At 39.1% G+C, this 57,671-nt stretch carries 53 protein-coding genes (1 of these 53 only partly in view); 2 read left to right on the top strand and 51 right to left on the bottom strand.

Annotation, left to right across the window (positions count from 1 at the left end; all coding sequences use genetic code 11):
• Together ABS301_RS14645 and ABS301_RS14640 are read right to left on the bottom strand one after the other, a co-directional pair.
• On the bottom strand, positions 1–78 hold the 5' end (the start) of the coding sequence (locus ABS301_RS14645) for a 2-hydroxycarboxylate transporter family protein (protein ID WP_349672924.1). The gene continues 1,200 nt to the left of window position 1, outside the view; 78 of the gene's 1,278 nt are visible here — the first part of the coding sequence; the start codon lies at positions 76–78; its stop codon lies off the left edge, out of view.
• 1 nt (position 79) lies between these two features.
• Positions 80–1,249: an NAD(P)-dependent malic enzyme gene (locus tag ABS301_RS14640; protein WP_349672923.1), complete on the bottom strand. Its 1,170-nt coding sequence runs from the start codon at positions 1,247–1,249 to the stop codon at positions 80–82.
• 188 nt (positions 1,250–1,437) lie between these two features.
• Here ABS301_RS14640 and ABS301_RS14635 point away from each other — a divergent pair, with 188 nt between their 5' ends.
• Positions 1,438–3,054 (top strand): ATP-binding protein, encoded by a 1,617-nt coding sequence (locus ABS301_RS14635; RefSeq protein WP_349672922.1) that lies wholly within the window; start codon positions 1,438–1,440, stop codon positions 3,052–3,054.
• Complete coding sequence (locus tag ABS301_RS14630) at positions 3,026–3,706, top strand: response regulator (RefSeq protein WP_349672921.1); 681 nt, start codon at positions 3,026–3,028, stop codon at positions 3,704–3,706. Before ABS301_RS14635 ends, ABS301_RS14630 begins: the two co-directional genes overlap by 29 nt.
• Positions 3,707–3,733: 27 nt before the next feature.
• On the opposite strand, the gene ABS301_RS14625 is transcribed toward ABS301_RS14630, so the two are convergent.
• The 49 genes from ABS301_RS14625 to ABS301_RS14385 form a co-directional block, all read right to left on the bottom strand.
• Entirely contained in the window at positions 3,734–4,867 is a 1,134-nt protein-coding gene (locus ABS301_RS14625; RefSeq protein WP_349672920.1) for a TRAP transporter substrate-binding protein, read from the bottom strand.
• A gap of 115 nt (positions 4,868–4,982) precedes the next feature.
• Positions 4,983–6,815, bottom strand: coding sequence for a DNA helicase RecQ (recQ, locus tag ABS301_RS14620; protein ID WP_349672919.1), 1,833 nt, complete (start codon positions 6,813–6,815; stop codon positions 4,983–4,985).
• Positions 6,816–7,404: 589 nt separating this feature from the next.
• Positions 7,405–9,405, bottom strand: coding sequence for a glycoside hydrolase family 31 protein (locus ABS301_RS14615; RefSeq protein ID WP_349672918.1), 2,001 nt, complete (start codon positions 9,403–9,405; stop codon positions 7,405–7,407).
• 179 nt (positions 9,406–9,584) lie between these two features.
• The gene (locus tag ABS301_RS14610; protein ID WP_349672917.1) at positions 9,585–10,547 is read right to left on the bottom strand and encodes an AraC family transcriptional regulator; all 963 of its coding nucleotides are present in this window, start codon (positions 10,545–10,547) and stop codon (positions 9,585–9,587) included.
• 114 nt (positions 10,548–10,661) lie between these two features.
• Positions 10,662–13,430, bottom strand: a complete 2,769-nt coding sequence (locus ABS301_RS14605; RefSeq protein ID WP_349672916.1) for a Spy0128 family protein — start codon at positions 13,428–13,430, stop codon at positions 10,662–10,664.
• A gap of 30 nt (positions 13,431–13,460) precedes the next feature.
• Positions 13,461–14,702, bottom strand: a complete 1,242-nt coding sequence (locus ABS301_RS14600; RefSeq protein WP_349672915.1) for an ABC transporter substrate-binding protein — start codon at positions 14,700–14,702, stop codon at positions 13,461–13,463.
• A gap of 24 nt (positions 14,703–14,726) precedes the next feature.
• The gene (locus ABS301_RS14595) at positions 14,727–15,296 is read right to left on the bottom strand and encodes a TadE/TadG family type IV pilus assembly protein (RefSeq protein WP_349672914.1); all 570 of its coding nucleotides are present in this window, start codon (positions 15,294–15,296) and stop codon (positions 14,727–14,729) included.
• Positions 15,297–15,324: 28 nt separating this feature from the next.
• Complete coding sequence (locus ABS301_RS14590) at positions 15,325–15,873, bottom strand: TadE/TadG family type IV pilus assembly protein (RefSeq protein WP_349672913.1); 549 nt, start codon at positions 15,871–15,873, stop codon at positions 15,325–15,327.
• A 23-nt stretch (positions 15,874–15,896) separates the two neighbouring features.
• Positions 15,897–16,418, bottom strand: a complete 522-nt coding sequence (locus tag ABS301_RS14585) for a TadE/TadG family type IV pilus assembly protein (protein ID WP_349672912.1) — start codon at positions 16,416–16,418, stop codon at positions 15,897–15,899.
• Entirely contained in the window at positions 16,411–17,970 is a 1,560-nt protein-coding gene (locus ABS301_RS14580) for a coiled-coil domain-containing protein (RefSeq protein WP_349672911.1), read from the bottom strand. Before ABS301_RS14580 ends, ABS301_RS14585 begins: the two co-directional genes overlap by 8 nt.
• 1 nt (position 17,971) lies before the next feature.
• A complete protein-coding gene (locus ABS301_RS14575) occupies positions 17,972–18,322 on the bottom strand; it encodes a DUF192 domain-containing protein (RefSeq protein WP_349672910.1) in 351 nt (116 codons plus the stop codon).
• A 2-nt stretch (positions 18,323–18,324) separates the two neighbouring features.
• Entirely contained in the window at positions 18,325–19,242 is a 918-nt protein-coding gene (locus ABS301_RS14570) for a type II secretion system F family protein (RefSeq protein WP_349672909.1), read from the bottom strand.
• 35 nt (positions 19,243–19,277) lie between these two features.
• Positions 19,278–20,213, bottom strand: coding sequence for a type II secretion system F family protein (locus tag ABS301_RS14565; protein WP_349672908.1), 936 nt, complete (start codon positions 20,211–20,213; stop codon positions 19,278–19,280).
• A 3-nt stretch (positions 20,214–20,216) separates the two neighbouring features.
• Positions 20,217–21,575, bottom strand: coding sequence for a TadA family conjugal transfer-associated ATPase (locus tag ABS301_RS14560; RefSeq protein ID WP_349672907.1), 1,359 nt, complete (start codon positions 21,573–21,575; stop codon positions 20,217–20,219).
• A 3-nt stretch (positions 21,576–21,578) separates the two neighbouring features.
• Positions 21,579–22,775, bottom strand: a complete 1,197-nt coding sequence (locus ABS301_RS14555; protein ID WP_349672906.1) for a P-loop NTPase — start codon at positions 22,773–22,775, stop codon at positions 21,579–21,581.
• A 27-nt stretch (positions 22,776–22,802) separates the two neighbouring features.
• Positions 22,803–23,621 (bottom strand): Flp pilus assembly protein CpaB, encoded by an 819-nt coding sequence (gene cpaB, locus ABS301_RS14550; protein ID WP_349672905.1) that lies wholly within the window; start codon positions 23,619–23,621, stop codon positions 22,803–22,805.
• 118 nt (positions 23,622–23,739) lie between these two features.
• Positions 23,740–23,904: a Flp family type IVb pilin gene (locus ABS301_RS14545; protein WP_104436451.1), complete on the bottom strand. Its 165-nt coding sequence runs from the start codon at positions 23,902–23,904 to the stop codon at positions 23,740–23,742.
• 113 nt (positions 23,905–24,017) lie between these two features.
• A complete protein-coding gene (locus tag ABS301_RS14540; RefSeq protein WP_349672904.1) occupies positions 24,018–24,179 on the bottom strand; it encodes a Flp family type IVb pilin in 162 nt (53 codons plus the stop codon).
• Positions 24,180–24,191: 12 nt separating this feature from the next.
• Positions 24,192–24,869, bottom strand: a complete 678-nt coding sequence (locus tag ABS301_RS14535; protein WP_349672903.1) for a prepilin peptidase — start codon at positions 24,867–24,869, stop codon at positions 24,192–24,194.
• 292 nt (positions 24,870–25,161) lie between these two features.
• On the bottom strand, positions 25,162–26,049 hold the full coding sequence (locus tag ABS301_RS14530; RefSeq protein WP_349672902.1) for a tyrosine-type recombinase/integrase: 888 nt from the start codon (positions 26,047–26,049) through the stop codon (positions 25,162–25,164).
• Positions 26,050–26,270: 221 nt separating this feature from the next.
• Positions 26,271–28,175: a hypothetical protein gene (locus ABS301_RS14525; RefSeq protein ID WP_349672901.1), complete on the bottom strand. Its 1,905-nt coding sequence runs from the start codon at positions 28,173–28,175 to the stop codon at positions 26,271–26,273.
• Positions 28,141–29,697: a hypothetical protein gene (locus ABS301_RS14520; RefSeq protein WP_349672900.1), complete on the bottom strand. Its 1,557-nt coding sequence runs from the start codon at positions 29,695–29,697 to the stop codon at positions 28,141–28,143. Before ABS301_RS14520 ends, ABS301_RS14525 begins: the two co-directional genes overlap by 35 nt.
• Positions 29,698–29,762: 65 nt before the next feature.
• On the bottom strand, positions 29,763–30,539 hold the full coding sequence (locus tag ABS301_RS14515; RefSeq protein WP_349672899.1) for a hypothetical protein: 777 nt from the start codon (positions 30,537–30,539) through the stop codon (positions 29,763–29,765).
• A 69-nt stretch (positions 30,540–30,608) separates the two neighbouring features.
• Positions 30,609–33,227: a molecular chaperone gene (locus tag ABS301_RS14510; RefSeq protein ID WP_349672898.1), complete on the bottom strand. Its 2,619-nt coding sequence runs from the start codon at positions 33,225–33,227 to the stop codon at positions 30,609–30,611.
• A gap of 50 nt (positions 33,228–33,277) precedes the next feature.
• Entirely contained in the window at positions 33,278–33,748 is a 471-nt protein-coding gene (locus tag ABS301_RS14505) for a DUF5071 domain-containing protein (RefSeq protein WP_349672897.1), read from the bottom strand.
• Positions 33,749–34,059: 311 nt separating this feature from the next.
• Positions 34,060–34,623 carry a hypothetical protein gene (locus ABS301_RS14500; RefSeq protein WP_349672896.1) on the bottom strand — a complete coding sequence of 188 codons (564 nt, stop codon included), beginning with the start codon at positions 34,621–34,623 and terminating at the stop codon, positions 34,060–34,062.
• Positions 34,624–34,653: 30 nt separating this feature from the next.
• Complete coding sequence (locus ABS301_RS14495) at positions 34,654–35,046, bottom strand: hypothetical protein (protein WP_349672895.1); 393 nt, start codon at positions 35,044–35,046, stop codon at positions 34,654–34,656.
• A 98-nt stretch (positions 35,047–35,144) separates the two neighbouring features.
• A complete protein-coding gene (locus ABS301_RS14490; protein WP_349672894.1) occupies positions 35,145–36,077 on the bottom strand; it encodes a hypothetical protein in 933 nt (310 codons plus the stop codon).
• 35 nt (positions 36,078–36,112) lie between these two features.
• The gene (locus tag ABS301_RS14485) at positions 36,113–37,288 is read right to left on the bottom strand and encodes a phage tail tip lysozyme (RefSeq protein WP_349672893.1); all 1,176 of its coding nucleotides are present in this window, start codon (positions 37,286–37,288) and stop codon (positions 36,113–36,115) included.
• A 428-nt stretch (positions 37,289–37,716) separates the two neighbouring features.
• The gene (locus tag ABS301_RS14480) at positions 37,717–38,469 is read right to left on the bottom strand and encodes a hypothetical protein (RefSeq protein ID WP_349672892.1); all 753 of its coding nucleotides are present in this window, start codon (positions 38,467–38,469) and stop codon (positions 37,717–37,719) included.
• A 77-nt stretch (positions 38,470–38,546) separates the two neighbouring features.
• Positions 38,547–38,822, bottom strand: a complete 276-nt coding sequence (locus ABS301_RS14475; RefSeq protein WP_349672891.1) for a hypothetical protein — start codon at positions 38,820–38,822, stop codon at positions 38,547–38,549.
• A gap of 407 nt (positions 38,823–39,229) precedes the next feature.
• Positions 39,230–40,222 (bottom strand): hypothetical protein, encoded by a 993-nt coding sequence (locus tag ABS301_RS14470; RefSeq protein WP_349672890.1) that lies wholly within the window; start codon positions 40,220–40,222, stop codon positions 39,230–39,232.
• Between the two features lie 311 nt (positions 40,223–40,533).
• The gene (locus tag ABS301_RS14465) at positions 40,534–41,937 is read right to left on the bottom strand and encodes an N-acetylmuramoyl-L-alanine amidase family protein (protein ID WP_349672889.1); all 1,404 of its coding nucleotides are present in this window, start codon (positions 41,935–41,937) and stop codon (positions 40,534–40,536) included.
• Positions 41,938–41,940: 3 nt separating this feature from the next.
• Complete coding sequence (locus ABS301_RS14460; RefSeq protein WP_349672888.1) at positions 41,941–42,525, bottom strand: hypothetical protein; 585 nt, start codon at positions 42,523–42,525, stop codon at positions 41,941–41,943.
• A gap of 3 nt (positions 42,526–42,528) precedes the next feature.
• Complete coding sequence (locus tag ABS301_RS14455; protein WP_349672887.1) at positions 42,529–43,101, bottom strand: hypothetical protein; 573 nt, start codon at positions 43,099–43,101, stop codon at positions 42,529–42,531.
• A gap of 21 nt (positions 43,102–43,122) precedes the next feature.
• Positions 43,123–44,391, bottom strand: coding sequence for a contractile injection system protein, VgrG/Pvc8 family (locus ABS301_RS14450; RefSeq protein WP_349672886.1), 1,269 nt, complete (start codon positions 44,389–44,391; stop codon positions 43,123–43,125).
• A gap of 46 nt (positions 44,392–44,437) precedes the next feature.
• Positions 44,438–45,826 carry a hypothetical protein gene (locus tag ABS301_RS14445; RefSeq protein WP_349672885.1) on the bottom strand — a complete coding sequence of 463 codons (1,389 nt, stop codon included), beginning with the start codon at positions 45,824–45,826 and terminating at the stop codon, positions 44,438–44,440.
• 12 nt (positions 45,827–45,838) lie between these two features.
• Positions 45,839–46,378: a hypothetical protein gene (locus ABS301_RS14440; RefSeq protein WP_349672884.1), complete on the bottom strand. Its 540-nt coding sequence runs from the start codon at positions 46,376–46,378 to the stop codon at positions 45,839–45,841.
• 23 nt (positions 46,379–46,401) lie between these two features.
• Entirely contained in the window at positions 46,402–47,094 is a 693-nt protein-coding gene (locus ABS301_RS14435) for a hypothetical protein (RefSeq protein WP_349672883.1), read from the bottom strand.
• Positions 47,091–48,392: a hypothetical protein gene (locus ABS301_RS14430; protein ID WP_349672882.1), complete on the bottom strand. Its 1,302-nt coding sequence runs from the start codon at positions 48,390–48,392 to the stop codon at positions 47,091–47,093. The genes ABS301_RS14435 and ABS301_RS14430 overlap by 4 nt, the downstream gene beginning before the upstream one ends.
• Positions 48,393–48,424: 32 nt before the next feature.
• A complete protein-coding gene (locus tag ABS301_RS14425; protein WP_349672881.1) occupies positions 48,425–50,311 on the bottom strand; it encodes a PP2C family protein-serine/threonine phosphatase in 1,887 nt (628 codons plus the stop codon).
• A 29-nt stretch (positions 50,312–50,340) separates the two neighbouring features.
• Positions 50,341–51,186, bottom strand: a complete 846-nt coding sequence (locus ABS301_RS14420) for a PP2C family protein-serine/threonine phosphatase (protein ID WP_349672880.1) — start codon at positions 51,184–51,186, stop codon at positions 50,341–50,343.
• A 54-nt stretch (positions 51,187–51,240) separates the two neighbouring features.
• Complete coding sequence (locus tag ABS301_RS14415) at positions 51,241–51,771, bottom strand: FHA domain-containing protein (protein WP_349672879.1); 531 nt, start codon at positions 51,769–51,771, stop codon at positions 51,241–51,243.
• A 74-nt stretch (positions 51,772–51,845) separates the two neighbouring features.
• Positions 51,846–52,400, bottom strand: a complete 555-nt coding sequence (locus ABS301_RS14410) for an FHA domain-containing protein (protein WP_349672878.1) — start codon at positions 52,398–52,400, stop codon at positions 51,846–51,848.
• A gap of 137 nt (positions 52,401–52,537) precedes the next feature.
• Positions 52,538–53,218, bottom strand: coding sequence for a hypothetical protein (locus tag ABS301_RS14405; RefSeq protein ID WP_349672877.1), 681 nt, complete (start codon positions 53,216–53,218; stop codon positions 52,538–52,540).
• A gap of 62 nt (positions 53,219–53,280) precedes the next feature.
• Positions 53,281–53,739 (bottom strand): DUF5991 domain-containing protein, encoded by a 459-nt coding sequence (locus tag ABS301_RS14400; protein ID WP_349672876.1) that lies wholly within the window; start codon positions 53,737–53,739, stop codon positions 53,281–53,283.
• Positions 53,740–53,872: 133 nt separating this feature from the next.
• Positions 53,873–54,925, bottom strand: a complete 1,053-nt coding sequence (locus tag ABS301_RS14395; RefSeq protein ID WP_349672875.1) for a hypothetical protein — start codon at positions 54,923–54,925, stop codon at positions 53,873–53,875.
• A 13-nt stretch (positions 54,926–54,938) separates the two neighbouring features.
• A complete protein-coding gene (locus tag ABS301_RS14390) occupies positions 54,939–56,351 on the bottom strand; it encodes a DUF4280 domain-containing protein (RefSeq protein ID WP_349672874.1) in 1,413 nt (470 codons plus the stop codon).
• A gap of 358 nt (positions 56,352–56,709) precedes the next feature.
• Positions 56,710–57,492: a hypothetical protein gene (locus tag ABS301_RS14385; protein WP_349672873.1), complete on the bottom strand. Its 783-nt coding sequence runs from the start codon at positions 57,490–57,492 to the stop codon at positions 56,710–56,712.
• Between the last annotated feature and the right edge of the window lie 179 nt (positions 57,493–57,671).

Below are 57,671 nucleotides of genomic sequence, written 5' to 3'. Positions count from 1 at the left end.
AACTGCGGTGATTACGGTAAATCCCAGATAAATGGGCAGCGGTATGCCGGATATTTTAATGCTTTTTACTTTATCCATTTTATTTTACAACCCCCTGCTCCACCGCTTTTTGCTTCACCGCTTCAGCAACTGCTTTGGCAACACGTTCATCAAATGCTCCTGGTATGATGTATTCCTCTGTCAGTTCTTCTTCCTTTATAATACCTGCAATTGCATAAGCAGCCGCTATCTTCATCTCTTCCGTGATATCCGTTGCTTTTGCGTCAAGGGCGCCACGGAATATTCCCGGAAATACCAGTACATTGTTGATCTGATTTGGGAAATCGGAACGTCCTGTTGCAATAATTCTTGCTCCGCCTTCCTTTGCTTCATCGGGCATGATCTCTGGTGTTGGATTAGCCATTGCAAATACAATTGAGTCCTTTGCCATAGAAGCCACCATTTGTGTCGTTACGATTCCTGGAGCGGAAACACCGATAAAGATATCTCTTCCTTCCATAATATCTTTTAATTCACCATGTTTGTTTTCCGGATTGGTAATCTGAGCCATCATCTTCTGAGCGTCATTCATCCACTCTTCGCCTTCTGCCAAAGCACCCTTTTTATCGACCAGAATCACATCTTTCATTCCAATGGATAATAAGAGCTTGCAGATTGAAATACCGGCAGATCCTGCTCCGTTGATCACTGCTTTTACCTCATCGATTTTCTTTCCAACAACCTTCAATGCATTGATGATGCCCGCAGATACCACAATGGCTGTTCCATGCTGATCGTCATGGAATACCGGAATATCCAGTTCCTCTTTTAAGCGGCGTTCTATTTCAAAACATCTGGGTGCGGAAATATCTTCTAAATTGATGCCTCCAAAACCCGGCGCAAGATAGCGGACTGTTTTGATAATTTCCTCTGTATCTTTTGTATCCAGGCAGATAGGGAATGCATCCACTCCACCAAATTCTTTAAAAAGAATAGATTTGCCTTCCATTACAGGCAGTGCTGCTTCAGGTCCAATATCTCCAAGTCCCAGTACAGCCGTTCCGTCGGTAACCACGGCAACCAGATTTCCTTTTGCTGTATAGCGGTATACTTCAGATTTATCATCACTTATTTTTCTGCATGGCTCTGCCACACCCGGTGTATAAGCAGTGCTTAAATCTTCTCTGCATTTTACTGATACCTTTGATATTACTTCGATTTTTCCTCTGTTTTTTTCGTGAAGCTCCAGTGCAAGTTTGTTATAATCCATAACTTTTCACCCTTCCCTTTCGTTGACTTTATATTATAACCGTATGTTATCACCGATACTGATCTTTTAAAATCTTGTGAACGTTATTAAAACCTTATGTAAGTAAAGAAAACCGATTTCATAATCCCGATAACCGTTGATTTTCCAGCCTGTTTCTAATACAATAGATTCATTGGAGGAAGTACTACATGAAAGAAAAACCATTGGAACACCAGATCTATGTCTCTCAGATTTTCAGCATAACTCTTGCTATTTTACTGACTTTGGGCGTGTCATTGCATTATAATCTGGTCACAAAAAGAAATTCTCTGGATATGAACATAAAAAATGCTGGTATTTTTATATCCGATATGCCTGAAGTCGCTGATATATTAAAAAAGGGGCTGCCCTCCGCGGCCTTTAATAAACGCATGGATCTGCTGGTTAAAGAACTGGACTATATTGATGTCGTTACCATCTGTAATAAAGACAGCATCCGCTTTTATCATAATAACAAGGCACTGATCGGAAAAACCTTTGTAGGAGATGACGAGGCTGCCATTTTAAACGGTGCTGCCCCATACATCACAAACGGAAAAGGTACTTTAGGAAACCAGCGCCGTGCTTTTTTTTCCATCAAAAATGAACAGGGTGAAATCATTGGTTTTGTAATGGTTTCTGTACTGACTGCCAGTATTTCCCAGCTGACCAGAAATATCCTGCTTGTTTTTCTGCTTCTGGCCCTGATGCTGCTTTCCATTGGCTTTATTGTTTCCGAGTTGCTGTATAGCCGTCTGAAAAAAATACTGTTGGGTTATAAACCGGAAGAATTCCGTAAAATTCATATTGAAAGGAAGGAAGTACTGGATGCCCTGGAAGAAGGAATCTTTGCCATCAATACCGAAGGCGAACTGATCCTTATTAATGAATCTGCAAAGAAAATACTTGATCTGGACACAATGCCGGAGTACGGAACAAAGCTGACGGAGCTATATCCGGAAACGAAACTCCCTCATGTTCTGCAGACAGGTTTGCCAGAATATAATATCAGCCTTATGATAAATGGCAAACACATCATGTCAAACCGGATTCCCATTATGGAAAATGGAAAAACTGCCGGAGCCGTATCCATCTTTCGCAATAAGACGGAATACACCCGTCTGGCAGAAGAACTGACCGGCGCCCGCTATATGGTGGAAACACTCCGCGCCTTAAACCATGAATTTAAAAATAAGCTTCATATCATCCTGGGTTTTATTGAGATGGGGCAGCCAAAAAAAGTGACTGATTTTATTATCAATACAAGCATGGCATCTACTCTTGCAGTCAGTGAGGTAACAAAGCAGATCCAGGTTTCCAGCATTGCAGCACTTTTAATCGGTAAGATTATCCGTGCAGGGGAACTTGGGATTCGTCTTACCATCAAGCCTGACAGTTCCTGTGTGGAATCGGAGCTTCACCTGCCAGTGGATTTATACATTACCATTCTGGGTAATCTGATTGAAAATGCAATTGAAGAGTTAAATGACCTAAACTGTGATATTAAAGAAATTGAAGTGGGGATTAATATATGGCAATCGGGAACCATACTTTCTGTTGATGACACAGGAAGGGGAATCCCTGCAGATCTTCAGAATCATATATTTGAAAAAGGAATTTCCACCAAAGGAGACGGACGAGGGTCCGGTATGTTCCTGATTAAGGAACTGGTGGACCAGCATCACGGTATCATTGAGATGGAATCGGAAGAAAATACAGGTACTTCATTTACAATCACCTTTACAGAGGAGGAGCATCATGTATCAGGTAATAATTATAGAGGATGACCCCATGGTAGCTTCTATTAACAGACAATATGTGGAATTAAACAAATATCTAAAGGTAACCGGCCAGTTTTCCAATGGGAAAGATGCTCTTAATTATTTAAAGGACCATACCGCAGATCTGGCAATTATGGATGTCTACATGCCGGTAATGGGAGGAGTAGAACTTCTTACTGAGATACGAAAGCTGCATAAGCACATCGATGTCATCATGGTTACTGCCGCAACTGATGCTACTCATGTAAAAAAGTTGCTGGGCCTTGGAGTCATTGATTATCTGGTGAAGCCTTTTGAATATATTCGTTTTAATCACGCATTGGCACGGTTTATGGAACATCAGGAACTGCTTAAGCAGGAGACATTCTCCCAGGAGCAGCTGGATTCCCTGTTTGAGGTTTCTGCAGGCACTGCTTCCCAGCAGGAGGTTCTTCGAAAGGGGCTTCAGGAAAAAACTCTGGATACCATTTTATCCTATATGAAAGAACACCCTGCAGATTCACTTACCAGCGAAACCGTTGCAGAGGAGGTTCATTTATCAAGGGTAACTGTACGCAGATATATGAATTATCTATTGGACAAAAAGCAAATTGTCAGTGACATTGATTATACCACTGGTGGGCGGCCATCGATTATTTATCGGTATGTAAAAGAATAACAGGTGAATTTTTTTCACCTGTTATTCTTATTTTTGAATATCAATGATTTTATATAACCATCTTTCAAGTCCCGGTGTAAAGCTGACCCGAACAATTTCTTCATCTTTTCTGGCTTCCTCTTCTTCTTCATGAGTCAGAGGAATTACTGTTACGCCCTTATCTGCCATCTCTTTTTTCAGTTTCTCTTCTACAGATACTATTTCTTTCTTGTTCCATTCCGAAGCCATTTTACCCGCCTGCCTTAAAAGATTCTGGTCTTCTTTGCTTAATATGTTCCATTTTCGTTCTGACATCATGATGATTCCAGGGCTGAAAACGTGTTCACTTAAAAGATAATAAGGGGCAACCTCATAAAATCGGTTGGAAAGATACGCCGGAATGGGATTTTCAGCCCCTTCCAAATCACCGTTTGCCAATGCATTATATAAATCCTCATAACGCATGGGAATGGGCTGTGCTCCCAGCGCAGATATGGTATCCATCATAAGAACCGATTCCGGAACTCTGATCCTTTTCCCTTTCAAATCAGCAAGGCCTTTAATCGGCTCTGTTGTAAAAATATTTCTGGCACCCTCATCTGTATAGAAAAGACCTACCATATTGGCACCAATTTCCTGTCCTTCATTTAAAAATGCTCTGCCAAGATCCTTATTGTCTAAAACCTTCCACATCCCTTCCCTGCTTTTAAAAATGTAGGGAAGACCAAACAGATTCAGCTTTTTAAACCCATACCCAGTGAGTACGTTGGTATTAACACGGTACAAATCAAGCAATCCATTCCCTGTCTTTAATGAATTAAGAGACGTTTTCTCATCTCCCAGAACAGCCCCTGGAAATATATCAACTTTAATTCTTCCATCAGACAATTCATATACGTATTCTGCAAACTTTTCTGCAACTTTGGTATCAACATTCCCCTCAGGGTTTACTTCTCCATACTTTAAGATCAGCTCCGGAACTGACGGAGTTGCCCTCACTGCCTTTGTGGCTGCAGTGGATGTAGTAGTGGCTGCCTTTGCTGTGGCCTGCGCTGCCTCTGCTTCTTCCGCCTTTGTTTCTGCGGAGGCTTTGCTGCTTTCTTTTACAGCGATACCGGAACCACAACCGTTCAGACAAAGGATCATTGCAGTAATAAATAGGAAAGCCAGTGGTTTCTTCATAATCGCTCCTCCTGTTTGTTTCATAAAACTTTTCTGTTTCATTATGCCCAGAAGTTTGTATTTCAATTAAAAAAATTCCGCCAGGAAGCAGATCAAATCGTTCCTGGCAGAATTTTTATTTTAAAATTTCTAAAAATCGTTCTCCGTATTTATCATATTTAAATGTTCCCACACCGGACACCAGAAGCATCTCTTCCCGGTTCTTTGGTTTTTGCACCGACATATGGATCAGGGTTTTATCGGAAAATACGATATAGGGTGGTACTTTTTCCTCTTTGGCTATTTTAAGCCGTAGCGTTCTTAATGTTTCAAACAATTCTTCCTCTGCCTTAGAAAGATCCAGTGCCGGTGAACTGCTCTTCTTTGTCTTACGGCTTTCTTTTCCCTCTGAAACAGCGGCTTCCTCTTTTGCCATCTTCATGAGAATGGTTTCTTCTTCCTTTAAAACAGCACCTGCCTTTTGCGTCAGCTTTACAATGGCATATTCATCGTTGGTAACAGACAGATACTCCTTTAAAAGAAGATGGTTCATGACCTGCCTTAGCTTGTATACAGGAACTTTCGATAAAACAGCATAATGGGGATTTTCATTCATACCGTAATTTCTGATTTTAGCCGTATTTGCGCCATGCAGAGTATCCATAATTACGTTTGCACCATACCGCTGTCTGCTGGATTCCGTACATCCAATAATGGCTCTTGCTATATCCGTCACATCCACAGTCTCAAATCCGGTTAAGCAGTTGGAACAATTTCCACAATAATTTTCCTTATACTCTCCAAAATAGCGGAGTATGTAATCCCTCAGGCAATCGTTGGTAAAACAGTAATAGGTCATTTTTTTCAGCCGTTCTCTGTCCCGTTCTTCCACAAGCTTTCGGGTGATGGGATCAAGCTCCTGATTATCCTGATTGCTTTCAATAAACATCTGATTGGTGATTACGTCCTGACCACCATAAAGAAGCAGGCATTCTCCCGGCTCCCCGTCTCTGGAACAGCGTCCCACTTCCTGATAATAGGACTCCAGATTTTTTGGCATATTATAATGAATGACATAGCGGACATTGGACTTATCAATGCCCATTCCAAAGGCATTGGTGGCCACCATAATAAGGCTCTTGTCATAAATAAAATCATCCTGATTGGTTCTGCGTTCTGCATCACTTAGTCCTGCATGATACCTGGTTGCAGAAAATCCCTCTTTGTTTAATTTCCCACAAACTTCCTCCACCATCTTTCTGGTAAGACAATAGATGATGCCGCACTGCCCCGGGTGTCTCTCCACAAAATTTATCATGGTGGCATACTTATCCTTGGGAAACTGCACACTTAAATAAAGATTCGGTCTGTCATAACCAGTAGATACAACAGCCGGATCCTGAAGCATTAAAATGTCAATAATATCTTCACGAACCTCCTTTGTCGCCGTAGCAGTAAAAGCACTGATAACAGGTCGTTTTGGAAGTTTTTCAATAAAATCAACAATCTTTAAATAGCTGGGTCTGAAGTCCTGTCCCCACTGGGATACGCAGTGAGCTTCGTCCACTGCCACCATGGAAATCCGGACGTTTAAACAAAAATCCAAAAATTCTTCGGTCAAAAGCCGTTCCGGTGCAACGTAAATAATGGGATAGCGCCCTTCCCGTGCATAAGCGAGGGCTTTTATATACTGACTTGAACTTAAAGAACTGTTAAGATATGCGGCGTGAATGCCTGCCTGATTGAGTGAAGCGACCTGATCTTTCATCAGGGATATCAAAGGGGAAATAACTAAAGTAATTCCTTCTGTCATAAGAGCCGGAACCTGAAAGCAAAGAGACTTACCGGAACCAGTCGGCATAATCCCCATGGCATCTCTCCCTGCCAGAATGCTGTCAATCAGTATTTCCTGCCCTTCCCGGAAACTGTCGTAACCGAAATAGTGCCTGAGTACTTGATGTTTATCCATGTATCGTATTTTTTTGCTCCTTTTTCTATATTTGTTTGATTTTTTTCATTATAACATCATCCGCCTGATTTTTCCAGTTAACAGGTTCTTAAATTTTAAATGTTTCATATCTTCAAAAGAAAAAAGCGGGGAGTACATTCCGCCGCTTCTTTCTTTTGTTGTTTTTCCGATCATTTATAATGATTGAAATCACAGTTTTTCATACTTGTCTGATTGCACATGATATTGATATTCCAAAACTGTACTGTAAAAATTGTATCTTACACGAACAGCGCCAGTAATATGTAACCAAAACCAAAAACCAGAAAAAAGCCCCCTAAAACTTTAATCATTATTTTGGATTTGGCTGCCGGAAAAATTTCAAGAAATTTTTCATATGGCATAAATACCAAAAGCAACCCAATTACGATAAATGCTATTGCAGTAAAAATCGTATCTCCTCCCTTCCTGTTTCCATTGAGGTGATTATACTACAAAAGTCTGCATTTTTTTCGTTCATGTAATATTTAGCGCTCTACATGTAATTTTTGGTAAAAAATGGATCTTTTGGGAGCCGGTTTGGGGTCGGATTAGCCGGATTGTACCGGATTTATATTTTTCCAATCAATTCTTTCTGATTATCGTCACGAAGAAAAATAGGAATTTGATCAATACCTGCTGTCTGATGAACAATTTGTCCTCCTTTGTATTTTGTTCCATCATAAATCAGGGTCCAGCTTGCTCCATGAGGAAGATACACATCTCTTTCATATGTATTCTCGTAAAGAATTGGCGCTACCAGAATATCGGAACCAAACATGTACTGATCGGTCAGATCCCAGCACATCTCATCCTGGGGGAATTCATAGAACATGGTACGCATGACTGGTTTACCTAATTTATGGGCTTCATTCATTAATTTTCGTAAATAAGGCCGCATTGCTTCTCTGAACTGTATGTATTTTTCTAAAATAGGTGTGTTTTCCTCTCCAAAGCTCCATATTTCATTATCTGCTCCAGTTGGCATTGATGGTGAGCCGTCTGTGTGATTAACTGGCTTTGAAGGACTCCGGTCACCATGAAGCCGCATAACCGGACAGAACGTTCCCCACTGGAACCAGCGAACGAACAGCTGCCGGAAGGAAGGATCTGTAGGATCTCCGCCCATGAATCCTCCGATGTCAGTTGTCCACCAGGGAATTCCTGCTATTCCCATATTCAGACCTGCACAAAGCTGTTCTCTTAACGTCTTCCAATCGCTATGGATATCCCCGGACCATACCAGTGCGCCATAGCGCTGGCTGCCTGCCCAGGCACAGCGCAGCAGATTAACCGCTGTATCCATACCGGCGGCAATCTGACCGTCATAGAAGGTTTTTGCGTAGAGCTGGGGATAAATGTTTCCGATCTGGTTAACAGGTCCCATATAGTAACGGTAATTATCATACTCATATGTGGAAAATTCCGGCTCGGCCTCATCAAGCCAGAAGGTTTTAATCCCAAAGTCATAATAATTCTTTCTGCATAAGTTCCATACATATTCTCTGGCTTTTGGATTGGTTGCATCAAAGAATGCATTCTCCCCCTGGAACCTCATCGCGATGGGAACTCCACGTTCTGATTTTACAAGCAGCCCTTTCTGTTTCATTTCCTCATAATTTTCACTGGTTAAGTTCACCTGTGGCCAGATGGAAACCATCAGCTCCATACCATAACTGTTCAGTTCCTCAACCATCGCTTTTGGATCGGGGAAATCATTTTCATCAAAACGGTAGTCGCCACACTTAGGCCAGTGGTAGAAATCAACTACAATCACGTCTACCGGAATTCCTCTTTTATGATATTCTCTGGCAACGTTTAACAGTTCTTCCTGATTCCAGTATCTTAACTTGCACTGCCAGAATCCCAGACCATGTTCGGGCATGGGAGGAGGTGTCCCCGTGACTTTGGCATAGGCTCCCACGATTTCTTCGGGGGTATCCCCTGCGGTAATCCAGTAATCCATCTGCCTGGTGCTTTCCGCATACCACTGGGTAATGTTCTTTCCAAAGGAGGCGGTTCCCACTGCAGGGTTATGCCAGAAAAAGCCATATCCTTTATCGGAAAGTACAAAGGGAACAGAGGCCTGGGAGTTTCTATGGGCAAGTTCTAAAATGCAGTTCTTCACATTTAAGACTTCCTGCTGATACTGTCCCATTCCGTACATCCGTTCCGACTGGTCTGATGCAAAGGTAACAGTCAGCTCATAGTCCCCTCCCAGTCTTGGTTTGAAGTTTCTGGTCTTTTTATTAAGGGCTCCTCCGGCTTTTTCCTCTTCCAGGAGAAGTTCTCCCTTCTGGTTAAAAAAGCTTACCCTGCATCTTTTGTGCCAGTCATCTACCGATAAAGATGCGGTGATTGCTCCATTGGTAATTGAGCCGTTAAACTCATCTTTTATTATGATTGTGGCAGGTTTAAATAGTGCTGGAAGAAGTGCGTAATCTGTATCTTTGATATCCCCCATCATCACGGCTCGCACCCGTAGGGAATTTGTTCCCCACGGCTCGATACGGAGGGTTTCCCCGTCATTCTCAAAAATAATAGCTCCCTGGTCTTCTCTGATATAATTCATGCCTTTTTACCCCTTTCGATCGGATTCATACTATTATTTTAGTTGTATGCACATGAAGTTACCCTGTTTATATTGACCTCTTTTATTAAAAAAGTGACTTTATAGGGGAGGGGATAATAAAGGAGAGGGGCTCCGTAAATGATTGGGGCTCCTCTCCTTGTGAGATGGCTTCAGTAAGATTAAATATTGACTTCGTTCCGGTATTTTGTGGGAATCATATGATAATGCTTCTTAAAACAGACTGTAAAATAATTGGAATTGGAAAAGCCCGTGCGGATTGCAATCTCTTCCATACCAAGGTGTGTGGTGCGAACCAGATTCTCAGCTTCCCGCAGCCGCACATGAGTCAGGTACTCATGAAAGGTCATGTGAAATGCATGTTTAAAGTAGCGGCAAAAATACCCCTTGCTCATGGAAACGTGCTTTGCTGCATCACTTAGTTCCATTCTGTTTGTGTAATTTTCCGTTATGTAATGATTGATGTTTTTCATAAACAGGCCGATTCCTGCATCCGTCTGTTCCTGGGTTTGTGATATTTTTCCGATTTTTACTACTTCATAGAAGAATTCCAGTACTCTGGCTTTTAAAAGCAGCTCAAATCCTTTTTGGTCATTTTCATATATGGCGTATGCTTCATTTAAAAGTTGATACTGTCTTTCACTCTCCTGCTGTTCGGATGACAGAAAGATATAAGGTCCGGTTGTTACGGAAAATAGGGGGTCAATGTAATTTTGCCTGATGACATCATTCTCCATACTGCCTACGAACTCGTAGCTGAATAAGATTGTCCTGTAGATGAGGTCTTCTTTTAGAAAATCGTTGGAGCCATGGATTCTGTCTGGCCGTATTAACAGAACGTCTCCTTCATGAACTTGAATCTCTTCATTTTCTATGCTGATTCTGGCGGTTCCTTTGCATACCCAGAATAGCTCCAGCTCCCTGTGGCAATGGAAATATAGGGGAGGCTCCTGACCCAGACCAACCAGACCTCCAAAGTTCTCTCCGTTCATAATGTAGGTGTGAAAGGTTTTTCCTTCCCTTAGCCTTATATCTGTTTCGTGGGTGCTGAATGGGAAGAAGGCGTTTCCGTGCTGGATTGGCTCTTTGTATTTTGATCTTCTGGTTGATTCCATGGTGTCCATCTGGTTTGTCACCCCCTTTCTGATTTGTAATACTTCAATCAATAGGATAGTTTTAAATAATTATAACATAGCCTTGTGGTTTATTTATATTAAAATTACTATTCATAACTATAATTACCAGATCCCTCCGCGTATCTTATAGGAATTATAAAAAGTTTTATCATCAGGATATTCCACTGTTGTAACTAAATTTCCCGTACCATCATCTTTTACCGACACTGTAACGGTTATGATTTTGCTGTCATAATTCATATATAGAATGGGTTCAGAAGGTTTTATTTCCCGGATCTGATAAGTATATTCACCAGGTTCATCATAGGATTCCATAAAGCCGACAGTGCCATCTGCCCTGTTTTCAGATTTTTTTATGTCACCGGTATTCATGTCCTTAAGTTCAAACTCAAACAGTCCGGCCGTGAGCTGCATTCCGGTCAGAACCTTTTTCACTTCAATGGTTGCCGATTCCTTCTGATAAGTAAAACTATTCTTAAATACCTGATCGGGCCAGTAGGAAACTTCTGCCTTCAGCTTGCCGCCGCTGTCCGTCACCAGAACTTTCGCCGTTATGGTTTTTAAATCATACGTAATATTCGGGTCGGCAGGAATGGGAACAGACTCCCGGATCAGATACGTGTAGGTTCCTTCTTTTGTAAATGTGAGCGGAGCGAAACTGATTTTTCCGGAACCATCATTGAACACCGTCTCCACTCCCTCATTGTTTCCGTTAAGAAGACGGAACTGGAACATTCCATTCTTCAGGGTACGTCCCAAAAGCTTTTTTTGAGCACTCAGGCTGACAGATACCGGCTGCGGCTCATAACGGTTAACAAAGGAAACATCCTCTGGATAACGGATCCGGGCTTTCAGTTCATCCCCTGATCTTGCGGCCTCTGCCTCTACCTGAATCGTCTTTGTATCGTATATCATGTTTGGTATTTTCTTTTGGGGAATGATTTCCTTTACATGATAGATAAAAACCCCCGGTTTTTTCAGTTCCACTTCCGGAAAGGTAATATTGCCTTTCCCATCATTAAAAGCTGTTGCAACAGGAATTTCTTTCCCATCAGAAAACCTGCTGATCTCAAACTGGAAACTGCCTGCTTCCAGTGTCATACCTGTCAGAATCTTTTTTAATTGAATTTCAGCCTTAACAGCTTCCGGTTCAACAACCTGGACCACCGGCTTATTGTAAGCATACTCAGCCCTGCCGCTATTTCCATATGAATAGGTAAGACCGGCCTTTGAATTGGAGTAAAATCCGGACATTCCTGAACTGGTGCTGTTGCCTGGATAATCCGTGCCGGAATCTCCTGTATGGGGATAGCTTTGGTTTGAATCATAGGAATCCAGTGCTTTATCGGAGGCGTGTACATTAAAAGATACAACATAACGGCTGGCCGGTAAGGTTCCCCTTAACAGTTTTATATTTATCCCGGCATTTTCAAAGCCTGCCGTGTAATCGCTGCCGTCTGACAGATATTCCGGCTGTGCGCTGCCGGTCTGACGCATTACCTTTAAGTCTCCCATATAATCAACGTACTCAGAAAGCTGATCATTGATTGTCACATCGTAAAACGAATTGCTGATTTGTGACAAGAACCGGTTAAATGCATTGCTGATTTGTTCCGCGCTGGCTGCCTGTACCATATATTTTTCTATATTGGTATTTACCATCTGTGTAATGGTCTGCAAAGTCGATGCGCCCCCGGTACTGCTGCCCATGAAAATAGAATAAAACCGGTCAACCCCCTGCATTCGCCTGGCGGCATCAGCAGCGTAAACCGTTCCCACCTCTGTATAAACGGAATAGCCCAGTGCCTGTGCAGCAGGAGTCGCTGCCGTAGGCTGCCCGTCGGTAATGAAAAACACTACATGCTCGGCTCCCGGTGAGGAAATCCCCCCGATCAGTTCAGATGCCTGATTCATGGACTGGTAATAATTTGTTCCGCCTTCTAAACCTCCAGGAAGAGCCAGGGAATTTATAGTCTGAAGCAGGCTGTTTCTGTCTGTGCTTTCTGAAACCACAAGATTGGAATTCGTTCCGAAGGTGATAATGGAAAAGCTGTTATCCGGATTTTCTGAAAGAGTCGATACGGCATTGTATACCGTCTGTTTCATGACCTGGAACCTGGTTTCACCTCCCATTGATTCTTCCATGGAATTACTGACATCCAAAACAAAAATAATATCCGATTTTTTTGCTTTCTCTTCCCTGCTGGTGGTTAAATCCAGATAAATCCGATAATCATTAACCCCATGGGCATCTGTATCCGGATTTCCGACACCGTCGCCAAGATAATCGATCACTTTCTTATGTTCCGGCTCCGGCACCTCCTCTGGCGGAACCTCATCAATATCAGGATTATATTTAAAATGAAGGGTTACCCTGACCTCGGCAGCATTACCGCCGATAGAAATCCAGTTATAGGCCTGAGCCGCAAATGGATTGGAAGCGTTTCCGGTTCCGTTATAGGTATAGGCACTTACGTTCTTGCCGTATTCTACGGAGATAAGACTCAAATGGGAATCGGTATATCCGTTTGCCCCGAACCAGACCGTGTTGCAGTTTGTGCCTGAAGATTTTCCGGAGAACTTCACGGTTGATGTGAAGCCGTTTTTCAGAATTACGACTCCTGTTTCATATCCGGATGGATAATAAGCCGGATAACTGCTGGTTTTTGACATCTGATAGATCCGTTTTGCGTCATATCTGGAATTTATCTGTCCGGCCTGATCCGGATAATCAGCCGAATTATCAATAAGGGTAGTTACATAGATGGTCAAGGGCTGGGCAGAAGCTGCCAGGGTCTTTTCAGGACAAAGAAACAGTCCAAAAAGTGCCAGCAGCATGACCGGCAGCCCTTTTCTTATTATTTTAAACATTGCTTTTACCTCCGCACACTTCTTCTCCTCTTAATTTTTCAGTTTTTTGATCCATTCTGCTAAAAATCCTTCCGAATCTGTTACTTTACCTGAAAATATCAAATCTAAATTCTTTGCACATAACGTTCTTTCTTCCTGTGACATGGCCTGAAAAAATTGGAAATACACTTCCTTTTTTCCGTTTACCAGTTCGTATGCCTGTCTGATTTCCTTATCATCCGGCTTTATGCCTCTTACAGCCGGAAGCATCCCAAACTCCGATGAAAATGCCAGCTGATTCTTTTGGGTTAGGAAATAAGAAAGGAATTTTTTTGCTTCCTTCACTGATTTTCCGTCTTTTGCAGCCCCGTACATATGATTTGCCTTCCAGACTCCTGCTTTTGTGTAGTCCTCTCCCGGCAGCGCAAACCACCCAAAAGAAGATGACATGCACTCATTCAATACATCAATGTCTTCTGTGGTGCCGCAGATCATAGCATATTTGTTCTGTGCAAAATTTTCTAACAGAGCCTGATGTCCCTTCACACTGTTTCCCTTATCCAGTGACAATTCCATTGCAACTCCAAGCAGATCATAATAGCCGGTATTATTATCCAGCAGCTTTTTAAAGTCCTGTTTCTCAGATTTTTGCCCGTTCAGACTCTTTCCGTTAGCCAGAATCCCGGCAGTAAAATCAAAAGAGTCAAACAGCCCTTCCTCAGTCAGAGACATGGCAAACGGCTGGCAGGAAGACTGTTTTAATATGGCACAGTTTGTCACAAAATCTGAAAGTGTTTCAGGAACAACAAGCTGATTCTGTTCATAAATATCTTTATTATAAAAAATCACCGGAAGACTGCCGGCTGCAGGAAGGGCATAAGCCTTCTCTTTTCCTGGTTTGTTTATAAGAAACTCCTCTTCACTGCCTGCAGGGATAAGATCTGCATAGGTCAGCGCCTCAAGCTTTTTGCTTTCTATAAATTCAGCCAGACTTTCAGGAGGAATGGCAAAAACATCTGCAGTTTCACCTTCTGCAGCAGCTTTAAACCACTCCTCTGTATAAGTTTCATAGGGAACCAGCCTGATATTAATATTTATTCCTTCATGCTCCTTCGCATATTCCGATGCGATTTTCTCATAAAATTCTTCATGCCCTGTGTCCCAATGCCAAAATGTAAGCGTACATTCCCTGGCTGGATCCTTTTTAATAATAAAGCCGCTCCTTTTGCATGCAGTGAGAATACACGCCGCTGCAATCAGAAAAACGACAGCTGAAAAAACCTTCTTTTGCATTTTAAATCACCTCATATTTATCCGTTACCAGTCAGCCGGTATATCTGCACTGTCATACCCGAAGCTTCCGTCAGGCTGGCTGGTGTAAGAACCATTGTAGCTGGAAACCGGTAAAGCAGGATGCCATATGACATCCGAAATCCCTTCTCCGTATGTCTCCCCTCCGTCAAAATAGACGGTAATGGTAGTGGTATCGGCTCCGAAAATCTTCAGAAATGTATAAGAATATTCTTCGCTGAGCTGTGTCCGTATTTTGTAATACCGGTAATTGGTCTCTGGTGCATCTTCTTTAAAATAAACCTTCACGGTTCCATCAAAATGATTCCTTCTCAGGGCATCTTCTATCATGGTAAAACTGTCTTTCCCCGGATTATCGGAATATCGAATGGAATCCTGGAACGTAAACCTGTCTTCTTTTACAAGCTGGCATAGATTCATCAGTGCATTGCGCTTTAAGTAGATGAGCCCCAGATCCATGGATATTCCGATGAAAAAAATCAGGACAGTCAGGCATCCGGCGAAAAGAAGCAGAATATTTCCATCTTCCCGGTCAAAACAGGCAAGTTTTTTTTTCCATCTGGTTTTACATTTCATGCTTTCCTCCCTTTTTTCTACCTCAATGCTACTCAGATCTGTGCTGGGTGGATACGACCCGGCTGCAGCTTAATTTTTTTTCCTTTGTCACCCTGGATCCGAAAACCTGCCGTCCCAAAAAGGTAAGAGGGTATATATCATAGGACAGGGTGGCATTTAAATCCATATAGCGGGTACGGCTGATTGCCGTTATGGTGTCGGCTGGTATCCGGCCTGGCACCGAAAAGGGCTTTTCTACATTTTTCATTACTGCCTTTGCATCACTGACTGTTAAATTCTCCGGTAAAAAGCCCCAAAAGCTGGCTTCCTTTATTCTTTCCACCAAAGGGTCTGACACCGTATTTCCGGTATAGACTGCGCTGGACGGGCAGGTATCCATAGGATCCGAATCCCCGAAATCTGATGCCTGTACAGACCAGCTGGAATACTGGTAACTCTGATCGAAAACAGTCTGCTGGTATGTCATCCATCCCACTTCGATTATGAAAAGAATAATCATAATAAAAATAGGAAAGATCAGTGCAAATTCTACCATACCCTGTCCTTTATCCTGTTTCAAAATCAGAAAACATTTCATACATAATCCTCCTCCCGTCCGCACTATGGAGTATAGCCGCTTATATAAATATCACGGGAATAAACAGGTGTTTTCACTTTATATGTATTGCCCAGAAAGAACGTTCCCCAAAAAGTCACTGCAGGGCGTTCATAAGAAAGCTGCAGCTGTATCTCAGTGTACTCATAACTGCCGGGACGCACCTCAAACTGGCTGCCAAAATCAGATGGATTGACCAGATCACTAGAGTAAACGTAATAACTGTAATCGTTTTTTTGACTGCTTCCTGCGTTCAGTTCCTCAATATTAACATTGGAAGGATCCAGCCGTTCGGTAAAATTCTGCATAATTATCTGTGTCAGCTTATTGCTCACTGTTCCCGAAGAAATATCAGAATAGTCTAAACGGCTGATACACTCGCTGGCAGCACTGCTTAATGTCATCTTTGTATTCATGCAGATAAAGAAATCCACAGGAGCAGTAAAGAGCAGCACTATGATAGGTAGAATCAGGGCAAATTCCAGGATTGACTGCCCGTTTTCATCCTTACCGTTAAAATCAGCCAATGTTCTTTACCTCCCTGGTCTTCTCGGCATATTCTCCTTCCATCACAGAGAACAATCCCCTGGCTTTCTGCATGGCTTTATCACAGGTAAACAGCTCCGGATCAGAATTCTCCCTTTCTGCGCTGGCAGATGGCTGCTTTTCCGGCATTACACCCCGTTTTTCCCGTTCCACTGGTAACGACACTTTTTTCTGCAGCTCCATACCGTTCTCAAGCTGCATATTCCTGGATTTCAGTTCCTCGATCTGGGCGAGCAGGCCTCTCTGGATGTCCAGCAATTCCACATTTTGAAGTTTCAGCGCTGCCTGTCCCCCAATTGCTTTTTTAAGGGTATCCCGTTCCTGAGTGGTACGCTCCATGTAAAGGTTCATGCTTTCAGACTGAGTTTCCATCTGTTCCATAATCATCTGAATGGTTTCTTTTAAGGAATCTATGGTATCTTTTAATTTTTGATTTTCCTGACGGGTCAGTATAGTCCCCTGCTCCTGCCCCTGGTAATGATTCAAAAGCATATCCTTTTCTTCAATCTGCTGCTCCTGCCTTTTTATCCAGGATGCGTTTTCCTCATAGTTCTTATATAAAACGTCAACCTTTTCTTCCAGCTCCTTCTTATAGTTTTCCTGTTCTTCGTACTGCTGCTTTAAGTCATCAAGCTTCTTCTCCCATTTTTCCTTTTCAGACGTCAAAGCCTGCTGCCCTAGTTTTTCCCGCTTTGCTATTAAAGCCTGGTGTTCCGATTTTTCCTTTTCAGCTGACAAGATCTGCTGCTCCAGTTTTTCCCGTTCAGCGATCAAAGCCTGCTGCTCCCATTTTCCTTTTTCAGTCATCAGGTTCTGCTGCTCCCGTTCTTCCTTACGGGCCTGGCGTTCCTGTTCTAACGCTATGGCGTTTTCTTCCATTTTAATAAGGAGCTTTTCATATTTTTGTTCAGCCTCCTTTTTCTGCCGCAGCATTTCTTCCATATCCGGCTGAGGCAGGCCCAGGGAAACCTTCAGCAGGTTCTCCTCCATATCCTTCATCTTTGCCTTAAGAATCTCATAATCGAGCTGATAGTTTGATAATTGTCCATTCAGCCGGATTATATCCTGTTCTTTTTGGGAGATCTCAGCCTCATACATTTCTTTCTGCAGCTGCATTTCTTCATAATCAGAATGCTGGTTCTCCCATTCTTCTGATTTTGCTGCTGACAGCCTTGCTTCCTGCATTGCCCTTTCCTTTAGAGCAATTGCATCAGAAAGCTTTTCCTCCGCTGTGTTTAATTGCTCCCGAAGCACCTGGCATTCCTGGGTCACACTGACTTTTTCAGCGGTCAGCTCACGGATCTGCTGCTCCAGCTGCATCTTTATCAGCATCAGATTATTCTTCATTTCCAAAGCATATTCTTCCACACTCTTTTTGGTATACCCTCCGACCACTGTTGTCTGGAGCTTTGCAGCAAGCTCGGTCTGAATATTCTTACCGGTAAGACCTTCCATGCCGTCAGGAAGTATACCCCCCATTTGTCCGGCGTTTCCCACTTCCTGTACGAAATCATTTCCCTGATTGTAATTCATCTTACGACCTCCTTTCTTCAATAGAACTGATAAACAGCTGTTTTTCGGTCTTTAACTTTCTTGCGGCGCCTTTATTTAATTCCAATACCTTTCTGGTTCCCTTCACAAAGCTTCCCAGCCGCCAGGGATAAACGGTTTCCCTTTTTAAAACCATATTGCCATGGTCCAGGTATACCACATCAATGGGGAAACGCATGAAGCATGTATGAATGCGGGAACAGGAATCTAAAAGCAGGGCACTCCCCTCATGCAGCTCCCGGCAAAACATCAGCCCCTGCAGCCTTTTCATGAAGGTATCGGCAATTTCCGCCTGTACATGGAAACCATTTTCCCCTTCTATAAGAACTATCATATCTACATACCTCCAAACATTTCCATAATTGACATAACTGCCGGTCCCAAAAGTACAATAAAGATAACAGGAAATATAAACAGCACCATGGGAAGCAGAATCTTAACAGACAATTTCTGTGCCTTTTCCTCTACATTCTGTTTATGGGTCTGCCGGATTGCAGACGCCTGGATGGACAGAATATTCTGCATGGAGGATCCCATTTCATCGGCCTGGATCACAGCCGTGACAAAGGTCCGGATCTCCATATTTTCGCACCGGTCTGCAAATCCGTTCAGGGCATCCTTTCGCCGGCGGCCCAGGGAAATTTCCCTCTGGGTAACATCCAGTTCGTCGATGAGGGGACCCCTGGATTTTTCTACCACATATCCCAGGGCCTGGTCAAAGCCCAGTCCCGCCGAAACACTGACACTTAATAAATCCATCATTTCCGGAAGCTGATGATATAGTTGTGCTTTCCGTTTTTTTATTTTGCTTTTCAATTGAAAGCGGCTTACAACGATTCCGGCATAAAGGCCAAGTGCACCATAAAGGACAGCCTGTAAAAAGCCTCCTGTCCTTCCGTATAAAGCTCCCAAACCAATGCAGACTGCCGTAAAAAAGGCAACTGCCGCGCTGTAGTTTTGGGATTTCATATGAATGCCTGCCTGTCTGAGCTGCTGCTCCATTCTCTCCAGAGCCGCTGGATTTTTAGGCGCGAATACGGAAAATATGGTAAGGATGCGGTTTAAAACCGGTCTCATGATCCGGTCTGCCATCGAAACATCCAGTTCCCCTGTTTCTCTCTGCCGTTTCCCCATGTCTTCCACAGATTTTAAGCGGCTGTTCAAAGCAAGGGTTTTAGAAAAAGCGGCTGAGAAACATAGATCCACAAAAAAATAAGCAAAAACTGCGCCGGCTATGGCTGTCAGAAATATCATTTTTTCTTCTCCTGTTTTAATCTCTTAAGGTTTCATCAAAACTTAATATCTACGATTTTATTAATTATTAAGAAGCCCAAAATCTCCATTCCTCCGCCAAGTAGCAGCAGAAAACGTCCTGGCAGAGATGAAAACAGCGGCGAAATATACTCCGGATTGGCAAATGAAAGAGCAAGCAGCAGCAGAACCGGAAGTACACCAATCACCTGACCTGTAATCCTGCCCTGGGCGGTCAGTGTCTTTATGGTTCGCTTAATTGTCAGTCTGTCCCGAATCGTCTGGGAAATGATATCCAGTATTTCTGCCAGATTTCCGCCCACTCTCTGTTGTATGATAACAGCTGTGGTGAGCAGCTTTAAATCATCACTCTTCATTCGATCAGATACTATGAGAAAAGACTGTTCCAGTTCCGCTCCAAGCTTTAACTCCCTTACAATTGTGTTCAGTTCACCGCCAATGGGGTCGGCTAAATCCCCGGAAACATTCTCCAGCGCCTGTTCAAAGGAAAAACCGGCTCTTAAACCATTGGAAAGCACCATCAACGCATCCCCTAACTGAGCCTCAAACAGGGAACGCTGTTTCGCAGCCGCCATTTTCAGAAAGAAAGGGGGAAGAACCAGTCCTATAAGGAAAAGCCCCATGCACTGAATCAAATTGGGGGCAAACGCAAATAAAAGCATGGCCGGTGCAAAGATAAGAAGGAACCAGATCATGATAAACTCCTCCGGACGCAGCCTGATTCCGGATAAGCTGACTTCTTCTTTCAGCTTCTTTGAGATATGTATGAAACGCAAAAGCTGTCTTTCCTTTTTTTCCTCTCCAACAGATGATACTGCTGTCTCTTTTTTAACCTCGCTTAAATCGCTTAACCTCCGGTTAATCTGCAGCTGTTTTTTTAACAGGAATTCAAGTATTATCTCAATGGCACAATAGCAGAATAACGCCGCTGAAGCCAGACAAATCATTTTCATTTTTTACCTCCTTTCCGCAAGAAACCAGTCATCCCTGCAATAGCCTCCATTATCCCTGATCTTATCAAGAATTTTCGGATGAATTCCCGTTGGTTCAAACTTCCCTGCAATTTTTCCGTTCCCATCCGTACCGTTCTGGCGGAAACTGAAAATATCCTGCATGGTAACGGTATCTCCTTCCATTCCGACCACCTCAGAAATGTTGACAATTTTTCTGCTTCCATCCCGTAAACGGGACTGATGCACGATTAAGTCAATGGCTGAGGTAATCTGCTCTCTGATGGCTTTTGCAGGCAATTCCATTCCTGACATTAAAACCATTGTTTCCAGACGGGATATTACATCTCTGGAAGAATTCGCGTGTACTGTAGTCAGGGAACCGTCATGGCCTGTATTCATGGCCTGAAGCATATCCAGCGTCTCTCCGGACCGGACCTCTCCCACAATAATCCGGTCCGGACGCATTCTAAGTGCATTCTTCACCAGATCCCTTATGGAAACAATCCCTTTTCCTTCAATATTGCTTGGACGCCCTTCCAGAGTTACCACATGATCCTGCTTCAGCTGGAGCTCGGCCGCGTCCTCTATGGTCACAATTCTTTCACTGTCAGGAATATAACCTGATAATACATTCAGCAGTGTGGTTTTTCCTGAACCGGTTCCTCCTGAAACAATGATATTGCAGCGTCCCTTAACTGCTGCCTCCAGAAATCCTGCCATCTGGGAAGAGAGGGAACCGTATCCGATTAAGTCTCCGATCTTAAGGGGTGTGGAAGAAAATTTTCTGATTGTGATGGAGGGGCCTTTTAAAGCGATGGGCGGAATGATGGCATTTACACGGGAACCGTCTGCCAGACGGGCATCCACCATGGGGGTGGCTTCATCACACCGTCTGCCCACAGATGAAACAATCCGGTTGATTACCTTTAACACATGGGCATCATCCCGGAAGCTGGCAGGTGTCTGTTCCAGTCTGCCTCCCCGTTCTATGTATATCTGTCTTGCACTGTTCACCATGATTTCAGAAATAGAATCATCCCGCAGAAGCGGCTCTAAGGGGCCCAGTCCCATGACATCGTCGTAAATTTCCTGAGCCAGCTTTGATTCCTCCAGACGGGTCAGGCTCTCCTCCTGTCTGGCAATGGCCTGATGGATGATTTCCATAACATTAATGGATTTTACATTGGCATTATCCGAGAATCGGTCATTGTATTCCCGTATTACCTCCTGGTGAACGGTCTGCTTTAATTTGTCATAATTTTTATCCGTTCTGTTTCCTGGTTCCGCGCTTGAAGCGCTGAATGCCTTTGAAGCAGAATGGTCTGTTTCCTTTGGCTGACCCAGACGAGATACCCACTCCATTGCTTATACAGTCTCCTTTCCTTTTTGAAGGAATGATATCCGTTTCTTTTTCCTGCTTTTACCATTTCTGCAGCCTTCGTTCATTCCTTCCAGCCGGTCTGCTATATTGGAAATTTCCTTGCAGATCTTGCTTTTCGGATACGACAAAACAAGGGGCTGACCCTGATTTGCTGCCGCCGCGGCTGATTTCTCATCACAGGGAATGGAACCCCATACCGGCATGCCAAGCACCCGGGAAACATCGTTGTCTGAAATTCCGTATCCACAGCACTTTCCAACAATCAGTCTGATTTTCTGTTTATCCGTCAGTTCTGCCAGCACCTGGAGACTTTTCTTGGCATTATGCAGTGCGGGCACATCTTTTCCGGTTACAAATAAAACAGAGGAGGCACAGTCAATGCAGCTTGCTGATGTATCATCAAAACCCGAAACTGCATCAACGATTACATAGTCATAGTAAACCCGAAGCGCCGCAATAATGCTCTCCGCCTGTCTGGCAGTAATGGAAGCCCCATATTCCGGGCTGTGGGGATTGGGAAGGAAGTTCACTCCGGAAAGATGGAGAGACAAAAACTGCCGGATTGTATCCACGTTGGGATTGCTCTGTTCCTGTATCAGTTCCAGAATTGTATTTCTCGGATTCATACCAAGCATGATACCCACATCTCCGGACTGAAAGTCATAATCCAGAATAACCACTTTATTGTTTTTCTGTGCCAGCTTAATTGACATATTTACAGCCAGAGTTGTCTTTCCCACTCCGGCCTTTGGTCCGAAGATCATAATCACTTTCGATTTGGAAGACTTGGCTCCTGTATTCTCCAATGCCAGAATACGGTTTGATTCATTGCTGTAGATTCCTTTTAATTCTGCAATCAGATTAATTGGCTCTATATTTTCAGGCAGAATGTAGTGGACTCCTGACTGCAGGATCTTATACATCAGATCGCTGTCTTCCAGATCTGAGAGCACAATGGGTACGGAGCGCGGGCGCAGCAGATAAATCTGCTGGCAGGATCGCAGGGCCATGGGCAAAGTATCCGTAATCAGAATCAGATCCGGCATCGTCCGGTTTATTTCATTCAGAACCTGATTCTCATCCACGACATATCCGACTATGGTGATCTCCTCGTCTTTTATCTGCGTTTTGATCTTTGAACATTTCTCCGGTATTCCCAGGAGCAGAACTTTAATTTTCACAAGCTGATTCCCCTTTCCGAAAGAAAACTAATTTCCTTCATAATTTTCAAGTACCGATCCACGGGGTTCGTTAACAACACTGCTGTCCTCCTGCGGTCTGAGTGCCAGCTGAATTTTCCCTTCCCCGCTCTTCATGAGGGCAATCCGGGCTGCCTGAGAGGGAGTTACTTCCAGTGTGACGCTTACGTATTCCTCATCTTTATAGTCTTTTGTGCTGTCAAAGGAAAACGAGTTTCCAAGTGCCGCAACCTTAATATTCTGCAGGGCAATGACAGAAAACTCATTTCCTATTGAATCATTTACAATCTGGGCATTTGCCGGATTCTGGGGTCCCATGATCCGCTCCATGGCCAGTCCTGCCGGAAGCTCTTCTTCGCTCCCCGGCACAGATGATTTCAGGGAGCCTGTAAAAATAACGTCCACATAGTTTCCAACTCTGAGATTATTGGAAACCCCCTGTTCTAAATCCGTATTTATGGATATCGCCCGTTTTCCTTCCTCCAGTCTGGAGGAAAGTCCAAGAACTTCTGCATTGTCATCTGCGAGCCTCCGGTCAGTCAGCACTTCATCCTGAAAGACATTTGTTACACATACCTTACCCACTACTTCCTCCGGCTTTTTATAATAGCCCTTCGTTTCTTCATCAACCAGTACCTTTTTCAGCTTTATCATATCCTTCGTCAGTGTTGTGTAGGGACTCAGATCCTGCGCTGCAACGACCACTTCGATCTTCTGCCCGTCTGTCTGAGTCTGAGACTGATGGTTCTCTCTCATTGCAAGCATCCGGTATCCGGCTATGAACACAAGGAATGCCACTGCCAATGCAATCAAACGAATTTTTTTCACCTTAATTCCTCCCTGGTATTACACTTAATTACAATTCAAGACGAGGCTCGCAGATGTTCACTGTATATTCGCCTCGTCTTTTTATAAGCAACAGCCGGTTTGATTTTTTATCCTTTTTTTACGGCATTGAAGTATTTATCTTATCAAATGTACCCTGAACCTTACCACCAAGTGCCTGTAATCCAACAATAACAGCTACAGCGATCAATGCGAGAATTAAACCATATTCCACCATTCCCTGTCCGCTTTCCTCAGAAACAAATTTATCCCAAAGTTTTTTCATATTTTTCACCTCCCCATCTTCTGTGTATTTAGAAATAATATAAACTTCATTATACCAATTTCCATATTTTATCTTTCCTATGTTCTAACCAAACCGGCTGGTTACTACAAACATTACGGAAATACAGGCAGCAGACTGTTCTGAATCAGATTAAAAATCTTAACCGTAGCCTCTGACATATTTCCGAAGGTAATCACGGCCACGATCACAACTGCTGCAAACAGAGTTGCATATTCTACCATGGCCTGTCCATTTTCAGATCTTAAGCTTTTCATATTCTCCTCATTTTATAAAATAGTGATTGAAATGTACGGCCAGAGCAATGCGATTAAAAAGCCTGCCATTATGTGTCCGCACATGGGGAACGTACTGTCCCGGGCTAAAAAACCATATTTCATGCCTGCCAGACAATAAAATCCGATGACACAGGCCATTCCGGTCAGGAAGTAAAAAACTCCGGGAAAGCCCACCGTTATTCCAATAATCATGGCGAGCTTTACGTCTCCCATTCCAACTCCGGCAGTTCCTTTCCTTAAATAGGTAAACAGCATGGTCAGTCCGAAAATAACAACAACCATCACCATCGCTGCTGCGGAACCAAAAAGCCCTGCCAGGCCGCCTGAATGTATGCGGTATGTAATACCTGCTGTCAGAATCACCCACAGCATTTCATTGGCGATAATTCTTATTAACCGGTCCACACAGACACCGAAAGCAGCAATATAGCAGATGAGCATCGTAAATATAGCCTGATCAAAGGGTAATAAAAAGCAGGACAATCCTGTAACGCCTGCAGTAAAAATAAGGCTTAAACCTTTCCACCTGAGACCGGGGATTTTTAACGGTCTCGGATATCCCTTCCGCCTGCATTTATAACAGGCAAAGGAATATGATAACTCTGGTATAAAATAACCAACCAGACTGCTCATGCCGGTTAAAACGGCAGTACCTAAAATTCCATTCATTTTTTCCCTCATGTTCCTGATCTTATAAGGTATGTATACCGGATCAATGACTCGCTTATATTCAGTTACAACAGAATACCTCTTTTGTTGTAAATAAAAGAAAATTTAACCAGAGGTGAGTCTTTTATAAAAAAAAGAAGGACACCGCAAACAGGCTGGGGATTTTTTCACAACTCCAGCCTGTTTGCGCTATCCAGATTCAACAAATTTATACAATTAACCTAGTTTATTAAAATAATTGTAGACTTTTAAGCATTTATGTAGTATATTAAAGAAAAGATTCGACTTATTATTACAACAAAAGAGGTATTCCGTTGTATTGTGCGACTAATAGATCCAATTGCTCCAGTATTTTTAAATGTGCATGACCACTTTCCTTTGTGTAAATACGGGTAGTATTCACGTCACTGTGTCCCAATATATCTGCAAGTCTCGATAAATCTTTCTCCATCATATAAAAGGTCCTGGCAAACAAATGACGAAGGTTATGAGGAAATATCTTTTCTTCAGCAACTCCGGCCAGGCTGCCCAATGCTTTCATCTCCCTCCAGATATTGCTTCTGTCAATCGCTTTTCCATTACGGGTAATAAATATCATACCGGATATAATATGCCGCTTCTTTGCGTACTCTGATAATGTTTCGCATAATTGGCGGGTAAGCAGGACGGTTCGGATCCTTCCTTTACATTCAACCTCTGCCACACCACTCCTCACCGCTTCAACAGTAATAAAGGGCAGTTCGGAAACACGGATACCACTGGAGCAGATCGTCTGCAGGATCATGGCCAGACGTTCATTTTTGTTTTCCTGTGCTGCTTTTACCAGCCTTTTATATTCGCCTTTATTCAGCTCCTTTTGCTCTGTACAGAACACGCTTCTGCTGACCTTGTAAAATCTCACCCGGCAATCCGGCCAGCCGCTGTATTTAAAAAATCCATTGACTGCTGCCAATGCTCCGTTGGCAGTCACAGGAGAAAACCTTTTCCGCAGCTGGGCTTTCCATAAGATTACCAGCTCTTTGTTTATGCTCCTTCCTTCCAGAAAGCAGGTAAATTGCTCCAGATAATACCGGTATTTTTGAATGGTAACCTGGCTCTTTTCCTGGCAGTACAGCCATTTACAGTATTCTTCAATTACGCCTTCTGTTATAATTCTTACTACTTTCTGATTCTCTTTCATATTTCCCTCCATAGTCTGCTATTGACATAATTCAGAATTGAAATTGTTTTATGCAATTCAGTATCTGAAGATTATATCACTTATATGCAATATCGAATAATTTTTGTGATTCAGATAGCAGATAATTTGAGTTTGTAAAAAATATGAATAGTTATTCATTAAAATATCAGATTATCCATATTCCAAAAATGCATTAGGTACTTTACTGTTTAATTTGACGCTTACATAAAAAATAACTTTATAGAGGCAGGGGATAAAAAAAGAGAGGAGCTCCATAATATGAATGGGGTTCCTCTCTTGTGGGCTGGGTGCAGTGTGAATCTTGGATAAACCGCTCTCTGTTGATATACATCTCCTTTATAACATACGCTCAGGAAATCATTGTTTTTATATAGAATTTCGTACTGTATAGAAAGGGATAAATCATACATATTAACTCCCTGGCTTTGTGAATAACCTGTTAATTCAGTGAAAGCCTCTGTTTTCAACAAATAATTAATACTTTGCTGTACACCCGAATCGGCTAATCCTGTAATGGTCGGATAAAAAATATCAATGGTATCACTTTTTGTAAATTTTTCTGGAACAATATTATATAATATATGATCCCCCATATCCTGATTTAAGTTTATCCATTCAATTTCATTTTTTATATTCAGTCCTCCATCAGAATCACGGCATAGATACTTTGCTGTTAGCTCCTCCCACTGTTTTTGGGTAACCTTAATATTATGAAACAGATACTCATCATCTTCATCATAACTTCCATTTTCATTTGAATCGTAACATGAAAATGGAATATTCCACACCTCATCACCTGCAAAATTATAAATATGATAATTATATATCTCATGCATTGGAGCACTACCTGGTTTATAACTGACAAAAGCACCATTTTTCAATGCAAAATAATACAGATTGGGGGATAGATCTTTCCAGATGGTTAATTCCTCATCCTGCACTGTATAGATCACATAATAACGAGATGAATTAATGTGTAATTCCGGATTTCCATCGCCATTAGAATCAAAGAACGCATATTTTGTACTATATCGTTGACCATGTTCCCCTGTAGGAATCGTTAACGAGTCAATATCTTCACCCTCTTTTGCTTTTCTTTTTCCGCACAGGAATTCTCTGAATATGATTTTAATTCTTTCAATATCGCTTGCTTTTTCACTTATTTGCTTATTTGAACTTTTTTCTTCTGTTTCCTGTTGGTAACAATCACTCAACATTTCCTCATATGTATAAGTTAATGCCAAAGTTTGCTGGTATGCCAAATCTATCGATTTAAAATAACCTGCAACTAATTGGTCATATTGTTCTCTGGTTACTCTGAAAAAATATTTTTGATGATATTCGTCAAAGTACCGTTTGGATTTCATTGCTTTTGTATATTTCACTGTTTTGCCTGCGTACTCAGGCATAGAAACCATATATGCAGACTCTTGCTGTTCTGTTTTATCATTCACAAGCGCTTTCGAATGAAAGTAAACGGTGCAATTCGGATTTCCGTTTTCATCTAATATATAGAATATATTATTTTCCTGAAATCTAGACCAGAATACTTTTTGAGTACCTGCTAAACCATACCAGGTTGAACCTAAATCCGCCCACAAAACAAACCTGTCTGACTTTAGATTATACTTAAAAACATACTTGTATCTTGCACCATCAGTGATATACAGTTCCGGGTTTCCATCTCCACTCATATCGAATAGCATAAGCAGGCTTTCTTCAAAGTTCACTTCATGTTGTAAATCACCGATTGAAAGTTTTTCTCCCGTTTTTCTATCATAGAAATCTGCCTCTCCTTTAATCAGCTTAACATATTCTTTCTTATATAAATCATATACTGCTGTATCTCCCTTTCTGAATTTCCCGGAAAAGTCTACCTTGCCATAAGCTGATTTTAAAATATTATATGTTGCTTTGTCAACAAACTCTATCTCTCCATTGTGCGCAAAAGAACTACTGCTAAAGCTGTCATAGGAACGTTTTTCATTCAAATCTGGATTGTTAACGACTCTTAATGTGACAATAGATGAACATAATAGTAGTAAGATTATAATAAACGGTTTTATTCTATTATTCAAAAACATCATTACCCGACAACTTCTCATATGTAAATTCCACCTTTTTTATAGCCTTTTTTGCTGATCTCACCGCCTTAAAATAACTTCTAGTTAAACTATTATATTGTTTTTCTGTTACCCTAAAATAATATAAATCCTGATTCTCATCATAGAAAGCCTGCTTTCTCATATGTTCGGTTAATTCATCCTGGTTATATTGATCTACATATTGAGGTAATGACACCATAAAAATACAGCTGTCCTTTTGGGTCTCAAAATCCCTGTAACCCTCTGTTTTAAACCAAAGAAAACAATCATATTCGCCTTCTTCATCCAACATAAAAAATGCATCTTTTGCATTTCCTGAATAACCAATTTTCTTAGTTCCCATTAAAAATATATATGGAGTTTCATACTTTTGCCATAAAGTAAATAAATCCGACTCTGTATCATAGCTAATAACGTAAGTGAAGCTTGAATTGTCCGATATGCACAGTTCCGGACTTTCATCACCATTTATATCAAAAAGGTAATAGGTATAATTATTGGGATCGTACCTGCCAAGGTCAACATCTATAGAAAAGTATCCATATTCATTTAAATAAAATTCTTCGCCGGTTTCCTTTTCAGTAAACATCGCTTCATTTTTTAACAGCCTGCAAAATTGCTTTTTATACAGATTATATTCTTCTACATTGCCGGTATTAAAAGAAACATTAAAGTTCAATTTATTATAGGCTGCCTTAATCTTTAAATACGTTTCACTGTCAATATAATTAACATTTTGATATTTAGAAATTATCATGTTATCTGGAGACGATTTAATCGCCATTAATTCTTCGTAATCAAAGGATTTTGGCGCATTTTTACGCAAATCATCAAATGGCTTCTTCATCATTTCCCACTGTTCTTTTGTAACGTCTGTTCTGTTGCTGGTGGTATTCAGTTTATCAGGCCCATCTGGTAAACGCATCTCGACAGCAATTGAGTACTCAAAATAAGGCTTTTTCGTTTCATCTGGTATAATAACATCTCCCATATAATCCTTAAAAAAAGTGATAATAGTGATAGGTTCACCTGATATATCAATAACTTCATAAAAGGTCGCTGAGCTCGAGGCTGAGCTTGAAGCCATCATAACCTGTCCGTTTCCTAAAATCTCTGTATAGATATGAGAATCTAATGCCGGACTTAAAGTATCTGTATCTTCATCGTAATAATATGTCAATAATACATTTGTTGGGAACATGATTCCTATATCTAACTTTTTATCTCCATTAATATCAACAACAAAAAATTTACTATCTGACAGCATCTCCTTATAGTAGACTGAAACCTCATCCGAAAAATGATGTTTTGTCCCGTTCTCTTTTATTGCTATATCATCCTGGATTAAACGTATTAATAACCTCTTGTAAGAATCTTTACCCCGATCTACGTCAATCATCAGGACTTCATTATCGCCCTTTTCCCTTAAAGTGCAAGAAGTCATCACAAACAGGACAGCTGGAAACAGAAATATAATAAGAGCCACTACAATGCTCATCTTTTCCGTTTTGTTACTTTTCATTATACTTTCCATCTCCTGTTCTATAAAATAAATTTTCCATTTCTCATCAACCGAAAGATTAAAAATCAATCTACAAGTATTCGATGCCTTTCCTTCCTAATACCCACACTTTTTTCTCCTCCCTTTTGAATTTCTTCAATTATGCTGCGCATAGAGCGGTAAATTAATTGATTATTTCTAACTGTCTCCATCCTTATTCCACTCCGCTTACTGATATAGGAAGCTAATACATGAACTGGAATTGTCCCAGGCTGGGTCAGGCACAGATAAGCAAATGTTCTGTCTTCTAACTGACTATTTTCACTTTCCAAAACAATCCTTGCAAAGTATTTTACAATGGCAGGTGAAAGAGTTTTACCTCCCAGCCCTCCCCACTCTGAATGAATGAGGCTGACCGTATCATATTCTGTTTCCATATCTCCAAAATCCCTGTATTGATCTCTGAGCCGTGCGCCGCTCCGCAAGTGAAAGCGGCATAGTTCGAATTCATTTTCTTCCTTCTTTTCATCTGTTGTCACATAATACTCCATTTTGTAAGCAATATAATCCTGAGAAGTCCTGTCGATTTCCACTTTCATTCTTAAACACTGCAGGTGCTCCTTGGGTGAATAAGGTATCCGTTCCTCCTCTGTCTGAAGACATACAAAATTTCCGTATTTAAAGATTCCGGGACCAATAACCAAATCATTTTCTCTGACCTTTATCTCATATCCTCTCAGAATTCCCTGGTCGTATTCCTGATATTCCAGTTGAATATGGGCAAAGGAATAATCTCTTAATGACCATAGCAGTTCCTTCTTTAATATTCGGTTGCGCTCAAATAACGGGTATAAATTCTGCATCTGCTGGTTCCTCCCTGATCTTTTATCTGCTTTCTGATTCTTCTATATGCACTTTTTTATTTCAGCCCATCATTTCATCCCATCAAAAAAGCTTTGAACCCAACCGTCATTTTCAAAAGAAAAATTCTCCTCATTTCCAAGATACAGTTTTTTCTCCTTCCGGTACACCGGCACCACAGTAAAGGCCCCTTCCATAGGGCTGGCCCATACAAAAAACTTTACTTCCTGTTCAATGATATCATCTGTATCTGCCTGTAAAATGTGTTCTCCATACAACTTCTGAATCTCTTCATATTCTTTTTCTTTAAAATCCTGAGGATTACTGTAAGATGTGTATTGATACCGTTCCCTTCCTGATAAATCTTTTAAATGAAGCTGCAGGGTTAAATCCTCCATATTTCTGGATATCATTCCACTGGGACTGTTCCGCTTTAGCGGGTGGATTAACACCACCTCATCTCCATTGTGAGTAACAGCGGTGATCTGATACGGCAGTGCTGGCTCTTCTGTGCGGATTGTCACATCTGCAAATCCATATTTCTTGTCCTTTAAATATTGCAGTGCTCCATCCACACATGCCATCTTGAGTTCAAAATCTTTGGTCGTATCCCCGCTTCTGCGTTTAAACCGAATGGCCTTTCCAGGAACAAACTCCTTTAGGGCATCCCGGAAGAGTTCAATCTTGCAGGATTGTCCAGTTAGTCTGATAATGGAATAATCCTCCAACACATCTTCCTCATACATTCCTTCTACAAATTTACGGATAACTCCGTAAATATCCGCCTTTAATAACATTTCAATCTCATAGATACTGAAATAAACAGTCGGAAATTCTTTCATAGTCTCAAGCCCTGATGACTTCCGGCAGGTCATCTTCCATTTGTCTGCGGGGATCCAGCGGGTAGCACTCTCCCTCACTTCCTGAGAAGACAATGCCACCCGGAGAATTCCAACATGATTATAAAACTCCTTTTTTACCACCTCTGCCAGATGATATAAAAAGTAGAAATTATTTTTTACCTTGTAATAATCTGCACGGCTCCGGTTCTCATACTCCCTGAAACGGGTGGGCAGATATTCCTCCGCTTTATTGTACTCCAGTTCTAATTCACGGTATAATTCTGACGCCCCGCTTTGATCCACACATCGGAACACATCTACATCGTATCCTGCCAGAATCTGTTCTTTTGGAAGCAGGGTACCGGGAAATAACTGGTTTACTATGGAGATTTTTAAAAGCTGCATAATCCGGAAGGTTAAGTTATTTCCTCCAAAGTCCGTATCTCCATTTTCATAGGAAGTGTCAATTTCAATCCGGTAGGATACACGATTGTCCCAAATACGGAAACGGCAGGAGCAAAGATCTGTGGTACCTCCACCGCAGTCTATCATAAGTGCCTTGTATTGTTCTCCTTCTTTTGCGGTCCCTCTCTGTATCATTCCTGATATTGTACTGTATAGAACGGAGACACCTTCATCAATCATATCTCCCTTTTCAACTGCATACTCCGAAAGGATTTCGGAAAACAGTTTTTGAAACTGAGTTTTCTGCTTTACCGGGCAGGAGACGTGGACACTCTTAATGTCACATTTAAAACGGTTTTTGACTGCATTTAAAACAAATTCAAAATATTCCCTAAGGATTTCCTTTCTTGAAATAAATCCCCGCCTTCCCTGGCGATCCGTTATTTCTTCCAGCTTTTCATAATCACCAACCCAGCGTTTCATATCATAGAACACGCAAAATCCCTCATCGATATAGCTGGAATCAGCCAGGCGAATGGCATCATAACCGAACAGAAAAGCAGGTTTACCGGATTCTACCGCCTGAACTCCTGCCACACTTGGAAACAAAGTTGTCTCTTCCCAGTCTGATGAAGTGTCATAAAACAGTGCATAATTAACCGCGTTGGCTTTCAGCCCTTTTTCCCCATCATGAAGACCAGACTTTTCAAAGTAAAGACTATCTAAATAAACGCCTGCTGTGGTATTGGACGTCCCAAAATCCATGGCGACTGGCATGGATAAGGGAACTGGCTTTCTGATCTCAAAGTCCAAAAGAGGCATCCGGTAGACGTTAAGATTTTCTGGTATGTAATCATATTTTCCATTATAGATCTGATATAAGAGCTCTGACTCTTTACGTCCCACGCAATACAGGCTGTAATTTTTTATGCTGGACTCCCTACAGGAAATCTCAGCCGCCTTTGTCAGATATAAACAGTCCTTTTGCGATCCCATTGGCACAACATTTAGAATTGCGCACAAGGTCATGTCGCCTCCCACCACAAAGGCATTGGTTCCTGCCAGCCGTTCTTCATAGGGTATGGTCAGCCCGTCATAATAGCCAATTGCCAGCCCGTCATATGCTACAATTTTTGAGCCACACTGAAGGTTCATATCCTGCCGTTCCTGAAGTTTGCTTCCTTTCAGTACATTTTCTAAAGACTGGAAACCGGCTTCGTCCGGACTATCTATCAAAAAATACTCTTCCGCACCTTTAAAGCGGAGAATTACACGGATAAGTTCTTCCTTATCCATGGGATTAATAATTCCATGAAGGATCTTTTCTTTCCTGCATATTTCACGCAGTTGGAAAGTTGTCATTAATTCTAAATCATTTTTGTGGTAACGATTGTCCGTGACCTTTTCTTCCTGACGCTTTAATACATACCCATACTTGTCCATTTCATTCCCCTTTATCTCTTGTCTGATTTATTACAATGTAAATGAGATTTTTATAAATCCCTTGTATAAAATATTTGGTAAATTTCTTTATTTTGAAAATCACACGATCCAATTATTAGTTCCTGTGCAGCCATATACATTCCTGAAATCCACATTTCATCTCCGTGTGATTTTGCCTCTTGTAAACACTTTTCCATAACGGATACAACATCTCTTTTATCAAAAGACATTAAGGCTTGAATTACATCCTGATATACCGGCCAATTAACGTCCTGAAGCAATCCGAAAAGCCACGGCAGGCATTTTAACTTTTGCGGATATCTCATCTCATGTATGATAAGTATCGGATTCAGCCAACAGAATTTTGTAGAAAATTTATTGTAAGAGAAGTATTTAAGTATATCTATATTTTCTTCAGAAAAACATTCCGCTAACTGGTACAATTTGTCTGGATTTATGGATTCATTATTATATATGTCATATTCATGTAATTTTAATAATTTATCAACCTCTGAGGTCATCTCACCCACCTTATGTATTATATTAAGTGTCTTTGTTCTTGCCTTCTTATCGCCATTTTATATAACAAGCACTAACTACTCAAGATTCAACTGCCATTATTTCTTCATAATTAAAGGGCTTTGGCGCATTTTTACGCAAATTTTCAAACGGCCTCTTCATCATTTCCCACTGTTCTTTGGAAACTTCAACTGTGCTACTAGCAGAATAAGTTCCTGTACTCGAAGAGGAACTCGATGCCATCATAACTTGCCCATTACCTAAAATTTCAGTATAGATATGATGACCCAACGCTGGCCTTAGAATAATAAACTTATCGCAGATAACCTGATAAATAATATATTGTACCTGTATAACTATTTTTCCATATCTGCTCTTTTTGATTTTCCTCAGTAAACCAGTCTGAATGTTGATAATGCTCCGAGTAAAAACTACCTTGTTCTGATCCATAGAATAAAATATATAAAGTTGTCCAATTTTTATATCTATTATTAGTACTACCCTTTAAATAACTTGACATAGGCTCAAGGTTGAATTCTTTTAACATTTCAATAAATATATCTTCTACTTTTTCATTATCAACCCCTTTTTCTATGTAAACATCTATTGTACAGGAGTTTCGACCACGCCCGATTTGTAATTCTATATTTTTGATTTCTGGATGAATACTGCACATTTTATCTTTAAAATCATAAAATACTGAATTTATTATACGATCATGAATCTTAATACCACCTATTATAACTAAGCTAATAGTTAGAAGTAAAATCCATCCTCCCTTAACTTTTTTTATAAATTTATATAATACAAAGCAAATAACTAATAAAGTAATTAGCAATAAAAAAATTATAAAAGGGAGGCGATTAAAAGATTCCATAAATTCACCTCACTAACTTTATTATTATTTTTATTCAAAATATCGCAATCCTTGATACAGCCATTCATTTTGTATATACTCATCTAAATCTACTTCACCCCAACCACCCCATGAGGAAACTTTTACTTTTGCTTTATCATTAATTTCATTTATTTCTAATTCCGTAATTGTCACCCAATGTAACACAAATGAGGTACCTGTATCTTTTCTTCCATTAGGGTATGTTATTGTTACATTACTGCTCCCACCTGCTCCAATTAGCATTGATACAGGTGAATCCACTGGTGAACCATTCATATGATCAATTGCTATTGGTCCGTCATATTCAATCTCACCCACCCTTACATATTTTATTAAAATTGTTTTCTTGAAATATTTTAAAAGCTTAATAGCAAAAGCCAATGCCAGTTCTTTTCCAGCCATTATTTTCATATACCCTAAGGGTTTTGTAGTTATTCTAACTGGTTCTTTATATACATGATAAACTGTTAGCCCATTCTCTTTATCTCTCGTTAGATTAATTACTGCTCAATAGAGTTATCATAGACGGAAGGATCGTAGAACTCCCCATTCTCTTTTTGATAAAAAGTCCATACAATACCTTCATAATCTGTTTCCATTTGTACATCTTTTAATCCATCGTCATTTATATCTTCTAGGGTGACATTAATTATCTCTGTTCCCACTTGAAATGGAGCACTAAAATCATAGAAAATGTAATTGTCTCTATCTAATAGAAATGCTCCCGGATGTGGTTTATTACCACTAAAAATCACTGTCGCCAGGCATACTTCCCCCCAAGAATTTAAGTCTACTTTATATAAATTGAGTTTTTCCATTTCAATATATTTTTTTATATCCTCTAAATTATATGGTCTGAACGAATAAGTGCCTTTCATAGGCTTTAAATTATCATAGTACTCTTCACCTTCTTTTAAATTTTGATATATCTTACGAATAGTGTTATCATAATTATTAATATCCATAAAACGTACAGTATTATAATCCATTGTAGCTACTATTTTATTTTCTTCCTTAAACTCTAATAAAAGAGATCCTGTGTTTCCATTTTTCCCTGTAAATTGGCACTCAGCATGACTATTATTTATTGTACCTATAAAGTCATCTAATACTGGCGCATTTTTATAATAATAAAAATCTGGCTCCGCAACTCTATGTGTAGCCATTTTCCCCATTATTTTACCATTCTCTATTTTTGTAATAAAGAATGATGCCGGATATACATAATCCCCACCGTCCCATTCCTCTCCGACCCAAATCTTTTTTAGATATAAATTGTAGTCAATAGAATCGTTAAATATGAGATTATTTTTTTCTATTGACTCTGCTACGAAAGAATGTGAACTATCAGTATTTATTACACAACCTGTTAAACCAGTGCATATCATCATAAGAAGCACATACTTAATAAGATAATAACGTATATTAATCAAAATCATCACTCCTTTATATATTATACTGGTACATATTATAAATTACTAAAGTATTTATACCACGCTTTAGCATTTGAGGCCCTCTTATTTCTTCTGGATTGATCATCGCTTGATCGTTCATAATGACCATGAAAGACTAAAGCCAGATCACTTGGTGAATTAGTCGAGGCAATAAAATCTGAAAATGACATTTTGTATGGAGCACCATATTTATTAACTGCAGACCCTTGCAGCCATATACTTTGTTTAGGCTGGCATTCCCATATTATAAATTCCAACTCCAAATCTAAGAGGCACTTTGGATCTTGTAAAGCAATCTGATCTGCATTATATTCGTCTAATCCAGCATAATCAAGAAAACGAGATGCAGTACTTTGTACTAATCCATAACCTAATGATAATCTATGATGCTTCTGCCATACGCCCGGATTAAAATGGCTCTCAATTTCAATGTTTCCACATAATCCAGCAATCGATTCCATAGACCACCCCTCATTGGTCAAATATTTATATATATATTTTGCATTTGCCTCTTGTTCTGTTATAGATAAACGATCTGCATCTGTACCAGCATTTGCATAAATAATCTCCAAAACTTGCCTAAGTACTCCATTTTCATTAGCTTCATAGGACAATCCTGTCTCCGGATCAATTATGGTCCTGTTCACTGCCATAGACCCATCATCATCTACAAAATATTTTTTCCCCTTCCAATCAACTATCTTAGATGTTGCCATAGCCCCATTCTTGCCACAAAAATACCATTTTCCGTCCTTACCTTGTTTCCAGTTGTTTGTCAGCAACTCCCCTGAACTACGGAAATAATACCACGTTCCTTCAATCTTCTCCCAGCCAGTTACCATATAACCACCGGTTTCCAGACCCTTGGTTTTTTTCGATTTAAGATAGTACTTTTTCCCGCCGATGATCTGCCACCCCAGTGCCATATAGCCGTTTTTGTCCAGATAATACCAGCGGTCCTTGTAATTCACCCACTGTCCTTTCACATATCCATTTAGGTAATATTTCCACCTGCTGCCATCCAACTCCCATTTTCCAACTACTCCTATATTGGATTTATTCACATTAGATGAAGTCTGCATTGCTTGTAAATAAGAACCATTGGTCAGATTCTGTTCCGATAAATGAAAAGTCACATTGTAATTACCTGCCTGGTCTTTGTTGATAATTGCCTGGTTTGCACTTGACATAGCCCCCAGAATACTTAGAAAAACCGGATCAGCATTTGCTAGTATTATAACTGTAGGATTAGCCCCTAATACTGTCAGTATGTACTTTCCAAAATCCGATGTAAGCTGTACATTCTCCTGGGACAGCAGCGGATAAACACCCTGTGTTCTTGCCTTCTCATAGGTTGTATTCCCGTAGAACTTTTTTTACACCCATTCCTTATCTCCTTTCTAGGCGGACTCATTCCTCCGTTTTATTACACCATCATAATGTTTTACCATTCTCCTTATTTCCTCCATAAATCTATAAATGCACTCTTAACTGTCCAATTCTTCACTAAAATTAAACCTCTGGTTCATTTTCACGTTTTAGCACAATATCTGCATATTTTTTCCATTTCCAATCGTTTTTTTCACTGACATTAACATTATGTTAAAGCTCAAACTACTTATGACTCAACAGCCATTAACTCTTCATAATTAAAGGACTTTGGCGCATCATCACGCAATTCATCAAATGGCTTCTTCATCCTATCCCACTGTTCTTTGGTAACTTCAGTTGTGCTGCTAGTAAAGTTTGGATATTTTTCCTGCCCTGGTAAGCGCATTTCTACCACGATCGAATACAAAAAATTATCGTTCTTTGTTCCGTCGGATGAGATACTCCCTCCCATATAATTTCCAATAAAAGTAACCGTACTAATATATTCTCCCAAAATATTAATTACGTGATAAAAATAGGCTGTCCTCATGGAAGCATATGAAGCAGTCATAACCTGCCCATTCCCTAAAATCTCTGTATACATATGATTATCTAACGCCAAATTTAATGTATCCGTCTCTGGATTATAATAATATGTATCCAATACATTGGTAGGGTACTTAATACCTATATCTAACTTTTGATCTCCATTAATATCAACAATATAAAATTCACTATTTGGCAGCATTGCTTCATAATCGGCTGAAACGGTATCAGAAAAATAATATTTTTCCTCTCCATCTGTAATTACTATTTGATTCCGGATCAATCGTAATATTAACTTTTTATAAAAATTTTTATCCTTTTCTGCATTTTCCTCACTTTCATAACTGGAGCCCTTTATATTATTTTCAATATTGCTTTGTATAAGAACAGACTGGTTACTCGCCTTTTTTTCTTCGAAATTACAGGATGTGACTAAAAACAAGACAGTAATCAACAGACATATACACAGTATTTTTTTTTATTAAGAATAATTTTCCCCTTTAATCTTTTATTAAACACACTTACCTTCTTCTAATCAAATACAATGATCTTAACTAATTTATATTTGCTCATATCTCCATTATTTCCTTCCATTCCCATAAACTCCACTGTATTTCCATTGGCGCTACCTGGATCAGTTTTTTCCCCAGAGGCATTATTAGGGTAAGGATATCCTGTCTGACTTAAGCCATTTTCCTTACTCCCTTTGTTAATCCAAGTATGTGCTATAACATCTCCAATCCTGCAGTATAAATATACGTCCGACTCATCCCCTCGCTTTATTACAACATCAGCATATTTTCCCATATGTGTTCATCTAAGGTGCCTGTTTTCTCAAATAATATGTTAGCAACGCATTAGAAGGAGACCTGATTCCTATATCTGATTTTTTATCTCCATTAACATCAACAATATAACGTTTACTTTCTGGCAACATTTTCTCATAGTAGACTGAGACAGTATCTGAAAAATAATATTTATTCTCACCATCCATTATTTCTATTTCATTCTAAATAGCCGTAATATTAACCTTTTATAAAAGCCATCATCCTTATCTGTTTAATCAACATATTTGATATTTCCAATCTTTTATTACATTTACCACCAACTTGTAAATCTTCATCATCGGAACAAGACTTATTAATTATTTTTGACCCAATAGCAATCCAATAAGTGGGCTTGGATATTTATTTTGATACATACTTAGCTTAATTTTATTTTCCAAATAACTCTTCATATGTATATGTAACTTCATTAATATTTTTTCTGGATTGTTCGCGTAATTCAAAAAACTTATTTGTCAGCTGCTTCCACTGATCCTCCGTTATCTTGAAGAAATAAAATCTCTCCAGATTTCTATTGACATACATATCGCTATAATATCCTATTTGACTCCTCATACTTTTATAATTTTTTGTATTTTCACTACCACTTATAAAAAAAGGCAAACTTACTATATATACAGTTTCGGGCTGTTGTTTTGTTTTATTATAATACTCATCGATATAAAACCATGTAGACGTTTTTAATTTCCCATTCTGATTCAGTATATCAATTGCATAAGAGGTCCCTCTTCCATATCCTATCTTTTCACTGCCAATTAAATAATTCCAACTGGTAGGGCTCGCATACCATAACGTAAATTTTTGTATTTGCGTGTCATACTTAAAAAAATAAACAAATCTGGATTCATCAGATATGCCTAATTCCGGCTGTCCATCTTTATCCATATCAAAAAAATAATAAGTATATTTATTAGGATTATAATAAGAGTCATTATTAAAATTATGCTTTATTTCATCAAAATCCTTTAAATAGAACTCCTGCTTCGACTCTTTATATATAAAGGTCACTTTCCCATCTACCAATCGTCTAAACAGCTGTATGTAATAATCATAATCCTCTATATTTCCTTTTTCAAATTCACCATTAAAATCAATATCTTCATAAGCCTTTTTTATAATTTCAAATCCATTTACATCTACAAACTTGAGATCTTCGTAATGAAAATGATCTGAATCTATAAGTTTCTCTTCCTCTGCCTGTATTTTTAGACTTGTTTCTTTTATTGGATCAATCTGCATTTTTTCATCTTCTTTGTTTATCTGGGCTCTTATAAAATCAGAACTTCCTATATGATAGATAAGAAGAATTAATAATGCAGTTATGACCGTCTTTGCAATTATCACTATTCTGTTATTTTTCATTTTTTATTTATTCCTTTCACTTTACTAAATTACAAGTCAGTCAGGTTAAAGGGGTTGCAGGAATAAACTCGACCATCCCGCAATTGATCGACATCAGCATCTATGTACCATCAACCTAACACACAGAATGCTATTATGTTTTAATTCCTGGAGATAACAATTCACTATAAAACATGGGAAAGGCATAATAAACTTAATTTCTCAATATATGCTTGATACTTTTACGCCTTGAAACAGAAGTAACAAAACTTTAAGTCCAGGTCTAAATAATATTAATTCGCGTCCGAACACAGCATCAAATCAAAAACAACTCATTCATCTAAAACAATTATTTTCAATAATCTGTAATCGCCAGGATCAAAACCAATACCGTCCCTACCGATAAATTCAATTGATGAACCATCAACGTTTTTACTAGAAAAAGGAGTTTCATTTTTAGCGTTATCTGATTTGGGATAAGCTATGCCCGTTTGAAAAATTCCGCTTTCAACCTCAAAACTAGCTGTAGCACTAACCCATTTATCCTTTGGATGGTTATCGGGATATTTATTATATGTATGTGCTTTAGCCCCATTATACACAATGCATTCCTTAATCGTTGTCTTTTTTGTCTCTATTCTCTCTAGAAAAATATCTATTCTAGTTGGCAGCTTAAAATCACTTTCCCATATACGCCCATCATCTGGATAGTACTCATCTAATGTTCTTGGACCCACAACAATCTTTATCCTTCCATCTTTATCTTTTACCTCTTTATTTCCCTGATAAGAAAACCAATTTTTTCTAGGTTCTAATTTGGTACTTTTACCATTTACAAGTCCTTTAATGGTTTCTGGAATCATAATTTCTCTTCCGCCGACTCCTCTATCACACTCTTGGCTCAATACCCCATTGGAATCCGCCTTTAATTCCTTCCCTGTTTCCGGATCCTTTATAGTCCTGTTCACTGCCATAGCTCCATCTTCATCTACAAAATACTTCTTTCCCTTCCATTCAATAATCTGAGAGGTAGCCATCTTTCCATCTTTACCGCAGTAATACCATTTTCCGTCTTTGCCTTGTTTCCAATTGTTTGTCAACAGTTCTCCCGAACTGCGGAAATAATACCACGTTCCATCAATCTTCTCCCAGCCAGTTACCATATAACCACCGGCCTCCAGACCCTTGCTTTTTTTCGATTTAAGATAGTACTTTTTCCCGCCAATGGTCTGCCACCCCAGTGCCATATAGCCGTTTTTGTCCAGATAATACCAGCGGTCCTTGTAATTCACCCACTGTCCTTTCACATATCCATTTAGGTAATATTTCCACCTGCTGCCATCCAACTCCCATTTTCCAACTACTCCTATATTGGATTTATTCACATTAGATGAAGTCTGCATTGCTTGTAAATAAGAACCATTGGTCAGATTCTGTTCCGATAAATGAAAAGTCACATTGTAATTACCTGCCTGGTCTTTGTTGATAATTGCCTGGTTTGCACTTGCCATAGCCCCCAGCATACTTAGAAAAGCCGGATCAGCATTTGCTGGTATTATCACTGTTGGATTAGCCCCTAATACTGTCAGTATAAACTTTCCAAAATCCGGTGTAAGCTGTACATTTTCCTGGGACAGCGGCGGATGAACACCTTGTGTTCTTGCCTTCACATAGGTTGTATTTCCATACCCATTGACCTCATTCTCCATTCGGAAAGAACTTTTTTTTCCACCCATTTTTTATCTCCTTTCTGTATCACCATGCCACACGGTCTGTAAATGATCCATATAATTTCCGGATAGAACCACAAGTTCTTTCTCCAGTTTAAGAGAACGGTTCTTGAATACATCCATTGCTCCCTTAATTAAGTCAGAAAAGCACTTCTGAAGCAAATCCCAATCATCACCCAACAGTTTACGTTTTAAATAAAATAACTCCGCTGCCTCTAATCGCAAAAATTTCTTTCGCACGATCTGCTCCACTTCCTTCATATCCATTTGGATATTTTTATAAATCATATGTGGGAACCAATAAACCTGGCTTTTCTGCTCATCCAGATAAAGCATCTGATTGCTCAGTCCCAGAACAGCTTCATAGCTTTCCGTATATTCACTGCTCATCAGACGGCACAAATAAAAATATTTGACTTCTCGCTCAGTTTCACTTTCTTGCAGAATTGTCTGTTCCCTTATTAATAATTCCAGTTTTTCATAAAACAGCAATTCCATAGCAGAGAGATTATTAGCTAAATACTCACTTTTTTTCTCTATACGATCTTTTCTGTATTCTTCTATCCACTCTTCCAATTCATTACATCGGTTCATTTACTATAACTCCTCTTCTACCGCCTTAAAAATTTTCTCTACGATATTTTCCCAGTCGTTTTCAGCCTTTTGCATGCAGCTGAACATTCCGTGCATGACATATTTTCTCATTTTAATCAGATACACTCGATTATAACTTTGTCCGTCAAGCTGATATCCCTTATAATCAAACCATTCAAATTCATTTCCCTGTTCAGTACGACCTTCTGACTGTCTTTTTATAATAATGGAGGGATTGAAATTTTTTAATGCTGTCTGAAATTGTTGACTCATGGTCTTAATTTGCCCCTCCTCCAATACAACAGGTAATAGATTGGCACATATATTTACAGTACTATCCAGACTTGTTATAATAAACTTTGGTGCATTTACCGAAGGATATTTTACACGCTTGATCTCTTCTGGCATTACAACAAACTGCTCGGGAATTTGTAAATGAACACATGCGTCTGGCAATGTTATTTGTCTGAAGGTGATTAGCTCCTCTCCTGCATAAATTCCTGTTTCTAAGGTAGTATGTCTCTGCCGCTCCAGTTCTCTTTTTGCTTCCAGTAATTCTTCATCCAGGTAATCCATACTCTTTGTCTCCTCCCAATATTATCCATGATAGATTATTAATTCTTCCGGTGTGTCAATCCGTAATGTTCTGGCTTTTATCCTTATTCCGTCATTAGCCAGAATATTTAAGTCTTTTACTGTATTAACTGCAACGGTATCATCATCAATGGACAGAGTATGTTCCCCTCCCTGGGATAAGGTAAGGCTCTCTTCTGTAAGGCCTATATAATTACCATCTTTGAATTTAACTCCCCGATCTTTGTAACTGCGTTTTTGTGTATTTTGATTCAGACAGTGAATTACTGCACCTTCCTGCTGATCTTCTCCAAAAAAATGCAAAAGTGCACGTGCCCCTTTTTCTGGCATTGCATACATAATATTCCCAGTCTCCGGATACCATGGGTAGAAATAACTTCCGGTGCTTTTTTTCTGATCAATATCCAATGCAATGCTTACCCTGTCTTCTTTTACTGATTGTATCGTTCCCCAAAAACCCGTACCAGAAGGTTGTCCACAATACTGAGGGCTTACATTACGAAAAGCTCTCTCTTCTAAAGTATAGTGGAAGATTAAGTCACCATACTCATAATGCCCTTCCACACCAGTAATTGTAACTTTTCTTCCCATGTATTTCATATAATCACCTATTTTATAAAAACTCTTTCCTTCTGAATAATAGGTGATTCCAGTTTTCTTACCTATTGGCTTCAATTCTACTGTATAGCTTTCCTCCGAAAGCGGTACTACCTCTTTCCCCTGCCTCATACCAAACCATAGATTAGGTCTGCCGGTTTCTATATCTGAAATCACAAAACTTCCCAGACGGTCTGCCATTCGTTTTGCAAACTGCCACGGAGTCTCATCATAACATATGACAGGAAAACCAATCTCTGTATCAATCTCTCTGTCTCTTATTACCTGTCCTGACTGGCCTTGAACTGCCTCTCTTACAATTTCGCCATATGATTTAGCAATATCCTGAAAAGATCGGCTTAATGATTCTCTATCTAACAGCACAGAACCTGATTTTATCTGCAGGTAAAATCGTGTTGTCTGGCCAACATCTTCCGTCTTAAATTGACTGATATAACCACAGAAAATTCTTTGTACCTTTTCACTCTCTATCAGGTATAGCTGTATTTGTTTTTCACATATCTGCTCGTATCTCCAACTGACGTTTCTATTCAAATAGCCATCAAAATCCACACAACCATGTTCTCCCAGCACCCAGGAAAAACGAAATTTCTCCACCTTTAAAACAGGGATATCGGTCTCCAGTCTCAACCTTTGATTAATAATAACTTCCATCTACTACACTCCTTCCACTCTGCCGAATATAATTAAATGGTATCTATTACAACATTACTTTCGTTCCCTCCATGGTAAGATCTCCATTTAGATTGAGAACTGAATCGCCTCGTTTAACAGTAACCTTTTTAGGCGCCGACATAGTTATCGAGGAATTAGAACTGGTTATACTTAAACTTCCCTCAGACCTTAAGTTCACTGAGCCTTCACTAACAATATTAATTCCATCCTCATCGGATAACTCAATAAACGTCCCATCATTATTTGTCATTAAGATACGCCCTGGAGACAGTTGTACTTCTTTTCCTTCTTTATTACGTAAAAATTTACAATCCGGGGTCTTTCTAAGCCTCGCATCACTTTCATGATATGCACTAGCCACATATGCCTCAGATTCCTTTGTAATTGGAAAATAAAGGCGTATGGTATCACCAATTTCCGGCATACAGTACCAGCCTGTACCATCAGGAGATGAATAGACTGTGGAAAATGAATACCAGCGTACACCGGATTGTTCTTTATTTTCATCACTTTGTATTGTTATCTGTACTTTTTCATTCTTTACCTTTACAACATTTCCCAACAGCGATACACCTGCAACACGTTTATTATAGTAAACAGGTTCCTGCAGACCCCTGCGGGATTTCATAAAGATCGTGTGATACAACTCGTTCCCCTTTAAAAGAGAATCAATTTTCCAAATAAATAATTCTCTTCCATCAACAACGCTTCTTTCTCCCAACTTGTGAATTTCCCTTGTTTCACAAACATAAGACATCATATCCTCTGGCTGGACAGACAATCCATTTTTTTTCTTATCCCAGTACTCCTGCATATCATACTGCGTCCAATATTCGCCTGAGAGTCCTTCATTCTCTCCTTTTCTATCTGGAATTCCAAAATGATACCGTTCTCCCTTTGTGGAACAATCCGCGAAGATTACCGTATGATTCATTGAAGCCAGCCTTTTAATAAACTCCCAATCCGTTTCTCCATACTGCATGACAAAGCAGTCAATTTTCTTCCCCTTTGCTTCTGTCATAATCTTTGCTGCTTCTTCATAACCCTGGTTACAAATATCAAGTAAGCTGCTGTAAGTAAGCTCATTTTCCTGAAAACTTCTAATGTGCTCTTCATAATCCATCAGCTTTGTACCATTACATAAGTGCAGGTCTACTATACAACTCCCAACTGTTACCTCTATACGTAACGTTTCAATAATACCGTAAAACAAGCTGATCTCTTCTCTCCCCGATATGGCTACTACCTGTACCCAGGTCAGCCTTTTCCCAAGCTTCATGTAATCTTCTTTCCGATCCATGGGAATACGGCCTCTCATATGCACATAAGCATGGTTATTAACCAACTGGTTAGATTGGTAATCTAAAATTTCCATATCTTCAAATGGCCGTACAATTAATCTTTCTTCTCTCATAACATTCCCTCCCTAATTTTCTTGATATAATTCAACCTCACATAATTCCAGACCTGTTACACCACGCCGAATCAGGCTTTCTGCAATGTCCATAGACAGTATGATGTGTCTTTTCTTTGAATCACTAACCCAGAAAATATTCTTATCTGGTCTAATTGCTTCTTTTTGTGGTATTATCGTATCAGAAATATAGTTTCCATTATCATATTGTTTTTTATATAGCTGTATATTAGAAATCTCACTAAAAACAGGTAGATAATAAAGCTTGGACTCCTGATTGAAAGGATTTAATAAAATTACATTCCTAAAAAAACAGCATTCTTGATACATATTAATGACCTCATGAATCATAGGTGAAATCAATAGAAATGGAAACAGAATAATGTCTGTAAAGACAGTGTTTTCCGATGATTCTAAAAGGAACATTTGCATATCGGGTAACTTTGGAAATGTTTCAAGACGAATATCCCGTACATCAAATGATCCATACCAGTTTTTCAATTGGGGAGCATATTTTAACTCCGGTGTATCTTGAACTTCAAAATATTTCATTCAGTTGGCTCCTTTTTTTCTTTTTAAAATAACACCATTTCGCCGAATTCCATGGTCTCATCCACATCAATAATGCCAAAATGATGTTCCCAGAACAGAAACATCTGGTAATTGACCGGAAGAAACATATCCTGCAAAAACTCCAGCCGTTCCCGTTCTGTTTCCGTTTCCTTAATTCCTACGTATACCAGTACCTGACGTGCAGCCTCATTATTTGCATATACCATGGAGTCCGAGTACATACACCTCATAACTTCGCGGAAAAGATAAATGCTGCTTCCGCACTGGTATAGCTTTAATATCAGGCGAAGCAGACGATGGAGCTTATCTTTTTCGAACTGCTCTGTCACCCGTGCTGCCTGGCTTCCGCATACCCCTTCCAGCAGATCTCTAAGTAGAAACCTTAGAGCATATTCCTGTTTGGACAGCCCCTGACGCAAATCAAGCTGTACCAGATACTGCATAGCACAATCAAAAAACAGGTTTCTTGACGTTTCATATCCCTCCAGATTGATATCAAACATTTCTGAAAACTCTCTGGAAAACCGATAGAGAGGGTTCATCTCTACTTTCTTTTCTTCCAATCCTCTGCTATTGATTGTCTCAAGTGTTACCTCTGTATACGGACTGCCATTCCTTACTGCTATGTATCGGATATCCTCCCGCCTGATACCTGCCTCATCAGCAGCCAGGGCAGCCTCCCATGCGTAATTCATATTATCACTCCAACACAGCGATATTCGCTGATCTCTAATTGTATCTGTGAAATTACGTAACGTACCATGCTTTCATTTAAGTAATTCCCCGGTTCCTTTTCCTTAAATTTCAGCAGCATTACCTTTCGGCTCTCCATAGGAAAAAGTTCATCTCTGACAAACCAGTTCATGCTCTCCACTGTTTTATAATCTCTGACATTGGAACAAATCTCATATCCAATAACCTCGATGTAATCCCTGATATCCAGTTCCATAATCCGTCGGAAAAGATCAGTTTTAGTCATAAGCATTGTACGGCTGTTCTCCGCAAACCTGCGGATAAATGAATCGTTTTTATGATTCGTTATCATAGGTGTATCGTAATCCAGAGAGATTATGGTTTCCTTTTGAATAATATGAAGAACCCTCCAGCTTTCAAAAGTTTCTTTTTGGGATTTCATAACTATTTTCTTTTTCTCATGTCGAATTTCCAAGATATCTTCATTTGTTTCGATTAAGTACCCATCTCCATCTGATTTATCCTCAAGTGTAAATTCATGTTCGTAATAAATGTCATTCATACTGGGAAGCATAAAATCACCGCTATCAAATTTCACCCATTCCATATTCCAGAGAGGTACCTGTCCATAGCATACTGCGCTTTCAAATTCGTCAAAAATAATTGCTGCATTTTCAAGGGTTACGGTCCCCTTTTCTTGTACTACCGTGTAAACATCATAGAACTTATCCAGATACGCTGTATTAATAGTTTCCCAAGGAATGTGATTATCCTGAAATACTATGTAAACCTTCTCCATAATGTTTCGGTAACGTTTTGCTGGCTGGACATAAAACTCCGTATCCTGTTTTTCTTCACCATAATTTAAAGTACCGGCAAAACTTTGTATCTGTTCAAATCTTCTCTGTTCCTGCTCGCTTACTCTCAAGTAAATTGTTCCCAGCCACATTTGATTTTCATTCGAAAGCTTTTCAACCAGAATTTCCTCTTGTAAATCCTCTTCTACAACCGGATACAGCGTTAAATTTGTGGGGTCATAATTATTCCGGTTTACAACAGTCAAAACTGTTTCATACTGGTTTGCTCCAATCTCCAGTTCTTCATATACACGTTTTTCTAAACTCCGATACCGGGATTCTGTGCATTGGATAAGCTTTCCCAATCCTTCTGCCAATATCTTTTTTGCATATTGCCGCTCATCAAAATCACTTATTTCCCTCAATCTCTCTTCTATGTATCTTTCAAAATCAAAAGGATACTCCAATATAGCGGATAAATGATTGTCCTTCCATTTTTCCATATGCCCCCTCCTGCCAAACCAAACTTGCTATTTCATATTCCCGATCCGGGACCTGTGCTTCCTAAATTGGCTTTCTCTCCCTCTTTATCTGTTTTATTACTTTTACTTTTGTCTACCTGACTCTCATTTACTTCTGCCGCTTTTAAATCTTTTTCACGCTCTTCCTTTTCCTGCTCCATTGCCGTTTCCAGAATCTCAATCAGCCCGTCTACTTCCTCAACCTTATCATCCAGTTTTAATTCTTTATAAATACTCTTTGCAAACAGATATTGTTTTTTTGCCTCCAGTCGGTTTCCAGCAGTTTCTTCCTCCCTGCCAGCATCCACATATTCCTGCGCCTGGGACTTTTTCTGTTCATTTTCTTCTGCCTTGCTGTCACTGGAAGCGATCTTCACCTGGATCAATTCGCCATGAACATCATCTTTCAACTGCTGATATTTCTCCAATGCCATAGCATAGTAGGCTTTTGCACCCTGGTAATCTCCGTCGGCAAATGCCTTATCACCCTCCGCCGCAAGCTGGGCAGCTCCAGTTTCATCCGATGCTTTATCCTTTGCCTGTTTTGTATCTGCTTCCTCTGACTTATCTCTTTTGGTGTACAATGTTTCCAACGCATCCATGGCTTCCTTACGCCCCTTCTCAAAATAGGACCGTGTAGCCAGACTTTTTGCCAGTAAATACTTTTCTTCAGCCCTTTGATAATCTCCCTGCGAGACCAGAGTATCACCTAATTGAATGTAATCAAATACTGAGAGATAATCCGTAATTCTTCCCAACTGTTTGTCTATGTACTCATCTGCTATCCTGTCTGCATATCTGGACCGCTCTTTTGCCTTTACATAGGCAGCCTGGGCATCCTCGTATTTCTCACCGCTGTAAGCGTCTTCCGCAGTGTTGATTGCTTCAATCAGTTTCTGATAATCAGTAAATTCCCGAACCTGCTTTTTGTCTCGGAGCTTTTCTGCCAGCTTAACTGCCTCTTTACACTCTTCTTCTGCTTTCACAAAATTATTATCCTGTATGTATTCGATGGTATTCGTGTACCTTCGCACCATATCTTCTTTATACTTCTGCTTTACATAATGAAACAGCCATAAAGCCAGACCGATCACCAAAATAATAACAATGGATATAATTGTGATAGTAATAATCTTTTTTGTACGGCTTTTTTTATCAGGATCCAAAAACACCTTGTCTATAAAAATGGCAGCGAATGTATAGTTATCCAGATTCTCAGGCTGTCGGGACAGCAAAAGATCCTCTACATTGTTCAGGCACTCCTGCGGTTCCCCTTTTGCCTCAGAGAATACGTCATCTAATTCACCGCTGTCTAAATTTTCCCAAATTCCTCTTGTATAGAATGCCAGGATATCTCCATTAATTAGCTTTTTTTTCTTTGATACAATAGATTTTAAACCTTTTCCAATTCCTAAATAGGAATATAAATTATTTCGTTCTTCATGGCGGGAGAGGACATCCTCCGTAAGCTTCTTCTCCTTTACCAGCTCTGTACCCAGAGACATATCCTGGGTGGATTCAAGCATAGAACCATCCCGGTATAGGCGCAGTCTGGTGTTGCCCACATGACCATATCGTACCTTTGCATAGTCGGTAACAATCACCGTAACAGAAGCCTTTAGACGCTCCCGGCAGTCTGCCGTAAAGAGCGCCTGATTTGCTTCTTCCAGGTAGGATAGTACTGCTCGCTTTGTTATAGACGGGTGCGCCTGGAAAGCCAGGATAATGCTCTGTGTTGCCAGCCTTGCACTTTCAGCATCTGGCAGGTCATTCAATCCATCCGCTATCACATAACAGGCATACTGTTCCAGCTCAACAAAAGCGAAATAATCGTTATTTTTTAGTTCTGAACCCGCTTCCGATATAAATGCCGTCTTGAATGTACTGTTTTGTTTTCTCATCCCATAGTCTCCTTCTGGTCTTTTCTCTGTCAGCGTATCTGCAGCACCACTACCGCTGCATTATCCTTATCTTCTTCCTGACTTTTATTAACCAGTTCAATTATTTTATAAGCTTTCTCCTGACAGCTTCCTCCCTGCTCCAGACAATCTTCGATATCTTTCCATCTGGCCGTTTCATAGAGCCCGTCCGTCATAAGAAGAACATATTCACCACCGTAAAGGGTAATGGGCGTATCAAAAAATTCCACATCCCGAAATCCATCCTGCCCCACATAATTATACAGCCTGTGATGATCAAGAAGACTGACTGCTTCCTGCCTTGTCAGCTTACCTTCCTCGTACTTCTGCTTTGCCAGAACATTAATCGTATGTCCCGATGTTACAGGAACCAGCTCTCTGTTCCGATAAACTGCAGCTTTTACATTGCCAACAGAAGCGTAGTAAAGCTTACGCTCTTTTATCATGACTGCTGCCACAGAAGCACAGCCCTGGTTTTCCTCTAATTGATTTAGTATTTCGCGGTTAGCTCCATGAAATGCCTTGCGAAAGGAATACTGGGGATTATAGAATGCATTTTTATCCTCAAACATATCCAAAAATGTCTGAACAGATGTCCGAGCGGCGATCTTACCGCCAAAGTGTTTTCCCATACCATCTGCAAGAACCGCCATGGAACCTTCCGTTGTTTCGGTCATTCCGTATTCATCTTCCTGTACCTCCCGGTCACCGATGGTTTTGGAAGCTCCGCTTTCACAGCTTAAACGCCTTCTTCCGGATCTGCTCCGAAAATTAATAACTTCCAGTCTGATGCGCAGAATTAGTAGTACTGCTCCTGCAAGCCCCAGAAAAAGAAGAATTGATTCGGGAATTGTCATGATTCCCCTCCATTCTGTTATATTCAAATTCAGGAATCTGTTTCACATGCAACCCTACTGCTTTGATTCTGGATTGCTTTCCTTATCTTCCCACATAAAGTTTTCTCCGCAGAATGGCTGGAATGCAAACTTACTCTCTCCCATCTCAATTACGTCATAAGCGCTTAATACTGTTGGAGTATAAACTGCAGCTTCATTATGATATACAAGACCATTGCTGTCACCTGGAAGCAATACTGTCTCCTTTTTCTTCGGATCAAAGACGATGACACCGTGATTACGCCGGGATATCTTGTTATCTCCCAGCACTTGGATATCCATGTCATCTGCACGTCCGACAAAATTTTTGCCAGATTTTATCTTATAATCCTTTCCCTGCCTCGGACCGGAAATACAGACCAGCCAGCCGCATACAGGAGATGTTTCCTGCGTAAATAAAAGCTCCTCTAATTCTTCCTCATTCTTTCCACCGGCCTCTTTTTTTTCCTTCGTGGCTGTTTCAATGTTGCAATAAGGACATACCGTCCCATATCTTCTTGATGAAAATAAATGCCCGTTCTGGCACCGAATCAGATTTCCGCTCATGTCTTAAGCTCCTTTTCTTTTGTGTTATAAATTTATAAAAAATCTACTAAATAAAGAATCCATTTAACCCCAAATTATCTTAAAAGAAGTCGGTTTAACCCCACATATAAACAGTCTCCCCGTTCCATTCGACAGGGCGTATCTGCGGAAAGTTTATAAACTCTTCCGTCCTCCGCCTTTTTAACACTAATACCGTTTGTACTGCCAAGATCTTCCACATACCAGTTCCCAACGGAATAATTAAGCACTGCATGTTCGATATCCACCATACTGGCATAAGTACTCCTCCCCAGATCAATATCCACCTGGTTTTCTTTTACATCCCGACCTATAATCATGGCTATTTTTCCATACATGTCCCATGTCATCAGTTCTGTATCTTCTTCACTGAGCAGGACTATTTCAGTTATTAGCTCTGATTCTGAAGGCAGTCCCATCCCCAAATGCCCCACAGCTTCCTTTCGTTCCTCCTTATCCCTTATTGATAGTATCAGAAATACAATTTCTAAAAATATTGCTGTCACTAAAATAGTATTTCTTCCTCTAATCTGATCGGGGTAAAATATAACCACTCCTATGACCGCCAGACAGATACATGCACATAACAAATCAATTATTCTTCTTTTCATTCCCTCTTTTTTCCTTTCCTGGCTCTCTAACTATATCATTGATCTGGTTCCCCTGTAGGAGCTGTTAATAAATCATATCATCACCATTTTCGGTTTTTCCTTTACCATTCAGAAATCAAGGTACTCATAATATGAATTCATTCATATAGAATAGTCCATTGAATTTCATTTTGTATTCGCAAATCTCCTTTACTATCATTAAAGAAAAATTGTTTTGTCAACATGTCCCACTGATCTTTTGTGACTTCAACATCCGAGAAAAAATACTTTTCTTCACTTGTCTTATAAAAATTAAGTTTCCATTTTTCATCACCCATGAAATTATATATAATAAAGTCATACTCAATTTTATCAAATACATTTATAGGATAATATTTCAAAAATGTGCCATTATTTAGTGCAACATAATATTGATCCGACAAATTCTTCCAAATTTGTAGATTATTATTTCTAACAGTTAGTATATAATAATACTTACTTGATTTTACATGCAGTTCCGGCATCCCATCTCCATTAGAATCAAAATATGAGTACTTAGTGGGATAACGTTTATTGGGTTCACCAGTTGGTATCGTCAAATAGCTTATATCAACACCTCCAATAGTTATATTTCCTTTTAAAAAATCTTCATATAATTTTAAATCTTTTTCTTTTTTAGTAATTTGTTCAGTATTTATTTCTTTGAATTTATCAATATATACTTTGTTTTGTTCTGTTTTCTCTGTGTTTTCAATATATTCACTATTATTTATTTTGGAACATGAAATTAAAAAGATAGAAGATACTGATAATACCGTAATTGATATTCTTTTTATCATAATGCTCCCTTTACATTCTCACTTATTATTAATTCATACCATTGTTTTCTTTTGGATGAATCTTATTCACCATTAAAATACTGGTCTGGTTTTTCATTTTCCGGTAACATCGGTTTTAGTTTTCCCCATTCTGTAATCAATTCACCTTTCTCCTTTTTTAATTTAAGTAAACTATCACCTTCACTATATGATTCATAGATAGTATTATTACCATCTTCATCTGTATAATATTGATTAAATACAAATATGGCTTCATTCCCTCTAATCCATACTTTGCATTTTAATCGTTTTAATGTTTGAAATCCATCAATTTTAATATAAGCAGACAAACCATCATCCTTATATACATTAATTACATATGACATCCCCATATTTGGTGGACAATACTCCTCATAGCGATATTCACCGATCCAGGAATCTAATGAACCAACATTAACCGAATATTGATATTTAAATAGAACTATAATAAGAAGCAATAAAAGCATACATATAAGTAAACTTAATAAATGTCTTTTTTCCAAACTAGCCACCTTCAGAATTTCTAATTATTTAAATTCTCTTCTTTTATCAATTACAGCCTGTAAAGCTTCCTTCTTTGTTAAAATACCGTCTTCTTATGATTATAATAAAAACATTTTTTTAACAATTTTATTATTACTTATACAAAAATTCGTCATATGTAAAAGCTAAAGTTTGCATTTGTTTTTGCGCTAAATCAATTGATTTAAAATAATTTCCAACTAATTGATAATATTGTTCTTTAGATACTCTAAAAAAGAATTTTTTATGATATTCATCAAAATATCGTTTGGATTTCATTGCATCTGTATAATCAGCAGGTTTATCTGCGTACTCAGGCATAGTTACCATATATGCATATTCTTGCTGTTGTATTTTATCATTTTTAATAGCTTTTTGATGAAAAAAAACGGTACAAGCCGGATCACCATTTTTATCTAATAAATAAAATATATTATTTTCTTGAAAACGAGTCCAGAATACTTTTTGAGTACCTATTAAACCATACCATGTTGATCCTAGATTTGCCCACAAAATAAATCTATCAGAATTTGGACTGTACTTAAAAATATAATTGTATCTAGCACCATCAGTAATATATAATTCTGGGTTTCCATCTCCACTCATATCAAATAACATAAATTGGCTTTCTTCATAATTTATTGCATATAATAAATCTCCTAATGAAAGTTTTTCTCCTGTTAATCTATCATAGAAATCTACCTCTCCTTTAATTAGTTTTATATATTCTTTCTTATAGAAATCATATGTATCTGTATTTCCCGTCTGAAATTCTCCAAAAAAATTTATCTTATCATAAGCTGATTTAATAATTTTATATGTTGCTTCGTCCACAAACTGTATCTCTCCATCATAAGGAAAAAAACTACTACTAAAGCTATCATATGATTGTTTTTTATTATCTTTAATTGCTAAATTGTTTTTTAAAACAGTTTCATTATACTTTATTATATTGGCAGCAGTTGATTCTATAACTGATTCATTTACCTGATTATTCTGTATTTTCTGCTGTTTTTCTACTTCATTTTTTTCTAAAACTGTCTCAGTCTTTTCAACTTCTTTTTTTTCGTATCCTCCTATATTTGGATTGACTGAAACTTGTAAAGTAACAATAAATAAAAATATAAATATTATTGATATTATAAACAGCTCTTTTTTATTTTTCATAGTCAATCCTCCTCTATTTTTGATCTACAAACAAATCTGTTCTTTGTACATTTGAAATAACCTTTATTATTCTGTAATCTTTCAATAAAAAATCACTAAATTTACCTCCTTTGAATTCAATAACTGAACCATCCATATTACCAATTCCGACTACTAATCCATTACTTGCTTTAGGATATCGTATTCCTGTTTGCAATATCCCATTTTCAATTTTAAAAGAAGCATTTTTTACTGTTGACGACTTTTCTGTATGCCCATCAGGATATTTACTATATGTATGCGCTTTTATATCATCTATAACACACTTAATTATTCTTCGTTTTTTTGAAATAATGTTTTCTAATTCTACTTCTATAAACCTACTAAATCCGTTAAAATCATCTCTATTACAAAGACCATTATCTGGATATTTTTTATAAATAACTCTGGGGCCTACTGCAACTCTGTATCTCCCATTAGAATCTTTTGGAACTTCTTCCAATCCATATTCTCCCATTCCCAACACCCACCATGATTTTGCTGGTGTTAATACCTTCTTTTTCCCATCGACCACACCGCTTATATTATTATATTCATTTTCAGGAAACTCTGTTATAACCTGTATATTAGGATGCACGTAGTCCTCAGCAACCCATCCCATTTTAATTTTTTCAACGTCACAATAAACTTTAATCCATGATCTTCCCTCAGCCATCTTGGTTGTTTTAGGCAAAACTATTTTAATATCTTTTCCCGACGAAAATTTGGCTAACTCTTTTCCATTAGAAGATGGTAAATCTCTTACTGTCAAGTTACCTCTTGCTATTATTACAAAATAGTCTTCTGTTTCACTGCTTAATTTATTGGCCACGTTTGTGTTCGGAACCTCTTTAACACATATAACTCCACCATACTGACAAACTAACACCGCACTCTCTGACAGAATGGGCGCATATCCTTTTTGCTTTAATTCAATTAAAACCTTACTATCCACCTGATGCCACACACTATTTTGGTTTATAACTGGTACACATATATGGGCATAATTATTCCCCGGAGCTTTTTTCGCAGGTGTTCCTTTACTGTCTTGTGCAACAGTCATTGGCAGACGTCCTTCATAATTTTTCTCAGGACATAAACAAGAACCAAAACTATGTATATTGGAATCAGCACAGTCAGAAATTGTCATCACCGGATTTCCTTTACTGTATACACCATGATCTTCTAAGCAGTCCAGTTTACTCATCTTTGTACCATACTGACAGGAAAGTATAGATCCTTGGAGTACATGCTTTTTTGTTTCAACCACTCCATAATATCTCTGGTACATATACATCATTTCAAGATACTTATTCTGATGCTTTTTCTCTTCTTTCTTTTCTTCTTCCTTACTTAAATTTCCGTTATTAGGAAATAAAAAATTACCAATATTGTCAAACAGTCCCATAAACTACCTCCTCGTTCAATTTACGGATTAATGTAATGAAACTTCTTCTAATGCCTCTCAATAACACCCCCTCATAATTAAAACTTCTTTTGGTGTGGCTCACTAGCATCCACTCATTATAAATGATGCCATTACCATTATCCCTATAGATTTTATTATATTGACATGTAGATATTTTGCGAACATAAATTTACCTAAGGTTTAATCTTCTTTGGTCTCCTCTTATATTTGGATTGTCTGAGACTTACAACAAATAAAAATGTCAATATTACTGTTAATATAAACAGTTCCTTTTTACTTTTCATAGCCGACCCTATATTTTCTTATTTGTAATGAATAATTATCAATATAAGTCAATCTATAATAATTCACCAAATATCTCATGAAAATTTTTAGAATGTATAGCATTTGGGGTCTCATTAAAAAACGGAGTTGTTACTTTCTTCCATAGTTCTTCATCCAAATTAATATTTTTATATTCATCAATAGATACACAATAAAAAGGAAAAGTGTCTATCCCCTGTTCAAGCGTAAAGACTGTTTCCCATTTACTGTTACTATTAAGTACAATGTATTCATCCCTTATTGTTCCTGAATGTAAACCATCATGATACCACAATCGTCCGTTTCCCAGTATAGTGATATACATGCTGGGATTACTAAAAAGCACTTTAAACTCATTTATTTCTTGTTCATATTTTAAGATACAAGTATAGCCTGTACTTTTGATACCTAATTCAGGAAAACCATCATTATCTAAGTCATCATAATAATAAGTATATGAATCATCCAATTCTTCAAATTCTGTACCTATTTTATACAAATTTCTAAAATACTCCTTTTCTCCATTTTTACTTATTAGTGGTATCTTGTTTTTGAGTACGTTAAGGTATGCCTTTTTATACATTTCTGCTGCTTCAGGTTTTAAATTCATAACTGACTGTTTTGGCGAAAAATCTATTTTCTGCAACTTTTCACAAACAATCATAATTATATAATTTTCATCAACTACAGTAGATTTACTATAATCTCGTTCAATAATTAATTTTTCATTTGGTAAAGTATTTTCTATAAATAGACTATAATTAGTTTTTTTTTCTACTCTATTAATGCTTAAACATGCTGTAAGTAAAATCCCCATAGCTACCACTAGAATATACTTTTTTATTTTAAACACCTCCTTTACTTTTGATATACAAATAATTCAACAACACTGTAATTACTCATCTTTCCGTTACTGGATGGTTGCTTACCTGCAAACTCAACAACAGAATCTTATATGGTTCCGCTTTTGCAGAATGACTATAAAGAATTCTCTAT

This window comes from Lacrimispora sp., from assembly GCF_031982545.1.
In the GTDB taxonomy this organism is placed as follows: Bacteria; Bacillota; Clostridia; order Lachnospirales; family Lachnospiraceae; genus Lacrimispora.
The sequence above is the reverse complement of the archived record's forward strand: the minus strand, read 5'-3'. Positions and strand labels throughout refer to the sequence as shown.

Coding starts and splice junctions, on each gene's coding strand:
- ABS301_RS14500 (WP_349672896.1), bottom strand. CDS start 34,623: ATGGAATCTTTTAATCGCCTCCCTTTTATAATTTTTTTATTGCTAATT.
- ABS301_RS14590 (WP_349672913.1), bottom strand. CDS start 15,873: ATGAAATGTTTTCTGATTTTGAAACAGGATAAAGGACAGGGTATGGTA.
- ABS301_RS14575 (WP_349672910.1), bottom strand. CDS start 18,322: ATGATAGTTCTTATAGAAGGGGAAAATGGTTTCCATGTACAGGCGGAA.
- ABS301_RS14465 (WP_349672889.1), bottom strand. CDS start 41,937: ATGGGTGGAAAAAAAAGTTCTTTCCGAATGGAGAATGAGGTCAATGGG.
- ABS301_RS14635 (WP_349672922.1), top strand. CDS start 1,438: ATGAAAGAAAAACCATTGGAACACCAGATCTATGTCTCTCAGATTTTC.
- ABS301_RS14560 (WP_349672907.1), bottom strand. CDS start 21,575: ATGGAGTGGGTATCTCGTCTGGGTCAGCCAAAGGAAACAGACCATTCT.
- ABS301_RS14605 (WP_349672916.1), bottom strand. CDS start 13,430: ATGTTTAAAATAATAAGAAAAGGGCTGCCGGTCATGCTGCTGGCACTT.
- ABS301_RS14570 (WP_349672909.1), bottom strand. CDS start 19,242: ATGATATTTCTGACAGCCATAGCCGGCGCAGTTTTTGCTTATTTTTTT.
- ABS301_RS14485 (WP_349672893.1), bottom strand. CDS start 37,288: ATGTCAAGTGCAAACCAGGCAATTATCAACAAAGACCAGGCAGGTAAT.
- ABS301_RS14630 (WP_349672921.1), top strand. CDS start 3,026: ATGTATCAGGTAATAATTATAGAGGATGACCCCATGGTAGCTTCTATT.
- ABS301_RS14455 (WP_349672887.1), bottom strand. CDS start 43,101: ATGGATTACCTGGATGAAGAATTACTGGAAGCAAAAAGAGAACTGGAG.
- ABS301_RS14545 (WP_104436451.1), bottom strand. CDS start 23,904: ATGAAAAAACTTTGGGATAAATTTGTTTCTGAGGAAAGCGGACAGGGA.
- ABS301_RS14525 (WP_349672901.1), bottom strand. CDS start 28,175: ATGAGAAGTTGTCGGGTAATGATGTTTTTGAATAATAGAATAAAACCG.
- ABS301_RS14390 (WP_349672874.1), bottom strand. CDS start 56,351: ATGGGACTGTTTGACAATATTGGTAATTTTTTATTTCCTAATAACGGA.
- ABS301_RS14495 (WP_349672895.1), bottom strand. CDS start 35,046: ATGGCTGGAAAAGAACTGGCATTGGCTTTTGCTATTAAGCTTTTAAAA.
- ABS301_RS14580 (WP_349672911.1), bottom strand. CDS start 17,970: ATGAATTACAATCAGGGAAATGATTTCGTACAGGAAGTGGGAAACGCC.
- ABS301_RS14430 (WP_349672882.1), bottom strand. CDS start 48,392: ATGGAAAAATGGAAGGACAATCATTTATCCGCTATATTGGAGTATCCT.
- ABS301_RS14425 (WP_349672881.1), bottom strand. CDS start 50,311: ATGAGAAAACAAAACAGTACATTCAAGACGGCATTTATATCGGAAGCG.
- ABS301_RS14640 (WP_349672923.1), bottom strand. CDS start 1,249: ATGGATTATAACAAACTTGCACTGGAGCTTCACGAAAAAAACAGAGGA.
- ABS301_RS14445 (WP_349672885.1), bottom strand. CDS start 45,826: ATGAGAGAAGAAAGATTAATTGTACGGCCATTTGAAGATATGGAAATT.
- ABS301_RS14510 (WP_349672898.1), bottom strand. CDS start 33,227: ATGGACAAGTATGGGTATGTATTAAAGCGTCAGGAAGAAAAGGTCACG.
- ABS301_RS14415 (WP_349672879.1), bottom strand. CDS start 51,771: ATGAGCGGAAATCTGATTCGGTGCCAGAACGGGCATTTATTTTCATCA.
- ABS301_RS14530 (WP_349672902.1), bottom strand. CDS start 26,049: ATGAAAGAGAATCAGAAAGTAGTAAGAATTATAACAGAAGGCGTAATT.
- ABS301_RS14435 (WP_349672883.1), bottom strand. CDS start 47,094: ATGAATTACGCATGGGAGGCTGCCCTGGCTGCTGATGAGGCAGGTATC.
- ABS301_RS14600 (WP_349672915.1), bottom strand. CDS start 14,702: ATGCAAAAGAAGGTTTTTTCAGCTGTCGTTTTTCTGATTGCAGCGGCG.
- ABS301_RS14475 (WP_349672891.1), bottom strand. CDS start 38,822: ATGGGAAAATATGCTGATGTTGTAATAAAGCGAGGGGATGAGTCGGAC.
- ABS301_RS14470 (WP_349672890.1), bottom strand. CDS start 40,222: ATGAAAAATAACAGAATAGTGATAATTGCAAAGACGGTCATAACTGCA.
- ABS301_RS14610 (WP_349672917.1), bottom strand. CDS start 10,547: ATGGACACCATGGAATCAACCAGAAGATCAAAATACAAAGAGCCAATC.
- ABS301_RS14405 (WP_349672877.1), bottom strand. CDS start 53,218: ATGATAAAAAGAATATCAATTACGGTATTATCAGTATCTTCTATCTTT.
- ABS301_RS14385 (WP_349672873.1), bottom strand. CDS start 57,492: ATGGGGATTTTACTTACAGCATGTTTAAGCATTAATAGAGTAGAAAAA.
- ABS301_RS14565 (WP_349672908.1), bottom strand. CDS start 20,213: ATGAAAATGATTTGTCTGGCTTCAGCGGCGTTATTCTGCTATTGTGCC.
- ABS301_RS14450 (WP_349672886.1), bottom strand. CDS start 44,391: ATGGAAGTTATTATTAATCAAAGGTTGAGACTGGAGACCGATATCCCT.
- ABS301_RS14410 (WP_349672878.1), bottom strand. CDS start 52,400: ATGAAAAGAAGAATAATTGATTTGTTATGTGCATGTATCTGTCTGGCG.
- ABS301_RS14520 (WP_349672900.1), bottom strand. CDS start 29,697: ATGAAAAGTAACAAAACGGAAAAGATGAGCATTGTAGTGGCTCTTATT.
- ABS301_RS14615 (WP_349672918.1), bottom strand. CDS start 9,405: ATGAATTATATCAGAGAAGACCAGGGAGCTATTATTTTTGAGAATGAC.
- recQ (WP_349672919.1), bottom strand. CDS start 6,815: ATGGATAAACATCAAGTACTCAGGCACTATTTCGGTTACGACAGTTTC.
- ABS301_RS14505 (WP_349672897.1), bottom strand. CDS start 33,748: ATGACCTCAGAGGTTGATAAATTATTAAAATTACATGAATATGACATA.
- ABS301_RS14395 (WP_349672875.1), bottom strand. CDS start 54,925: ATGAAAAATAAAAAAGAGCTGTTTATAATATCAATAATATTTATATTT.
- ABS301_RS14540 (WP_349672904.1), bottom strand. CDS start 24,179: ATGAAAAGCTTAAGATCTGAAAATGGACAGGCCATGGTAGAATATGCA.
- ABS301_RS14535 (WP_349672903.1), bottom strand. CDS start 24,869: ATGAATGGAATTTTAGGTACTGCCGTTTTAACCGGCATGAGCAGTCTG.
- ABS301_RS14595 (WP_349672914.1), bottom strand. CDS start 15,296: ATGAAATGTAAAACCAGATGGAAAAAAAAACTTGCCTGTTTTGACCGG.
- ABS301_RS14515 (WP_349672899.1), bottom strand. CDS start 30,539: ATGCAGAATTTATACCCGTTATTTGAGCGCAACCGAATATTAAAGAAG.
- ABS301_RS14625 (WP_349672920.1), bottom strand. CDS start 4,867: ATGAAGAAACCACTGGCTTTCCTATTTATTACTGCAATGATCCTTTGT.
- ABS301_RS14460 (WP_349672888.1), bottom strand. CDS start 42,525: ATGAACCGATGTAATGAATTGGAAGAGTGGATAGAAGAATACAGAAAA.
- ABS301_RS14440 (WP_349672884.1), bottom strand. CDS start 46,378: ATGAAATATTTTGAAGTTCAAGATACACCGGAGTTAAAATATGCTCCC.
- ABS301_RS14420 (WP_349672880.1), bottom strand. CDS start 51,186: ATGACAATTCCCGAATCAATTCTTCTTTTTCTGGGGCTTGCAGGAGCA.